General features: G+C 46.8%; 54 protein-coding genes and 1 riboswitch (1 of these 55 running past the window's edge). Of the genes, 12 read left to right on the forward strand and 42 right to left on the reverse strand.

Going from position 1 to position 57671, the window contains the following annotated elements:
* Positions 1 to 17 precede the first annotated feature (17 nt).
* The 28 genes from NST33_RS28355 to NST33_RS28490 form a co-directional block, all read right to left on the reverse strand.
* Complete coding sequence (locus NST33_RS28355; protein WP_339305896.1) at positions 18 to 758, reverse strand: M23 family metallopeptidase; 741 nt, start codon at positions 756 to 758, stop codon at positions 18 to 20.
* A gap of 643 nt (positions 759 to 1401) precedes the next feature.
* Positions 1402 to 2742 carry a stage II sporulation protein D gene (gene spoIID / locus NST33_RS28360; RefSeq protein ID WP_339305898.1) on the reverse strand — a complete coding sequence of 447 codons (1341 nt, stop codon included), beginning with the start codon at positions 2740 to 2742 and terminating at the stop codon, positions 1402 to 1404.
* Between the two features lie 470 nt (positions 2743 to 3212).
* Complete coding sequence (gene murA / locus NST33_RS28365) at positions 3213 to 4559, reverse strand: UDP-N-acetylglucosamine 1-carboxyvinyltransferase (RefSeq protein WP_083656970.1); 1347 nt, start codon at positions 4557 to 4559, stop codon at positions 3213 to 3215.
* Positions 4560 to 5080: 521 nt separating this feature from the next.
* Complete coding sequence (locus NST33_RS28370; protein WP_017691941.1) at positions 5081 to 5338, reverse strand: DUF1146 family protein; 258 nt, start codon at positions 5336 to 5338, stop codon at positions 5081 to 5083.
* Between the two features lie 607 nt (positions 5339 to 5945).
* A complete protein-coding gene (locus NST33_RS28375) occupies positions 5946 to 6350 on the reverse strand; it encodes a F0F1 ATP synthase subunit epsilon (RefSeq protein ID WP_221821821.1) in 405 nt (134 codons plus the stop codon).
* Positions 6351 to 6412: 62 nt separating this feature from the next.
* A complete protein-coding gene (atpD, locus tag NST33_RS28380; protein ID WP_047840699.1) occupies positions 6413 to 7816 on the reverse strand; it encodes a F0F1 ATP synthase subunit beta in 1404 nt (467 codons plus the stop codon).
* 95 nt (positions 7817 to 7911) lie between these two features.
* Positions 7912 to 8784, reverse strand: a complete 873-nt coding sequence (atpG, locus tag NST33_RS28385) for an ATP synthase F1 subunit gamma (protein ID WP_036612560.1) — start codon at positions 8782 to 8784, stop codon at positions 7912 to 7914.
* Between the two features lie 167 nt (positions 8785 to 8951).
* A complete protein-coding gene (gene atpA / locus NST33_RS28390; protein WP_047840700.1) occupies positions 8952 to 10466 on the reverse strand; it encodes a F0F1 ATP synthase subunit alpha in 1515 nt (504 codons plus the stop codon).
* Between the two features lie 16 nt (positions 10467 to 10482).
* Positions 10483 to 11031 carry a F0F1 ATP synthase subunit delta gene (locus tag NST33_RS28395; protein ID WP_036612565.1) on the reverse strand — a complete coding sequence of 183 codons (549 nt, stop codon included), beginning with the start codon at positions 11029 to 11031 and terminating at the stop codon, positions 10483 to 10485.
* The gene (gene atpF, locus NST33_RS28400) at positions 11028 to 11516 is read right to left on the reverse strand and encodes a F0F1 ATP synthase subunit B (protein WP_036612568.1); all 489 of its coding nucleotides are present in this window, start codon (positions 11514 to 11516) and stop codon (positions 11028 to 11030) included. The genes NST33_RS28395 and atpF overlap by 4 nt, the downstream gene beginning before the upstream one ends.
* Before the next feature lie 113 nt (positions 11517 to 11629).
* The gene (gene atpE / locus NST33_RS28405) at positions 11630 to 11854 is read right to left on the reverse strand and encodes a F0F1 ATP synthase subunit C (RefSeq protein WP_017691934.1); all 225 of its coding nucleotides are present in this window, start codon (positions 11852 to 11854) and stop codon (positions 11630 to 11632) included.
* Between the two features lie 78 nt (positions 11855 to 11932).
* Positions 11933 to 12751 carry a F0F1 ATP synthase subunit A gene (gene atpB, locus NST33_RS28410; RefSeq protein ID WP_221821822.1) on the reverse strand — a complete coding sequence of 273 codons (819 nt, stop codon included), beginning with the start codon at positions 12749 to 12751 and terminating at the stop codon, positions 11933 to 11935.
* Between the two features lie 45 nt (positions 12752 to 12796).
* Entirely contained in the window at positions 12797 to 13174 is a 378-nt protein-coding gene (locus tag NST33_RS28415; protein ID WP_221821823.1) for an ATP synthase subunit I, read from the reverse strand.
* On the reverse strand, positions 13167 to 13421 hold the full coding sequence (locus NST33_RS28420) for an AtpZ/AtpI family protein (protein WP_024632723.1): 255 nt from the start codon (positions 13419 to 13421) through the stop codon (positions 13167 to 13169). Before NST33_RS28420 ends, NST33_RS28415 begins: the two co-directional genes overlap by 8 nt.
* 185 nt (positions 13422 to 13606) lie before the next feature.
* Positions 13607 to 14764, reverse strand: coding sequence for a UDP-N-acetylglucosamine 2-epimerase (non-hydrolyzing) (gene wecB, locus NST33_RS28425; protein WP_221821824.1), 1158 nt, complete (start codon positions 14762 to 14764; stop codon positions 13607 to 13609).
* 223 nt (positions 14765 to 14987) lie between these two features.
* Positions 14988 to 15617, reverse strand: coding sequence for a uracil phosphoribosyltransferase (upp, locus tag NST33_RS28430; RefSeq protein WP_017691929.1), 630 nt, complete (start codon positions 15615 to 15617; stop codon positions 14988 to 14990).
* Positions 15618 to 16042: 425 nt separating this feature from the next.
* Positions 16043 to 17290: a serine hydroxymethyltransferase gene (gene glyA, locus NST33_RS28435; protein WP_017691928.1), complete on the reverse strand. Its 1248-nt coding sequence runs from the start codon at positions 17288 to 17290 to the stop codon at positions 16043 to 16045.
* Between the two features lie 41 nt (positions 17291 to 17331).
* On the reverse strand, positions 17332 to 17925 hold the full coding sequence (locus NST33_RS28440) for a TIGR01440 family protein (RefSeq protein ID WP_074092525.1): 594 nt from the start codon (positions 17923 to 17925) through the stop codon (positions 17332 to 17334).
* A gap of 141 nt (positions 17926 to 18066) precedes the next feature.
* A riboswitch (ZMP/ZTP riboswitch) is annotated at positions 18067 to 18148 on the reverse strand.
* A 96-nt stretch (positions 18149 to 18244) separates the two neighbouring features.
* The gene (locus NST33_RS28445; RefSeq protein ID WP_221821825.1) at positions 18245 to 18817 is read right to left on the reverse strand and encodes a low molecular weight protein arginine phosphatase; all 573 of its coding nucleotides are present in this window, start codon (positions 18815 to 18817) and stop codon (positions 18245 to 18247) included.
* 58 nt (positions 18818 to 18875) lie between these two features.
* The gene (locus NST33_RS28450; protein ID WP_221821826.1) at positions 18876 to 19436 is read right to left on the reverse strand and encodes a manganese efflux pump MntP family protein; all 561 of its coding nucleotides are present in this window, start codon (positions 19434 to 19436) and stop codon (positions 18876 to 18878) included.
* Between the two features lie 175 nt (positions 19437 to 19611).
* Positions 19612 to 20784: an L-threonylcarbamoyladenylate synthase gene (locus NST33_RS28455; protein ID WP_260632812.1), complete on the reverse strand. Its 1173-nt coding sequence runs from the start codon at positions 20782 to 20784 to the stop codon at positions 19612 to 19614.
* 264 nt (positions 20785 to 21048) lie between these two features.
* On the reverse strand, positions 21049 to 21708 hold the full coding sequence (spoIIR, locus tag NST33_RS28460) for a stage II sporulation protein R (RefSeq protein ID WP_221821828.1): 660 nt from the start codon (positions 21706 to 21708) through the stop codon (positions 21049 to 21051).
* Positions 21709 to 22445: 737 nt separating this feature from the next.
* Positions 22446 to 23666 carry an FtsW/RodA/SpoVE family cell cycle protein gene (locus NST33_RS28465; RefSeq protein ID WP_221821829.1) on the reverse strand — a complete coding sequence of 407 codons (1221 nt, stop codon included), beginning with the start codon at positions 23664 to 23666 and terminating at the stop codon, positions 22446 to 22448.
* 227 nt (positions 23667 to 23893) lie between these two features.
* Positions 23894 to 25114, reverse strand: a complete 1221-nt coding sequence (locus NST33_RS28470; RefSeq protein WP_221821830.1) for an FtsW/RodA/SpoVE family cell cycle protein — start codon at positions 25112 to 25114, stop codon at positions 23894 to 23896.
* An 85-nt stretch (positions 25115 to 25199) separates the two neighbouring features.
* Positions 25200 to 26084 (reverse strand): peptide chain release factor N(5)-glutamine methyltransferase, encoded by an 885-nt coding sequence (gene prmC / locus NST33_RS28475; RefSeq protein ID WP_221821856.1) that lies wholly within the window; start codon positions 26082 to 26084, stop codon positions 25200 to 25202.
* 24 nt (positions 26085 to 26108) lie between these two features.
* Positions 26109 to 27176, reverse strand: a complete 1068-nt coding sequence (prfA, locus tag NST33_RS28480) for a peptide chain release factor 1 (RefSeq protein ID WP_076209786.1) — start codon at positions 27174 to 27176, stop codon at positions 26109 to 26111.
* A gap of 670 nt (positions 27177 to 27846) precedes the next feature.
* The gene (ychF, locus tag NST33_RS28485; RefSeq protein ID WP_017691917.1) at positions 27847 to 28947 is read right to left on the reverse strand and encodes a redox-regulated ATPase YchF; all 1101 of its coding nucleotides are present in this window, start codon (positions 28945 to 28947) and stop codon (positions 27847 to 27849) included.
* A gap of 192 nt (positions 28948 to 29139) precedes the next feature.
* Positions 29140 to 29454 (reverse strand): GNAT family N-acetyltransferase, encoded by a 315-nt coding sequence (locus tag NST33_RS28490; RefSeq protein WP_339305904.1) that lies wholly within the window; start codon positions 29452 to 29454, stop codon positions 29140 to 29142.
* A 369-nt stretch (positions 29455 to 29823) separates the two neighbouring features.
* Here NST33_RS28490 and NST33_RS28495 point away from each other — a divergent pair, with 369 nt between their 5' ends.
* Positions 29824 to 30258, forward strand: a complete 435-nt coding sequence (locus NST33_RS28495; protein WP_221821832.1) for a hypothetical protein — start codon at positions 29824 to 29826, stop codon at positions 30256 to 30258.
* Positions 30259 to 30340: 82 nt separating this feature from the next.
* On the opposite strand, the gene NST33_RS28500 is transcribed toward NST33_RS28495, so the two are convergent.
* The 3 genes from NST33_RS28500 to NST33_RS28510 all read right to left on the reverse strand — a co-directional run bounded on the left by NST33_RS28500 (position 30341) and on the right by NST33_RS28510 (position 32677).
* The gene (locus NST33_RS28500) at positions 30341 to 30511 is read right to left on the reverse strand and encodes an aspartyl-phosphate phosphatase Spo0E family protein (protein WP_221821834.1); all 171 of its coding nucleotides are present in this window, start codon (positions 30509 to 30511) and stop codon (positions 30341 to 30343) included.
* A gap of 291 nt (positions 30512 to 30802) precedes the next feature.
* Positions 30803 to 32179, reverse strand: coding sequence for a transcriptional regulator (locus tag NST33_RS28505; RefSeq protein WP_339305906.1), 1377 nt, complete (start codon positions 32177 to 32179; stop codon positions 30803 to 30805).
* 141 nt (positions 32180 to 32320) lie between these two features.
* Positions 32321 to 32677, reverse strand: coding sequence for a hypothetical protein (locus NST33_RS28510; protein WP_221821836.1), 357 nt, complete (start codon positions 32675 to 32677; stop codon positions 32321 to 32323).
* A gap of 243 nt (positions 32678 to 32920) precedes the next feature.
* On the opposite strand from NST33_RS28510, the gene NST33_RS28515 reads away from it, so the two are divergent.
* The 3 genes from NST33_RS28515 (at position 32921) to NST33_RS28525 (ending at position 34672) form a co-directional block, all read left to right on the forward strand.
* A complete protein-coding gene (locus NST33_RS28515) occupies positions 32921 to 33157 on the forward strand; it encodes a helix-turn-helix transcriptional regulator (RefSeq protein ID WP_127549025.1) in 237 nt (78 codons plus the stop codon).
* A 690-nt stretch (positions 33158 to 33847) separates the two neighbouring features.
* On the forward strand, positions 33848 to 34039 hold the full coding sequence (locus tag NST33_RS28520; protein ID WP_221821838.1) for a hypothetical protein: 192 nt from the start codon (positions 33848 to 33850) through the stop codon (positions 34037 to 34039).
* A 6-nt stretch (positions 34040 to 34045) separates the two neighbouring features.
* Entirely contained in the window at positions 34046 to 34672 is a 627-nt protein-coding gene (locus tag NST33_RS28525) for a hypothetical protein (RefSeq protein WP_221821840.1), read from the forward strand.
* Between the two features lie 418 nt (positions 34673 to 35090).
* Here NST33_RS28525 and fni read toward each other — a convergent pair whose 3' ends face one another.
* From fni to NST33_RS28570, 9 genes are all read right to left on the reverse strand, one after another.
* Positions 35091 to 36158: a type 2 isopentenyl-diphosphate Delta-isomerase gene (gene fni, locus NST33_RS28530; protein ID WP_221821842.1), complete on the reverse strand. Its 1068-nt coding sequence runs from the start codon at positions 36156 to 36158 to the stop codon at positions 35091 to 35093.
* A 334-nt stretch (positions 36159 to 36492) separates the two neighbouring features.
* On the reverse strand, positions 36493 to 37959 hold the full coding sequence (gene crtI / locus NST33_RS28535; RefSeq protein ID WP_339305908.1) for a phytoene desaturase family protein: 1467 nt from the start codon (positions 37957 to 37959) through the stop codon (positions 36493 to 36495).
* A gap of 11 nt (positions 37960 to 37970) precedes the next feature.
* Entirely contained in the window at positions 37971 to 39119 is a 1149-nt protein-coding gene (locus tag NST33_RS28540) for a glycosyltransferase family 2 protein (protein ID WP_339305910.1), read from the reverse strand.
* 1 nt (position 39120) lies between these two features.
* Positions 39121 to 39882, reverse strand: coding sequence for a lysophospholipid acyltransferase family protein (locus NST33_RS28545; protein ID WP_339305912.1), 762 nt, complete (start codon positions 39880 to 39882; stop codon positions 39121 to 39123).
* A complete protein-coding gene (locus NST33_RS28550) occupies positions 39851 to 40618 on the reverse strand; it encodes a carotenoid biosynthesis protein (protein WP_047840715.1) in 768 nt (255 codons plus the stop codon). The genes NST33_RS28545 and NST33_RS28550 overlap by 32 nt, the downstream gene beginning before the upstream one ends.
* Complete coding sequence (locus NST33_RS28555; RefSeq protein ID WP_339305914.1) at positions 40618 to 41490, reverse strand: phytoene/squalene synthase family protein; 873 nt, start codon at positions 41488 to 41490, stop codon at positions 40618 to 40620. The genes NST33_RS28550 and NST33_RS28555 overlap by 1 nt, the downstream gene beginning before the upstream one ends.
* Complete coding sequence (gene crtI, locus NST33_RS28560) at positions 41487 to 42950, reverse strand: phytoene desaturase family protein (RefSeq protein WP_339305916.1); 1464 nt, start codon at positions 42948 to 42950, stop codon at positions 41487 to 41489. The genes NST33_RS28555 and crtI (NST33_RS28560) overlap by 4 nt, the downstream gene beginning before the upstream one ends.
* Positions 42947 to 44497 carry a phytoene desaturase family protein gene (crtI, locus tag NST33_RS28565; protein WP_339305918.1) on the reverse strand — a complete coding sequence of 517 codons (1551 nt, stop codon included), beginning with the start codon at positions 44495 to 44497 and terminating at the stop codon, positions 42947 to 42949. The genes crtI (NST33_RS28560) and crtI (NST33_RS28565) overlap by 4 nt, the downstream gene beginning before the upstream one ends.
* Positions 44498 to 44763: 266 nt before the next feature.
* Complete coding sequence (locus NST33_RS28570) at positions 44764 to 45708, reverse strand: MerR family transcriptional regulator (protein WP_339305920.1); 945 nt, start codon at positions 45706 to 45708, stop codon at positions 44764 to 44766.
* Between the two features lie 75 nt (positions 45709 to 45783).
* On the opposite strand from NST33_RS28570, the gene NST33_RS28575 reads away from it, so the two are divergent.
* The 8 genes from NST33_RS28575 to NST33_RS28610 all read left to right on the forward strand — a co-directional run bounded on the left by NST33_RS28575 (position 45784) and on the right by NST33_RS28610 (position 57410).
* Positions 45784 to 47451, forward strand: coding sequence for a phospholipase D family protein (locus tag NST33_RS28575; protein ID WP_339305922.1), 1668 nt, complete (start codon positions 45784 to 45786; stop codon positions 47449 to 47451).
* Positions 47452 to 47577: 126 nt separating this feature from the next.
* The gene (locus NST33_RS28580; protein ID WP_221825441.1) at positions 47578 to 48201 is read left to right on the forward strand and encodes a TetR/AcrR family transcriptional regulator; all 624 of its coding nucleotides are present in this window, start codon (positions 47578 to 47580) and stop codon (positions 48199 to 48201) included.
* Positions 48198 to 48539 (forward strand): multidrug efflux SMR transporter, encoded by a 342-nt coding sequence (locus tag NST33_RS28585; RefSeq protein ID WP_221825442.1) that lies wholly within the window; start codon positions 48198 to 48200, stop codon positions 48537 to 48539. Before NST33_RS28580 ends, NST33_RS28585 begins: the two co-directional genes overlap by 4 nt.
* Positions 48539 to 48853 carry a multidrug efflux SMR transporter gene (locus tag NST33_RS28590; RefSeq protein ID WP_017691901.1) on the forward strand — a complete coding sequence of 105 codons (315 nt, stop codon included), beginning with the start codon at positions 48539 to 48541 and terminating at the stop codon, positions 48851 to 48853. The genes NST33_RS28585 and NST33_RS28590 overlap by 1 nt, the downstream gene beginning before the upstream one ends.
* A 612-nt stretch (positions 48854 to 49465) precedes the next feature.
* Positions 49466 to 50413 (forward strand): TetR/AcrR family transcriptional regulator, encoded by a 948-nt coding sequence (locus tag NST33_RS28595; RefSeq protein ID WP_339305924.1) that lies wholly within the window; start codon positions 49466 to 49468, stop codon positions 50411 to 50413.
* Positions 50414 to 50446: 33 nt separating this feature from the next.
* Positions 50447 to 53683, forward strand: a complete 3237-nt coding sequence (locus NST33_RS28600) for an efflux RND transporter permease subunit (protein WP_221825445.1) — start codon at positions 50447 to 50449, stop codon at positions 53681 to 53683.
* Positions 53684 to 53933: 250 nt separating this feature from the next.
* Positions 53934 to 55448 carry a hypothetical protein gene (locus NST33_RS28605; RefSeq protein WP_339305927.1) on the forward strand — a complete coding sequence of 505 codons (1515 nt, stop codon included), beginning with the start codon at positions 53934 to 53936 and terminating at the stop codon, positions 55446 to 55448.
* A gap of 285 nt (positions 55449 to 55733) precedes the next feature.
* The gene (locus NST33_RS28610) at positions 55734 to 57410 is read left to right on the forward strand and encodes a PucR family transcriptional regulator ligand-binding domain-containing protein (protein ID WP_339305929.1); all 1677 of its coding nucleotides are present in this window, start codon (positions 55734 to 55736) and stop codon (positions 57408 to 57410) included.
* 16 nt (positions 57411 to 57426) lie between these two features.
* On the opposite strand, the gene NST33_RS28615 is transcribed toward NST33_RS28610, so the two are convergent.
* Together NST33_RS28615 and hydA are read right to left on the reverse strand one after the other, a co-directional pair.
* Positions 57427 to 57654, reverse strand: coding sequence for a hypothetical protein (locus NST33_RS28615; RefSeq protein WP_062836929.1), 228 nt, complete (start codon positions 57652 to 57654; stop codon positions 57427 to 57429).
* Positions 57654 to 57671, reverse strand: the final stretch of a protein-coding gene (gene hydA, locus NST33_RS28620; RefSeq protein WP_339305931.1) for a dihydropyrimidinase. The gene runs 1428 nt beyond the window's last position; the window shows 18 of its 1446 coding nt (coding positions 1429–1446); the start codon falls outside the window, past its right edge — the gene reads right to left on this strand; it ends in the stop codon at positions 57654 to 57656. Before hydA ends, NST33_RS28615 begins: the two co-directional genes overlap by 1 nt.

Genomic DNA, 57671 nt, shown 5'->3' on the forward strand with positions numbered 1-57671 from the left:
GCTGCGGTAAAATTCATTTATTTTTCCGGAAGATATCCTTGCGGGTTAACCGGCTGTCCGTCTTCGTACACTTCAAAGTGAAGGTGGTTGCCAAGTGTTTTACCCAATTCATTGACGCCAGCGGATGCAATCGCATCTCCCTGTTTCACTTCGTCGTCCTGTTTCACTTTGACGTCTGCCAAGCTTTGGTACACCGTCTTCAGGTTATCGCTATGTTTGATTTCCACAACTTGACCTGTGAGCGGATTTTGCTCAACCCGGGTAACTTTACCGGCGAGTGCTGCTTTGACTTCAAACGTTTTGTTATCCCCACGTGCCAGATCCACACCCGTGTTCGGGATGAATGTATCATTGTACTGCACCATTGCCGCTTCATGTTCCTCGGTTGAAGCTTCGCTATCATAGAAAGGTTTTACTACCGAAATTTCGGACGGTACCGCTACCGGCCATACAAAATTCTCCGACTTTGCAACAACTTCCACACTTTCTTCTTCTCCACCTACTGCTGTTCCTTCTGTACCCGCCGATGCGCCTGTTTCTACTACCCCGCTAGCAGGGTCCGAGTTTAGCGTTTTGTCGCCTGTGCCCTGATAGACCCACACTAAGGTTAGTATAATGCCTGCTGCTGCGATGTAGGCTGCCGGGAAGACCCAGCGTTTGGACATTGCTCTTTTCCATGAAGAGGGCTGACTAGCCGGTACTCCTTGAGTTGTTTTAGGAGTTTCTTCTTGGTTTGTTTTTTTGTTTTGTTCATTCATGTTAATCACCTCAGTAACAAGTGTTACCGGGTGCAACTCTTTTATACACGCGCGACTCTAATTATTTTCATGGAGGTTTCAGAGAGTTCTATATATGGAGTGTGTGTGCAGCTAGTTGGTGCGCCGCTTCGGGGCCAGAAAACCTTTCGACCAGCTGTTATCCCCGGATTTCCTGATTATTTCTCCCAAGGGAGAAATCCGGTGATAAAGGCGGACACTTCGCTTCTACAGGTCTTTTCTGTCCCCTGCGCTCCCCATACAGCTAGCACTCTCCGCATATATAGCCGAATCTCGAAAGCTCCGGAATGGGTGTTGGTAGACTGGTCTGGATTGGCTGTAGAGGCCAATCCTTCTATGAAGTGCTTTTATCGGTGAGAGCGAAATGATATAGGATGTGACTGGACAATACAGATGTAAGGTACTCTAGGTTCGTTAAAGTGAGATGTCTGAGATTTGTTAGAATTCCCATTCGCTGTGATAACGCCCAATAAGGTCTCTCAGATTCATTAGCGCACCAATGGTTATAGGGAGTCTGATGTGTCCCAAACCTAAACTTCTCTCATTCCCATACATTTGCATACATTCGCCCCATACTCCTACCCATTCGAATTAATTCGGATCTTTACATCCGCATTCATCTCTCCTACTTCGTTGCAAGCATCTTGGATGCCTGTCCGAATGAGATGCCGGTATAGTAGTGTTTGAGAATCTGGGTGGCGGTGTGTCCCTCCTGCGCCATGCCGTTTGCTCCCCATTGGCTCATGCCAACCCCATGCCCATACCCGAACGTTGTAATTTGGACCTCGTCACCTGTGGTCTTCCAACTGAACTGGCTGGATCTTAATCCAAGCAGTTTGCGAACCTCTGGACCGCTGAATGTTTCACCTGCGACCTGCATTTTCTTAATCCGATGTCCTTTGGTTGTAGACAATACTTCCATCCATGATCCATTCTTCTGGGCGGTAACCGGAATGGCATCCAGGTTTAACTTCTGCAGAACCTCATTACGCTTCATGGTGACGGTCTGCTTGAATCCTGGTGCCAGATTTTTGTCCCACGGACTGTCTACACTTTTCAGATATGGTACAGCGTTCCCCCATACATCCTCGGCATTCTCGGTATACCCATTACTTGTGGAAAAAAAGGATGCGGTGATCGCCTTGCCCTGATAGGTCATCACTGTATCTCGACTTTCGCGTACAGCCTGTTGCAGCTTCTCCCATTCCTTCGCCTTCCCTAGACGCGTCCAATCCGCTTTCACCTGATCTGGCGGAATAAACACCTGATGGCTGACCGTATCCGTCACATCCGCCGCACCTGATGGAACACCGCTGGTATCACTCGCAGCTAACCTACGCACGATAAATGTACGAGCAGCTATTGCCTGTGCCTTTAACGCCTCCAGTCTGAATTCCGCCGGCATCTCAGCTGCCACAACCCCGGTAACATAGTCTTCCAATGGCAGATTCATCGTTTTGCCCGTTGCAGACAGGTATACGCGTACTTTAGGTTCAGGGTAGGTAACAGGAACGGCTGGCGCAGGAGCTGGGGTTCTTGTACTGCTTGAATCTGTTGGAGCAGGGATCGGCTTTGGTGATTCACTTGTCCGTGGCCATACCAGAATTACAGGAATTAGCAGCGCCATTGCCAATAAGGCAGATACAGCGGCAGCGGGTTGCCATCGCTTCGTATTACGTCCCCATCGGGGTTTTCGTCCAAATGTCCGCATTCGGCGTCGCTTCACTCGGCGGAATTCGTCCAGTTCAATTACAGGTATATGAATATGCTCGGTTGTCTTTCTGTTCAACTCATCTGTCGACACCCGTCCTGGATTGGAGAAACTTGCAGGCTGTGATGGAACAGTCCTCAGATTCAATGGGGCAGGCTTGTCTTTTTCCACTCCAGAAACGGTATTGCCCTCCGGCTCTTGCATACCTGGACGAGGGACAAGGGGTACCTTTACCTGTACACGAGCTTCTTTCATTCGAATATAACCCTCCGTTATCTATGGCCGGTCATGTGCCGGTCGTGTTGTTCAAATCCATAGTTTAGGTTATGAGCTGGCTTGATCTGATAGAACCTGATTTAAGAGAAACGAGGCCCTTTTTGTTCTGTTCAATCTCCTGTTTTCTTTTGCTATGTACATCTTAGAAACGTTGATCTGTCGCTGAATACCGGTAATTAACTGCAGTCGACACCCTATATAAAGTACGCTCTTTCATTTGGTTCAGAATCGATACAGAATACGATGTTATGCTATACAAGTTAGGACCAGCTATTAATAGAATCAGGTATCAAATATCTCGTCATATTCTTAAAAGTAAAACACAAAAAAAGCCAAGCCAGATGGCTTAGCTTTATCATTTTTTACAATATACGTTCCATCACATTCATAATCCACACAACGGTGTGACTCATAATAGGGGGATCATATTTTTTCTATTCAATCCAGTGTTAAGCCAAAGTTGGTTGCACCTTAAACATCGGTACTTCTTTCTCCACTTTTTCACTAGGTGCTTTGGTTGCTTCAAGCTTAGGCTCATCAACTGAGATCCGATAGATGTCAGCGCCAAGTCCGTTAAGCTTCTCAGCGAGATGTACATAGCCACGGTCGATGTGATGAACACCGCCCACTTCCGTTGTACCTTCAGCAACGAGACCTGCAATAATGAGTGCGGCACCCGCACGCAAATCGGTAGCCGTTACTTTGGCACCCTTCAGTTTGGCATTACCTGTGATGATGGACGAACGTCCTTCAACTTTGATCTCCGCATTCATCAATTGGAACTCATCCACATGCATGAATCGGTTTTCAAAAACAGTCTCTGTCACGACACTTGTTCCTTCAGATGCGAGCAAGAGTGCCATCATCTGGGATTGCATATCTGTCGGGAATCCTGGGTATGGTAATGTTTTCACATCCACAGCCTTAAGAGGACGATCTGCGATTACACGCACGCCATTCTCATCCGGTTGGATTGTAACACCCATCTCTTCAAGCTTCGCGATAACGGAGCCTAAATGATCAGAGATTGCACCTTCAATGTACACGTCACCACCAGAAATTGCAGCAGCAGCCATATACGTACCAGCTTCTACCCGATCCGGAATAACGGTGTGTGTAACGCCTTTAAGTTTCTCCACACCTTCAATGCGGATGACTCCAGTACCAGCACCACGTACGATGGCACCCATTCCATTCAGGAAGTTGGCAAGATCCACAATCTCAGGTTCTTTCGCCGCGTTCTCCAGAACAGTTACACCTTCGGCCAATGTTGCAGCCATCATAATATTTTGAGTGGCACCTACAGAAGCCACATCCAGATAAATTTTCGCGCCACGCAACCTTCCTTGGCTACGAGCTTCGATATAACCTTGGCCCAAGCTGATCTCTGCGCCCATGGCTTCAAAACCTTTCAAATGCTGATCAATAGGCCGTGTACCGATGGCACATCCACCAGGAAGTGAGATTCTTGTATGACCCATACGAGTCAACAAAGGCCCCATGACCAGGAAAGACGCCCGCATTTTACTTACCCATTCATACGGGGCTTCACAGGAAGTAAGTTTCTCCGCATTTACGGTAATCACTTCGTCCCGGTATGTAACTCCCGCTCCCAGCGATTCCAACACCTTGTTAATCGTCATCACATCGTCTAGAGGAGGCGCGTCAATAATAACGCTTTGTCCTTCTTCCCCTAAGAGAGAGGCAGCGATGATCGGAAGAACAGAATTTTTAGCGCCGCTAACTTTGACACTTCCGGTCAACCTTTTGCCACCGCGGACGATAAATTTGCTCATCATGGTTCCCTCCGCGCTTTTATTCCCTTTTCTTCATTCCGGAATACGTAAGCCCCACTATGCTAGAAAGGACTGTTGCTGTGTGTGGAATTTCGACATATTCTGGCATATTGCCACAGATGTCTGTTCAGAAAAGAATTGGTTTTTATAATCCATATCAATGATACCATGTGCCGTGCATCTTGCTATTCAGCATGTAAAATAAGTGTCTTACAAGCCAGCAGAGCATCAGAACAGACAGAGTGGGATGGTTATTAGCCGGCATGAACCGGATATCCCGTTTATAACTACAAAATAAGTGAACAATTGTGAATTCCCTAACTTCCATCATAACATTGTTGAATTGTACGATACAAGCATTTTTACATAAAACATCTCAAATTCAACCAATTTTACGTCACATTTTTTTCTTAATTTCTTTACCGACAACTCATACTCTAATTGTTAACACAATTAATCGATGTTATTCGACAATGAGCAGCTTGAAGAACCTAACAGATGATTAACCAACCATCTCAACATTAAAACAAATTACGCAACATTTGAGTCCAGGACAAGTAGTCAATGACAAAGCCAGCAACGGCATGCCCCAAAATGATGGCGAGCAACAAATGCAACAGTCTTCCCTGAGCACCTCGTGGCTGCCTGATGATTAAATCCAGTTTGAGATTTGTCAAAGCCCACCAAGACAACGCAATACATAACAGGGAGACGATGATTGAGACCAAGCCATTGGTGCTTAACGCCTGGTTCACCTGATTCGTCAGATCAGTATCCATATATTCTTTACCTCCACATTTGTTGCAGCGATCAGCATATCATATGCCCGGCACCCATAACTTGTTAGTATACTGGAATGTCTTGAGCACAACACACTGAGCGTACTGTCAGATTTACTCCTGCCAGGCAGGAATCTCCTGATGCCCAATCACCGAGCAGCAACAATGCGGCTGTGCATGACTATGGAATCTACTACGCAGCTTCCTGCTTCTGCTGACTCTATGGAATATAGGCTCTTTCATCATACATTGTCAATTACATTGATTTCCACTTCTAAAATATTTTAATTTTAAAATGCCGGGATTTTGTGACTAAAACGACATAAAAGAGCGCTATTTCGATATCGATTCTGTCATTTCCTCGGAAATAATTTAAATTCATTCATGAAAAAAAATGGTTCTCTTAGTGGTAAATGCGCCCACTACTTTAGTCCTACATCCTATTCAAATCCTCATAATCGGTGAATATTTTGCTTAAAATACTTCTGTTTACCTGAAGTAATATGATGGATTTGTGGTCAGCCATTTTGATATATTCGATAGAACAATTCTATTAACAAACTCAAAAAAGCCCGGCAGACTAAGCCGCCAGGCTTCCAAGAATCGTTTATTTGCCGAATACATTAATCCGGTTAACCGCTTTTTGAAGTGCAATCTCTGCACGACGGTGATCAAAGTGGTCCTGATTGCTTTGGCTTGCAAGCCGACGTTCAGCCCGCTCTTTCGCCGCACGCGCACGATCCACATCAATGCTTTCCGGGAATTCAGCACTCTCTGCGAGTACAACAACCTTATCTTTACGAACTTCGATAAACCCGCCACCGATAGCAACTCGTTTATTTTCTTTTCCGTTATGGATATAGATTGGTGCAATCTGCAAAGGTGTAACCATAGGAATATGACCTGGCATAATGCCAAGTTCCCCTTCAATACCACGAGCCGTAATGCTATTCACCTGTTCTGAATAGACCAAACGCTCGGGTGTTACAATTTCCAACAAAAAGGTGCTCAATTCCATCCCTCCTGAAATATCCGAAGGATAGCCCGCTTCATAAGGACAATCCTGGATTCAGACTAAACCAGTGTTTTGGCTTTCTCCACTGCCTCTTCAATTGTACCAACAAAGAGGAAAGCTGCTTCCGGAAGATCATCATACTTACCTTCGAGAATCTCTTTAAAGCTGCGCACCGTTTCTTTAACTGGAACGTATTTACCCGGAATACCGTTAAATGCTTCAGCAACGTGGAAAGGCTGGGACAAGAAACGTTGGATTTTACGAGCACGGTATACAAGCGCTCTGTCTTCTTCACTCAACTCGTCCATACCCAGGATTGCAATGATATCTTGCAATTCATTGTAACGTGCCAAGATACGTTTAACGCCTTGAGCTACGCTGTAGTGTTCTTCTCCTACAACTTCAGGGGACAAGATCCGGGAGCTGGAAGCCAGTGGATCTACCGCGGGGTAGATACCCATCTCGGAAATTTTACGCTCCAGGTTCGTCGTTGCATCCAAGTGGGCAAACGTCGTTGCAGGAGCCGGGTCAGTGTAGTCATCCGCAGGCACGTAGATGGCCTGGATGGATGTTACAGAACCTTTTTTCGTTGATGTGATACGTTCTTGCAGTTGACCCATTTCTGTTGCCAGCGTAGGTTGGTAACCTACCGCGGAAGGCATACGACCAAGCAAGGCAGATACTTCTGAACCCGCTTGGGTGAAACGGAAGATATTATCGATAAAGAGCAACACGTCACGGCCTTCTTCATCACGGAAGTATTCCGCCATCGTCAGACCTGTGAGGGCTACACGAAGACGTGCGCCTGGAGGCTCGTTCATTTGTCCGAAAACCATTGCTGTTTTGTTGATAACGCCGGAATCACTCATCTCGTGATACAAGTCATTACCTTCACGTGTACGCTCACCAACACCCGCAAATACGGAGATACCGCCGTGTTCTTGTGCGATGTTGTTGATCAATTCCTGAATGGTTACCGTCTTACCTACACCGGCACCACCGAAGAGACCGATTTTACCACCTTTAGCGTAAGGAGCAAGCAAGTCGATAACTTTGATTCCTGTCTCCAGCATTTCTGCTTGGGTAGTCAGTTCATCAAATGCAGGTGCTGAACGGTGAATCGGGTTCTTGTGCTCAGCAGCTACGGCACCGCCAGTATCAATTGCTTCACCGAGTACGTTAAATACACGACCCAGTGTTGCTTCTCCAACGGGTACAGAGATTGGTGCTCCTGTATCTAAAGCTTCCATACCACGAACAAGTCCATCCGTGGAGGACATCGCAATACAACGTACTCGGTTGTCACCCAGATGTTTCGAAGCTTCGAGTGTAAGGTTTACACTAACGCCGCTCTCACTTACTGTAGTGATCGTAATGGCATTGAGGATTTCCGGCAGACCGCCGCGATCAAACTCGACGTCAACAACCGGACCCATGATGCTCACAACGCGTCCTTTGTTCATCTTAACGTTCCCCTCCTACAAGCCTGCTACTTTTGCAAAAATAATGTACCGTTCGTTTATCTTTGCTCTGCAAGCCTTCATTAATAAAAAAACGGTTAGCCTTGTGCTGCGTTGGCACCTGCCACAATTTCCGTAATCTCCTGCGTAATCGCCGCTTGACGGGCACGGTTGTATGTCAATGACAAGTCGTTAATGAGTTTGGATGCATTTTTGGTTGCATTACCCATTGCTGTCATTTTCGCGCCGAGCTCACTTGCCTTACCGTTCAGAAGTGCACCATAGATCAGCGTTTCCGCGTAACGCGGAAGCAGAACCTCCAGTACAGCTTCAGCAGACGGCTCGTATTCGTAGCTTGCCGTTGGTCCTTCCGCAGCAGTTACCTCAGGTGTTTCCATCGGGAGAAGTTTCTCTACCGTAGGAATCTGGGTCAACGCATTCACAAAGCGGTTATAACAAATGTACAATTCATCAAATTCAGCCAGTTCAAACCCATGAACCGCTTCGTGTGCGATGGATTTGATATCTGCAAATGAAGGCGAATCCGACAGATCCGTTGTTGTGGATGCCATCGCAATTTCACGACGTCTGAAGTAATCGCGTCCTTTACGTCCAATGACGAACAATTCGTAGTCATCTTGGGAGTTGTGGCGCTCTTTGAGCGTCTGATTAACCTGACGCAAAACGTTCGCATTGTATCCACCTGCAAGACCACGGTCCGATGTAATGATCAGGTAAGCTGTCTTTTTGACCGGACGGCTCTCCAGCATCGGATGCTGTATACCTTGCGTGCTTGATGCAATACTAGCTACAACTTCTTTCAGTTTCTCCGAATAAGGACGGGCTGCTTCCGCTTTTTCCTGCGCTTTACGCAGTTTTGCAGCAGCTACCATCTCCATTGCTTTGGTGATCTGCTTGGTGCTTTGTACGCTTTTAATTTGCCGCTTAATTTCGCGCATGCCTTTTGCCATGATTTCACCACCTTAAAGTTTTGACAAAGTCAAAACTACATCGTAAGCACAACCCTACTTTGACGGGGTCAAAGTTACTTCGTAAGCATCATCTTTTTGACTGAGTCAAAGTATTACATGCAGACATGCGGAATCGGTTAGACAACTCCGCACCTGCAATCATTTATTTAGACAGAGACAGCAAAGCTCTTTCTGAACTTCTCAATTGCACCTTTCAGTGCATTTTCGTTGTCTGCAGTCAATTCTTTAGTATCACGGATGGATGCAAGAATCTCCGGATGGCTGCTCTCCATGAACGCGAGGAACTCACGCTCGAAACGAGTAACATCACCTGTTGGAATCTCATCCAGGAATCCTTTAACCGCAGTGTACAAGCTGACAACCTGTTGTTCTACAGGCAGAGGCTGGTTAACACCTTGCTTCAGGATTTCCATCATACGCGCACCACGATTCAGGCGGGCCTGAGTCGCTTTATCCAGATCGGAACCGAACTGGGAGAACGCTTGAAGCTCACGATATTGAGCGAGGTCGAGACGCAGGGAACCTGCAACCTTTTTCATCGCTTTGATCTGAGCAGAACCACCGACACGGGATACGGAAATACCTACGTTGATCGCCGGGCGTTGTCCAGCATTGAACAAGTCAGCTTCCAAGAAGATTTGTCCGTCCGTGATGGAGATTACGTTTGTTGGGATGTATGCAGATACGTCGGAAGCTTGTGTTTCAATAAACGGCAGTGCGGTTAAAGAACCACCACCAAGTTCATCATTCAGCTTCGCAGCGCGCTCCAGCAAACGGGAGTGCAGGTAGAAGACGTCACCCGGATAAGCCTCACGGCCCGGTGGACGACGAAGCAACAAGGAAAGCTCACGATATGCAGAGGCTTGTTTGGTCAAGTCATCATAGATAACCAGAACGTGCTCGCCTTTGTACATGAAGTACTCACCCATCGAACAACCGGAATACGGTGCGATGTACAAGAGTGGTGATGGATCGGAAGCTGCTGCTGTTACAACAATTGTGTACTCCATTGCGCCTTTACGACGAAGAGTTTCCACAACTTGAGCAACCGTAGACTGTTTCTGACCAATAGCCACGTAGATACACTTCATGCCACTGCCTTTTTGGTTCAGGATCGCATCAATTGCGATGGATGTTTTACCTGTTTGACGGTCACCGATGATCAACTCACGTTGTCCGCGACCGATTGGAACCATTGCATCAATGGCTTTGATCCCTGTTTGCATCGGCTCATGAACCGATTTACGATCCATTACGCCTGGTGCTTTACCTTCAACCGGACGGAATTCCGTTGTAGCGATTGGCCCTTTGCCATCTACAGGAATACCAAGCGGGTTCACAACGCGTCCAATCAATGCTTCGCCTACAGGCACTTGCATGATTTGACCAGTACGTTTCACTTGGTCACCTTCACGAATATCGTAGTAAGGTCCCAGGATAACGACACCGACATTGCTTTCTTCGACGTTCATGGCGAGTCCCATAACACCGCTTGGGAATTCAACCAACTCGTTGGACATGACGTTCTCAAGTCCGTAAACACGAGCGATACCATCACCAACCTCGATTACCGTTCCGACTTCGACTACATCGATATCGGTCTTGTATTGTTCGATTTGGCTCTTAATTAATGTACTGATTTCTTCTGGTTTGATACTCAAGTGTCCTCACCCCAATCTACTGTACTCGTCTGTTAAAAGACTGCTCAAGACGTTCGAGCTTGCCAGCCAAGCTGCCGTCATAGATCGTATCGCCAATGGCGACTTTCAATCCGCCCAGCAGAGTCGGATCAACAATGTTCTCGATACGAATCTTTTTATTCACACGGCCACCGAATTCACGGGCTACCGCTTCTTTTTCTTCATCATTCAACGCATAAGTCGAATAGACACGTGCATCAGCAATGCCCAGCGACTCACCTTGGATCTTCCGATAATCATTCAACAAGTCTCCCAGCAATTCAACGCGTCCGCGCTCAATCAACAACAAGACTGTACGAAGGACTGAATCGGATACCTTGCCATCAAGACTTGAGTGAATTACGTTCTGCTTGGCTTCATCAGAAATATTAGGGGATACGATAAATTTCTCGATATCTGCATCTCCGGTCAATGCACTGACTACTGCAACCAGTTCCTGTTCAACCTCAAGCACCTGCTGTTGCTGAAGAGCAACTTCGAACAATGCTTTCGCATAACGCTTGGCAACTATCGTATCGCGGCTCATTGTCGGCCTCCTACCTCATTGAGGTATTGGTTCACAAGCTCTTCTTGTGCAGGACCGTTCTCAACTTCTTTTTTGATCAACTTGGATGCAATCTGAACGGAAGCTGTACCCAGTTCGCTGCGAAGTGCTGCGACTGCTTTGTTCTTCTCGCTCTCGATTTCGCGTACTGCATCGTCTTTCAGACGATTAGCTTCAGCTTTTGCATCAGCCAAAATCGATTCAGCTTGTTTGCCACCTGTTTGTTTGGACTGTTCAATGATGTCGTAAGCATCTTGACGTGCTTGTTCAAGAGCTTGTTTTTGTTCCTCCACATAGGCAATGGCCTGTTCCCGAGTCTGTGCAGCCTCATTCATCTGCGTCATCACGAGTTCACGACGTTTTTCCATAATGGAGAACAAAGGCCCGAAGGCATAACGGCTAAGCAGCCAATATAAAATTGCAAATGCAACAATCGCAAGAAGCGTATTTTCCCATATGAAACTCAATCTGTTCACTCCTTCCTGGAGGTATCCTTGAAACGTCATCCGTTAGAACGGACATTACCTAAAAAGAAGGCGCGGATGGCTATGGCCTTCCCCGCCAAACCTTTAAAATTTAATTAAGCCATACCGTAGAACATGAACGCGAGTACCACACCGATGATCGGCAATACCTCGATCAAACCTACACCGATAAACATTGTTGTTTGAAGAGTGGATTTTGCCTCTGGTTGACGGGCAATACCTTCCACCGTTTTGCTGATTACCATACCGTTACCAATACCTGCGCCAAACGCGCCCAGTCCTGCAACAATTGCTGCTGCGATTAATGCCATTGCTCCCATTTGTATATCCTCCTTAAAATGATAAATCGAATTTTTTATTGTTCAGCCTGGTGAAGAAATCTTCGTAGGGCTTGAAACTTAATGCTCGTCGTGCGTCTCGATGCTCTGTGAAATGTACACCATCATCAAGATAACAAACACAAATGCCTGGATCGCGCCGATAAAGATACTAAAGCCTTGCCACACCATAAGTAGCGGAATCGCTGCAATAGCACCAAACACTTTAAATGTGGTCAGTTTCAGGATCGTTGCGATCAGTACCTCACCTGCGAAGATATTCGCGAATAGACGCATACCGTGTGTCAACAGCTTGGATGCCGTCTCAATCAAGTTGATTGGCAAGAACAAAGCGAATGGCTTCAGGTAATGCTGGAGATATCCTTTTGTGTTGCGGAACAATCCCAGTCCATGAGATACAAGGAACGCTACGAGAGCAAGTCCCATCGTTACAGACAAGTCGGCTGTTGGTGATTTCCACCAAGCCAGTTCAACGTGTGGGTGTGCTTCAGGGTCCTTGGCATGCGCTTTTTCAAACGCCTCCACCGCTGTAACAATCGGCTTACCGAATACCTGTGCCTGATTAACATCTGTTACCTCAGATACAGCCACGAGCGGAAGGCCGAGCATGTTCCCTACAAAAATGAACATGATCATGGAAAGAGCGAGAGAGATAAAATGTTTACCTTTCTTCATATCCATTGTACTGGAAATCAGATTGCGGACGAATTCTACTGCCCACTCCATAAAATTTTGCAGCTTGCCGGGATTTTCAACGGATAATCTCCGTGTTGCCAGTACAGCAAAAATAAAAACAATTGCACCTGTAACTACCAGCATCAACAGAACCGATAGATCGAGTCGAAATCCGCCAAGCATAATAATTGGAGCTTCATGCATATTTTTCTCACCCCTTTCTCGACTTGAAAGCTGCAGCCCTTAACATCATTCTGCTCTGCGGGAATGGACAATCCCTATAATCAGTAAGGAAAATTGTGCAATGACGAGACCGCCTGCAACCGCATATGTATTGAAGTACTGCGGAAAGCGCATCGATATGAATATACCGAGCACAGCGAGTGCCGCTCTTGTCAAAAATCCCAGGTTCACACGCTTCAAGTTACCTTCTGCCGCATCATCAGACATTTTCCTTACTTTGTAGCCCAAGTAAAATGCATTGATCCAGCTAACTCCTGTACCCAGGGCCAGTCCCAAAGCAATTGTCTCCACACGTGGCATAAAGGCCGCTGCGAGAAAACAAATCATAAGAAAGTACATGATGAAAACAGTCATCGATCTGCGGTATCTGGTTAGTTCACTCATCACTTTCCCCCATGAATTTTTTCGCGATAAAGTAGATGCTTACACCGCCTGCCGCAAGAAAAAAGAGAACGCTTACGGCGATCCATATTCCGTTACCCCCGATGGTCTTGTCCAACCAGGAGCCAGCGTAATATCCGGCAACAGCGAGAATGGCAATCTCGATCCCAAAAGCTGTCACGAGCCCCATCGCTTTCCATACATTATCGTCATGGTTACGGGATGAATTTGGTTTGTTCGAATCGGCCATTTTCCACGCCACCCTTGCAATCCCAGTTAATTTTACTGAATGATGAGAGCCTTTGTCAATTGAATGATTTTAGCGTTTTAAAGGGGGAAACGACGGGAATACAGACCCTCAAAGCCCATAAACCCGCGTAAACCGTACAGTTTAACTGTATGCTTGCCCTTTATAAATCCGTCAGAAAAAATGTATTATTTTTTGAATTTTCTGTGAAATGATTCCGGACGCTCACTATTTACACCAAAATGGTGCAAAATCGCATTGACAATTCTTTCCGAAGCATGTCCATCACCGTATGGATTGGCAGCCTGACTCATGCTTGCATACAGGGTTTTGTCTGTAAGCAGAGCTTTGGTCCGTTCATACACAAGTTCCTCTTCGGTACCTACCAATTCCAGCGTTCCGGCTTCAATACCTTCCGGGCGTTCTGTTGTATCGCGCAATACGAGCACAGGCACACCAAACGAAGGCGCTTCTTCCTGCAAACCGCCTGAATCGGTCAAAATCAAGTGAGTGTGCGGGTAAAAGTTATGCAAATCCACCACGTCTAGTGGATCAATTAATTGAATACGGGGATGATTCCCCAAAATCGTGTGAGCCGGCTCCTTCACAGCAGGACTTGGATGCACCGGGTACACGATGGCAATATCTTCGAATTCGTCGGCAATCCGTTTGACGGCCTGGAAAATGTTGCGGTGAGGCTCGCCTTGAGATTCGCGGCGATGAGCTGTCATCAGCACAAGGCGTTTGCCTTGGGCCCAATCAAGTACCGGGTGTGTGTAGTCCTCCCGTACAGTATATTGAAACACATCGGTTACCGTGTTGCCTGTGACGTACGTACTAGACTCCGATTTATTTTCTTTGGCAAGATTGGAAGAAGACCAATCCGTAGGCGCAAAGTGTAGATCAGCCAGTACTCCCGTCAGCTGACGGTTCATCTCTTCCGGATATGGAGACAGCTTGTTCCACGTCCGCAGTCCCGCTTCCACATGTCCTACCTGAATCTGTTGCAAGAATGCTGCGTAGCTCGCTACAAAGGTAGTTAATGTATCCCCGTGAACCAGCACAATATCCGGTTTAGCTTCAGCTAACACGGGCTCCAGACCACCAAGCACACGAATTGTAATTTCATTCAATGTCTGACGGTCCTTCATCACATCCAGATCATAATCGGGATGAATGTCGAAAACGTCAAGTACCTGATCCAACATCTGGCGATGCTGCGCAGTTACGCAAACAATAGATTCAATAGACTCAGGGTGTTTTTGCAATTCCAAAATAAGCGGAGCCATCTTGATGGCTTCCGGACGCACCCCGAAGATCGTCATGACTTTAATTTTGTTGGACATTCGAGCAAAGCCCCTTTTCTATAAGTTCATGTTCAAAAAGTCCGGTTTTCAGTACCAAGAATATGGAATGAAGGTAGAAATGGAGTAGCAGAGCGTAGGGAAAACTACGTGAGCAACGGACATTTCGGCTGAATTTCATATTCGATGCCGATGATGCCCTTGGGCATCCTTCGTAATCAAAATTGGACTTTTTGAACAACCTCTTACAAAGCATGCGATATGCTTATTTAGTGCCGTATAGACGGTCTCCTGCATCTCCAAGTCCTGGAACGATATAACCATGATCATCCAGACGGTCGTCCAATGCTGCTACATAGATGTCCACATCGGGATGTGCATCCTGCACAGCTTTTACGCCTTCCGGTGCTGCAACCAGGTTCATCATTTTGATTTGGGTACAGCCACGTTTTTTGAGCACGTCAATAGCTGCAATTGCCGAACCACCCGTTGCCAGCATCGGATCAATTACAATCAATTGACGCTCTGTTACGTCTGTAGGCAGTTTGGTGTAGTATTCTACCGGTTGCAGTGTTTCCGGGTCACGGAACAGACCAACATGTCCAACTTTTGCCGCTGGCAATAATTTCACAACGCCATCCAGCATTCCGAGTCCTGCACGCAGAATCGGCACCAGTCCGAGCATACGTCCAGAGATAACTTTACCTTGTGTTGCAGCTACAGGTGTCTGTACATCAATCGTTTCCAGTTCAACATCTCTTGTAATCTCATAAGCCATCAACGTTGCTACTTCATCCACCAATTCACGAAAATCTTTCGTATTCGTACGCATGTCGCGTATAAACGTCAGTTTGTGTTGAATCAAAGGGTGATCACATATTACTAATTTTCCCATCTAATTTGTCCCTCCGGTAAGTTCTTCATGTTCAGCATTTCCAAATATACCTAGCCACCATTCATGGGCTCGATAAATCCTGTATATTATATCATCACCAACAACGAATTACACCATCAAAGGGCACCCAATCATTACAGATTACCGAATCCTATAAAAAACAGGACCGGAAAATGATCCATCCGGTCCTGTTTTGCTCATGCTGTTATGTCATTGAGTGGGAAAAAATATGAATACAAGTGATGCTCCGCAAACAGATTGCACCTACGATCGCTGTTATCCCCTGATTTTTTTGATTCTCCTATATAAGGAGAAAATCATGGGATAAAGGCGAGCGCTTCGCTTCTCCGATTGCATTCTGCCAGCTTCGTCTTTTGTATTCCAATTTATAAAAACTCAAAAGAAAGCAGCATGAGCAAAGTTTTTTAGTATTTAAGATCTGTATAGAGCGGGAATTGGTCTGTCAGTGCAGTTACTTCTGCACGAGCTTCATCCAGCTTCGCTGTATCTTTTGGATTTTTCAGCGTTTTGGCAATGATCTTACCGATCGCTACCATTGCTTCTTCGTTCATGCCACGGGAAGTTGCAGCAGGTGTACCAATTCGAATACCACTCGTTACAAACGGGCTTGTAGGGTCGAATGGAATGGCATTTTTGTTCACGGTAATACCGATGGAGTCAAGCACATGCTCAGCTTCCTTACCTGTGATGTTCACACTGCGTGTGTCGATCAGCATCAAGTGGTTATCTGTACCACCGGATACGATGTTCAATCCTTCAGCGATCAGTGTTTCAGCCAGAACCTGTGCGTTTTTCACAACATTCTGTGCATATGTTTTGAACGAAGGTTGCAAAGCTTCTCCGAATGCTACCGCTTTGGAAGCGATCACGTGCATCAAAGGTCCTCCTTGGGAACCAGGGAATACGGCTTTATCAATCGCTGCTGCCCACGCTTTGCGGCACAGAATCATACCACCACGAGGTCCACGCAGCGTTTTGTGTGTAGTTGTTGTTACGAAATGCGCATGTGGAACCGGGTTTGGATGCAAACCCGCAGCAACCAGTCCTGCGATGTGAGCCATGTCCACCATGAACAAAGCACCTACATCATTGGCGATGGAAGCCAGCTTTTCAAAATCAATGGTACGCGGATATGCACTTGCACCTGCAACGATCAGACGAGGGCGGTGTTTGAAAGCCGCTTTGCGTACTTCATCATAATCAATCAGGAATGTATCTTCCTGTACGCCGTATGCTACAAAGTTATACAGCAAACCGGATGCGTTAACCGGGCTACCGTGTGTGAGGTGTCCACCATGGGCAAGGTTCATACCGAGTACAGTATCACCAGGTTTCAACGCTGCAAGATATACTGCCATGTTCGCTTGTGCACCGGAGTGAGGTTGAACATTCACATGTTCTGCTCCGAACAATTCTTTTGCACGATCACGCGCGATGTCTTCAACGATGTCCACATGCTCACAACCGCCATAGTAACGTTTGCCTGGATATCCTTCAGCATACTTGTTGGTCAGAACAGATCCCATTGCTTCGATTACTGCTTCACTTACGATGTTCTCGGATGCAATAAGTTCGATGTTGTTCTGTTGACGTTTCAGTTCAAGATTCATCGCTTCCAGTACTGCCGGGTCATTCTTGCGCAATTGTTCCATGATTAAATTCCTCCCAAGTATAGTGAAGTAGGTTGAATATGTTAGTCACATAATGTCGAATCTGGTTGTTCTTCCATACGATACACCGCGCGTTCGCCGCCAATCAACTTCGGACGGGTCAACGCTGTGGTTACACGAGCATCTCCAACATAGCGAAGCGCTGTACGATAGGGTACGGCTACATGCCGGAGATGCATTCCAATCATCGTCTCCCCAATGTCCAGTCCCGCATGGGCCTGCACATGTTCAGCCAGGCATGGATCGGTCAGCGAACGATATGCTGCGGATGCCATTGAACCTCCGGCCTTGGGCACGGGTATAGCACCAACCTCGGTCAATCCAAGACGAGTAAGCACAGAACGTTCCATTACCAGCGCACGGTTCAGATGCTCACAACATTGGAATACCGTGTCAAAACCGAATTCCTCCTGCACCTCGCGTATACCCGCAAGAAGCTGCTGTGCCACTTCAATGGCACCACTCGTACCAATCCGAGCGCCTGCGACTTCACTTGTGCTTGTACCGATCACAACGATCTGTCCAGGTCCAAGCTGTCCGGCAAGCGCCAGTTCATGCAGAATAGACGCGGTCTGTTCCTGCAATCCGGGTTGTTCCGAATCTAACTCTATAGTCATCCTATCATCGCCTCCCGATAAAATCATGCCCGCTGTCTCTTGGTTGTCCTTCGTATTCTTGCACGGCATCTCAGGTACTATTATAGCGAATAATCAGATGAAAGACGAAAAAAAGAGCAGTCTGCGGGTAACGCAGAATTGCTCTTTTGCCCAGGCGACCGGCCGTTTGTTCCGGTGCTCCATCGTGGTTATGCCCACTTCGTCGCCAGTTACACCGGATCCCTGTTTTCCCCTTCATCATAAAACAACCCGCGTCTAAAATCAACGGTTAATTTACATCACGTGTCCTATTTCTATAACCCGCCCCGCAGGATCAGATTTAACCCAGCTTATCCAAAAGCCGGTCCAACGCCGTCCGAATCTCAGCTGCAGCTATATTGTAATCATCACGACTTCCCCCAAACGGATCGGAGATGTCGAAACTTGGAATTCGTTGTCTGATCTCAATGGCTCGCTCACGCTCCGATGCCAGGATCTCTTGCCCAAGGGCACGTTTCATTTCAAGCGTTGCAAACAGGCTGTCCAACTCCTGAACATCACTTAATACCTGTTCATCATCCTCCACATATTCTTTCAATGTATAAGTTTTGTGGACTGAATCGGGAAAAACCTGCATGACATGCTGCTTATGACTCCGTGTTAATGTAAGAACCAGATCAGCCCAACCTACCAGGTTAGCGCTAAGCTGTGTGGAATGAGGTGGACCTTCAACGTTATGATCTCTCAGAACTGCTTCAGCATGGCGAGAAATCGGCATACCCGATGTTGCTGCCACACCTGCGGAACGAACCTCTACCTGAATGCCGCGCTCCGATGCCAATTTTCTCAAAAGCCCCTCTGCCATGGGGCTGCGGCACGTATTTCCTGTACATACGAATAAAATATGTTTCATTGTGTTAGCCTCCCCATTTTACATATGATGCGAATGATATGATTACTCACGTTTTATTCTAAAATATAAACAAAAGTCCAAACGCAAGCAAGATTGCGCCACCAATAGCTTCGCCGTAATCCCCAAGATTCTGGCTCACCCGACGGCCTAATAGCAGACCCATAACCGACATCACCCCGCCACACACACCGAAAGCAAGTACGGTCAAGATCAGATCACTGCTAAACATCCCTAAGGAAACACCAACGGAGAACGAATCCACACTTACGCTGAGGGAGAACAACACAACGCCGAGCAGGGAACGGTGGTCCACCAGCTTGGTATCGCCTTCACGGAATGCATTCAGAATCATATGAGCTCCCAGCAAAACAAGCAATCCACCTGCCGCATACGTCGTAATGTCACCGAGCAGGGAGCTGACGTATTTGCCCATATACATGCCGATGAGCGGCATGATGATATGAAACAGCGCCGTTACAATACTGATTCGCAATACATCCCGCAGCCGAATGCCCTTCATGCCAATTCCGATTCCGAGTGAGAACGCATCGAGGCCAAGCGCAATAGCCATGATCAAAATGGTTACAAACTGCCCAACATGGGCAGACACATCCCACATCCCCATACCCCCAAGTCACGTAAAGGTTCTTGTACACGATATGCGGACAAGGACCTAAACATGACCGATGAAAGGCAAACGGCGACGGATCTCTGGTCAGATGCTGGCTTTATAGAATCTTGATTTTGTTTTGGAAAAAGGGTGATTACTCTCCTGACTGTATGATCAGGAGAGATTAAGAGGGTTGCTGGTCGCCAACTTGTATGAGTTGGTTACCTGCAGCCTTGAGCAGCCGATTCATGACGGCTGCTCCCAGCCCTTCGCGTGAGCAGGCTTCAGCCACAATATATGTGGCGCCTTGCTCATCGCAGCTGCGCAGCGCGGCGTATAGCCGGCGCGCTGCTTCTTCCAGCTCGCTGGCGTCACCCAGCGAGAACACGGCATCGGCGCGGTACTGCTCCGCGTGCTCGGCGAACGCCAGCACCGCGGTGCGCTCTCCGCGCTTCGCCGCCTCTGCGAGGGCGGCGCTGATCCAGGCCGCCACCGCTGCGGGCGGCCCCTCCACCACGCACAGCGCCCCTGCGGGTGCGTAGTGCGTGTACTTCATGCCCGGCGAGCGCGGCGCCGGGCTGCCCACGCCATCGGCCCCCTCCGCGAGTAGCGCGGGGTCCGTGGCGACACGGGCGGCAACGGCGGACAGTTGTTCCGCCGTAATGCCGCCAGGGCGCAGGATGGTGACGGTACCGTCGTCACCGACCTGCACAACCGTGGACTCGACGCCCACCCCGGTGGGGCCGCCGTCCACGATGCCGCCGATGCGGCCATCCAGATCCTCGCGGACATGAGACGCGAGTGTCGGGCTTGGCCGCCCGGAGCGGTTGGCGCTTGGCGCAGCAACAGGGCATGCCGCCGCCGCGATTAACTGCAAGGCCACCGGATGGTCCGGCATGCGCACGGCCACCGTGTCCAGACCGGCGGTGACACGCGGTGACACCGCCCCCGGCCTAACCGGCAGCACCAGCGTCAGTGGTCCCGGCCAGAAGGCCGCCATCAGCGCTTCCGCCGTTTCGTTCACTTCCGTGACCAGAGTATCCAACTGGTCACGGTGCGCGATATGCACAATCAGTGGATTGTCGGAAGGTCGGCCTTTGGCGACAAATACAGCCTCCACGGCTGCTGTGATACGCGCATCGGCACCCAAGCCATAGACCGTCTCGGTCGGAAAGGCCACCGTCTGACCTTGACGAATGCAGGCTGCGGCAGCCTGCAAGTCGGCGAGCGCCTGTTGATCGGCGCTCCCCTTTTTCACATCCAACCACTCATTATTACCCAATCCGTGATCGTTCTCAGCGCTCACCAAGACGCGTACATCCCACATCTCAGTGACCAGCTCTCCCGGAGCTTTCATATCACGATCTTCTCTACCATCCCTCATCTCAGAGGTGTGTTGCAATGGTTCGTTTTCTCTGCTCATATATCATCATTCCTAAACTTCAAGTAGGTTAGTTCCTATCCATATTCAATATAAGTAATTATAACATACCTCTCCCGCCTCGGATGCCCTTCACACTTCACTCCACGCATGAGTCTCACTTTAACTTCACCACTAATTCATATTAAAAGGGCAGCTCCCTGAATCGAAGTCGCCCTCTACTGTATTATAAATACGTTGTTATACGAACAAACTAGTCACCCAACTCCATAGTTTCACAGCCATATCCCACAGAAAGAATCTCGCTTCCGGTGTGTCTCCCTGCACAGATGCCTCTGCATCTCCTGGTTCAGCCGCTGCGGCTGATACGGTTGAAGGTTTCGCCAGTGCATCCCCGGTCCCTGCATCAATGAAGCACAACGGCGGGAACAACACACACCACCAGTTCTGACCTTTGCCTTCCCCCAGCGTGATCCGAACCGCTTCATAATCTCCGGCAGGATAGACGGTACCTCCATACAGCTTGGTCGGGAACGGAACGGAACCCAGCTCCACCTGATACTCATAATTCAAACCGCGACTGGCCAACTCTTCTCCTACTCTATTCTCAATCTCGGACAAATGCTCACGAATAACCTTGCGCGCTTCATCCAGACTTTGCGGATTCTCCAGTTCGGCTACCCACTCGCCCATCTGAGCAACGACAGCATCCCGAATCTCACGTTTCACTAATTGATCTCCCGGTGCATCCGAGTTTGCGAGAATACGCAAGCGTATCGATTGTTCAGGAATCGCTGTGGCTGCCACAGCTGCATCCGTTTTCTGACCTTCCCACATCATGATAATCATCATAAGACATACAATAATAAGTCCAATTTGCTTTACAATTCGTCTGTTCATTCCGTTCTCTCCCCCTCGGCTCTCTGATCACGTTGCCTGCAACTCTCTCATGTCTATCAGTATGCCCGGTAGAGACAGAAGTAAACCTAGCATTTACAATAAATCTACTAGAGTTTGTTCAAAAAGTCTGCTTTGATTACGAAGGATGCCCAGCTGCATCATCAACGTCGAATATGAAATTCAGCCGAAATAAGCGGGAGGCTTACGAAGTATGTTTACCAAAGAACCATTTTGATGGCTCACGTAGTTATCCTACGCTCCACTACTCCATTTCTAGCTTCATCCCATCTTCATCCCATCTTCTCGGTACTGAAAACCCAACTTTTTGAGCACGCACTACTAGAATGTGTGTTTAAAACCAGACAAGTTATACAATGACAAAATGTCAGCGTCCAAAAAGCCTTGAAGACTGTACTGGCACTTCAAATCCCCGAATAAGATGCGTCAGGTTCGCTAGCTCATAACTCTTAACTTCTAAGCCCCTAACAGCTGGCACTTGAATCGTCACATCATGCTCAACACACTATTCCCAACTCTTTCAGGTGCGCCTCAGCCTACAGTTGGCTTGAAAACACCTATGCATTGCTTCTCTCATCTCTCATTCACACTTTCTCACCCATCATGTTAAAAAGGTTGATCTGCACCTGGTTACAGGGCAAATCAACCTCTTTATTCCTACGAACGAACACGTTATACGACGTCTCACCACTTTACTTTTCACTACACCGACTCAACAGTTACACAGTACTTTTCTCTTTCTTGAGCATATTCCATAAACGTTCCGACAACCGAGGTTGTTGCTCCCCGATCAGAAGTTCATCCTCCTCTTCTTGTCCATACAACTTAATGCTCATGACTACCCCAATACAAGCCATATTAATAAGCAAAGAGGTGCCGCCGTAACTGATGAAAGGTAACGTAATACCTGTGAGCGGCATCAGCCCGAGGAACGCCCCCACATTCTCAAACACCTGATACAACAACATTCCGATAATACCTACAATGATGACAGGTCCCGCGCGATCTCTGCATGCCAGAGCAATCAGCACCATGCGGTGGATCAGAATAAAGTACAACAGAATCAGTACGGATGCACCAACAAAGCCAAACTCCTCTGCGATCACAACAAAAATGGAATCAGAATACGTATAGGGGACTCGTCCACTCTGAACGGATGTTCCTTGCAAGTAACCTTTGCCGATGATGCCGCCTGAACCAATGGCTAAACCTGCATTTTTCGTATGCCAAGAAGCTTTGGAGGTAGCCTTTTCCGGCACAAGCCAGGGGTCAATACGCTCTGCCCAATGCTCACGTTTTATCTTTTCAAGAAAAGTAAATACTTCATCATGGTAGAAGGTATAGGCTTTAACAAAACCAAAGAACGCCACCCCCACAATCGCCAGTGCAATCAATGCGTGCTTCAGCCTCATATTTCCGATCCAGAATACCGCAGCCAGAATCACCACGTACCCCAGCGCATTTCCCAGATCATTCTGAGCCATAACCAGGGCAAACGGAATAAACGCCCAGCAGCCAATCGGCACAATATCTCTCCAAAATTTCAGTGTGCCTCGTTGTCTCTTCACGATCAAATGGGCGAGGAACAAAATCAGAATCATCTTGAACAACTCTGCCGGTTGAAAAGAAAAGTTCTCGCCCAGCTTCAGCCAACCGTTGGCGTTATTGATCGAACTTCCCAGTACATTGGCCAGGATCAGCAATATAATTCCCAACCCATACAAATAAAACGCATATTTCACGTATAACTTGTAATTCACAAGCCCGATCACTAGCACCGCAATGAACCCGCCCACATAGAAATAAATCGTTTTGACATGATGATTCGCCAGTTTGGCATCTGTCTGCGTTCCGCTATAAATCGCAAATACACTAATAATCATGAGCAGCAGCATGACAAAAAGAATCACACCGTCCATCTTTTTCAGCATTCTCAACATGACTCCGTCCATCCCCCTGAAATCTAACATTCTATGATTTCCAATTGAACTCAATATTACCATTGTATATAATTGGATAATAAAAATGGAAATCCTAACCTCGACAGGAACAAACAAAACCCCGGAGCAGCTACCCAATGTGACTGGGATAGATCTGTTCCAGGGTTTAATAGTTATATCGTTATTTACGCTTATACGCATATATCTTTACGTTCTGTTCACGAGAGTTATTGCTCTTGCTGCGACGGCTTCCGTCTGAACAACTTCATAATCATCTCAGTGATACTGAGTTGTTCTGACGAACCCAGGATATCTTCATTTTCTTCCGTATGCACTTTGATACTCATGACAACGCCCATACTGAGCATGTTGAGCACAAGAGAGGTACCACCGAAACTGATAAACGGAAGGGTGATCCCTGTTAATGGCATCAGACCGATAAACGGACCGATATTAACGAAAATCTGATAGAGCAACATTGAGATAATACCTACAATTAGGTACGGCCCAGCTCGATCCTTGCACTCCAGCGCGATCAACACCAGCCTGTGAATCAGAATAAAGTAGAGTAGCAGCAGTACGGAGGCGCCCACAAAACCGAACTCTTCACCAATCTGCACAAAGATGGAATCGGCATATGCGAGCGGTACTCGATTGGACTGGATTGTCGTACCTTCGAGATATCCCTTACCACTAATCCCACCGGAACCGATGGCTAGCTTGGCATTATAGGTCTGCCACAATACATCTCTGGATGTCTGTTCTGGCACGAGCCAAGGGTCAAACCGCTCAGCCCAGTGAGCACGTCCAATATCCTTGAGGAACTTGGCAACTTCATCATGATAATGAATATAGGCCTGTGTTCCACCAATAAAGGCAGCGATAGCAATCACAAAACCAATCAGTGCATGGCTGAATTTCACATTGCCAATCCACAACAGACCGACAAGAATGACTACATAACTCAAAGCATTCCCCAAATCATTTTGAAGCAGAACCAACAACAAAGGAGGCAAAACGCACAGTGCGATCGGAATGACATCACGCCCGAAGAATAAGGGTCTGTTTTTCTTTCTCGCAAGCAGAGCAGACAGGAAAACGATTAAACACAACTTAAATAATTCCGCAGGCTGCAAACTAAGGCCAAATATGGATAACCAGCCTTGGGCTCCATAATACGTAACACCGAAAAAGTTAACGATGACGAGTAGCAGTAGACCCACACCGTAGATATATAAATAGTTTTTAATAATCACTTTATAGTTAATCATAGACATTCCGAAGAATACGATGAAACCTATAATATAGAAAATCCCTGCCTTTTGGGGATAGGATTCCCATCTCGGACGACCAAACGTTGTACTGTAAATCGATAAAATACTGATACCCATCAGAATAACGAGTATAAAGACAATAGAATAGTCTATCTTTTTAAATTTATGCAGCATGTAATTATGTTCCCCCAAGCATTCAGAAATCTTCGGTATATCTCATTGTAGAGGATTTCACGGCAAAAAGAAAACCCGCGGAACCTTACATTTTCGTCACCTGTTCCGAAGTACGAACACCCAGGACATGCCGCTCGATTCCGGCAAGGTCCGGTACAATGATAATTTCCGGCCAATGTCCCGCCGATTCAAGCAGAGCTGCGATGTCGCGAGCCTGCCCCTGGCCCAGTTCAAAACCAATGATCTGCGGCGGCGCAGGTAGCAGCGCCAACTGCTCCAGCATAACACGGTACGGTGCGAGCCCGTCCGGACCTCCGTCCAGTGCCATGCGCGGCTCATGATCGCGCACCTCTTGCTGTAACCCGGCGATATCCGCCGCCGGGATGTATGGCGGGTTGGACACCAGGATGTCCACCCGTGCCCCGGCGAACGGGGCCAGCAGATCGCCTTCACGGAAGTCGATCTGTACCCCGTTCGCGGCCGCGTTCCGCGCGGCCACTTGCAGGGCAGCCGCCGAGAGATCCCCGGCGCCGACCTGCCAGCGCGGGCGTAGTGAAGCCATCGTCACCGCGATGGCACCACTGCCCGTGCCGATATCGACGGCGAGCGGAGCGCCGTCGGGAAACACGCGGTCGGCTTCGCGCAGCACAGCCTCGACCAACAGCTCGGTCTCCGGCCGCGGAATCAGCACGGCCGGCGTGACCTCAAACGGCAGCCCATAGAATTCCTGGCTGCCGATAATGTATTGCGCCGGCTCACCCGCAGCCTTACGCGTGACGGCGTCCTCCCAGCGGCTGCGATGCTCGCTGGGAAAAGGCTCCGGCTGCATCATGTAATACGCGGCGCCATAAACGCCGAGTACATGTTCCAACAGCAGCCGGGCATTGTTTTGCGGCTCGTACGCGCCGCACTTCTCCAAAAAAGAGGAAGCCTCCACGAAGGCTTCCCGACAGCTCTGTTCCGGCGTCATGACAAACTGCGCGCGGGTCACAGATTATTCTCCTCTATCCATCATCTCAGTCTGCTGAGCAATCGTCAGTGCAGACAAGATATCTTCAATCTCCCCGTTCATGATCTGATCCAGCTTGTGCATCGTCAGACCGATACGGTGATCCGTCACACGGCTTTGCGGGAAGTTGTACGTACGAATCCGCTCACTACGGTCGCCCGTTCCCACTTTACTTTTCCGCTCAACAGAGATCTTCGCTTCCTCTTCCATACGTTTCATATCGAAGATACGTGTACGCAGAACCTGCAACGCTTTTTCCTTGTTGGAGTTCTGTGATTTTCCATCCTGACATGTCGCCACGATTCCCGTTGGAACGTGTGTTACCCGTACTGCGGATTTCGTGGTATTAACCGATTGTCCACCGGCACCACTGGAACAGAACGTATCTACACGGATGTCTTTATCATGAATTTCGATATCGAAATCTTCGGCTTCTGGCATAACCGCAACCGTTGAAGTTGACGTATGAATACGTCCGCCGGATTCGGTTGTTGGAATACGCTGTACACGGTGTGCGCCGCTTTCGTATTTCATTTTGCTGTAAGCGCCACGTCCGTTGATCAGGAAAACAACCTCTTTGAATCCACCGAGATCATTTGTATTAACGTCCATCAGCTCTACACGCCAGCCTTGTGCATCTGCATAACGTGTGTACATCCGATACAGATCTGCTGCAAACAACGCAGCTTCATCTCCACCAGCTGCTCCGCGAATCTCAACAATAACGTTTTTGTCGTCATTCGGATCTTTTGGCAGCATGAGTACACGAATCAATTCGTCCAGTTCCTTCTGGCGAGTGCTCAGTTCGTCAATTTCCATTTTGACCATTTCGCGCATCTCATCATCCAGCTTCTCACCCTGCATTTCCTTTGCAGCTTCGAGATCCTGACTTACCTGTTTGTATTCATTGTATGCTTCATAAGTCGGTTGCAGATCGGATTGTTCTTTGGAGTATTCCCGCAGCTTTTTGTTGTCACTTGCCACATCCGGGTCACACAAAAGCTCGCTCAACTTGTCATAACGGTCGGCTAAAGCCTGTAATTTATCCAACATGTATAGTCACCTCACGCATTATTTTGTCCAAGCACATCACATTTTCAATAATTATTTCAATCCAACATTAATTACATCTATAATCTATATTCCACAACGCACAGGATTCTCAATGAATCCCCTGACCGCAGCATGTATTCACATTCATGTATGATCGACGTATAACATCGCTACAACGTCATCAAATCCTTTACTTTTAAAGTGAAATCAAGAAATCGTGTACCCTGTATGAAACTCGCTTCAGCTCATCTGTTACAGCGCGAATTTTAACGTGGTATACGACTCTTAATTATAGCATATTCTTATGGTTCTGAATAGTAACTGTTCCGACGCGGATGAACTAATTTTTGGTACTGCGAAATTCAATATGAAATTGTTGTTCGATGTTGTTCCGAATTGTAAAATAAACAAAAGCCACGATGCGCTAACATCGTGACTTCTCTAACAAAGGCCGGTGGGCGAACACGGGGAATTTCAATCAGACGAATGAAAAACCACCGGATTGCAAGGCGATCAACCTAATCCGAGGTTTTTTCTTGTTCCGCGCTACTTTCCACGCGCTGCATAAGGCTATTAACCCCACTGCAAAACTCTAAGTCAAAAACCCCACGAACTTCACGAGAAGGTCGCAGGGTCATGTTATTGAATCTACATATAAAGGTGTAACAACTTATACGTTGAAACGGAAGTGCATAACGTCGCCGTCATTTACAACGTACTCTTTACCTTCAAGACGAAGTTGTCCGCGCTCTTTGGCACCGTTCATGGAACCCGCTGCTACCAGATCATCGTAGGAAACCACTTCTGCCCGGATGAATCCACGTTCGAAGTCGGTGTGAATGACACCCGCTGCGCCAGGTGCTTTGGTACCTTTACGGATTGTCCAAGCACGAACTTCCTGTACACCTGCTGTGAAGTATGTGTACAGACCGAGCAATTTGTAAGCCGCTTTGATCAACAGGTTCAGACCGGAATCCTCGATACCGAGTTCTTCCAGGAACATTTGTTTATCTTCGCCTTCCAGCTCGGAGATCTCTTCTTCAACCTTTGCACTGATTGGCACCACTTCTGCATTCTCAGCAGCTGCGAATTCTCTTACTTTTTGCACGTAAGCATTGTTCGCCACATCGCCGATTTCGTCCTCAGCTACATTGGCTGCGTACAGAACAGGCTTCAGGGTAAGCAAGTGCAGATCGCGCACGATCAGAAGCTCATCATCCGTAAGTTCCATGCTGCGTGCCGGCTTGTCATCGTACAGAACAGCCTTCACTCTCTCCAACACTTCTACTTCTTGAGAGGCAGTCTTGTTGCCGCCCTTCATGTTTTTCTTGGAGCGATCGATTTTCTTCTCAACACTTTCGATATCGGCCAGGATCAGCTCCAGATTGATCGTCTGGATGTCGCTCACCGGGTCAATTTTACCATCGACGTGTGTGATGTTCTCATCTACAAAGCAACGTACCACGTGTACAATTGCATCTACTTCACGAATGTGGGCAAGGAACTTGTTACCAAGACCTTCGCCTTTGCTCGCACCGCGAACAAGACCAGCGATATCTACAAACTCAAACGCCGTTGGTACTGTTTTCTTAGGTACAACGAGTTCTGTCAGTTTGTCCAAACGCTCATCGGGTACTTCAACGATCCCCACGTTAGGGTCAATTGTACAGAACGGATAGTTTGCCGATTCGGCACCTGCTTGTGTAATTGCGTTAAACAATGTAGATTTACCAACGTTAGGCAGACCCACGATTCCAGCTTTCAAAGCCATGTATATGACAACTCCTCATTGATTACTTGTTCGGTATGGATAATCCTATACATTATATATGACAAACCTCAAGGCATCAAGGAACTTCGCCAATTCGACCAGAGTCCCATCCGCTTCCCGAAATCCCCGGTTCCTGCGGATAATTCGTTTGGCGCAGATCTTAAGTTTGGCCTAGATTATCTGCTATTAGGTTTACCCTTTAATTTCCTTGTACATCGTTAGATCCGTTACCTCATATCCCATCTTCCGATACAGGCTGCTCGCCCGCACATTATGTCCAAACACATGCAAACCAATGCGATCCACGCCAAGACTCAAGGCCGTCTGTTCAAGCGCCTGCATTGTCTCTGTTCCGTATCCCTTACCACGGTGTGCTTCTTCAACCACAATATCCAGCAAAAAAGCATCTTTCCCGCGACGATTATCCGTGATATTAAACCAGATATACCCCACATTTCCGTCCACAGGGTGCACCAGATTGTAGAGATACGCTCCAGGTGTGTTCAAGCCTTCTGGCAGATAACGTTCATAAGATTCCTCGGCCAGTTGCTGCGCCTCTTCCTCCGCCCAGGTACCTGCTTCTACTTTTCTTCTGCAAAATCCTTAATCGATCGAATGCGAAAACTCGCATAATCTTCCTGATTCATTGGAGAAAGTTTCAACTTTTTCCCCTCCTTATTTCGAGTGATCTTCATTATGTATGATCTCTGTGCAATCCTTCTTGCACTACTAGTATCTTATTGTATCCTTTTCTCCCGCTTAGCGCATGAAGTAATTCTGACGATTCGAGCTTCAATTTCATATTTATCCATTTTATTTATAACTTTTGATCTCTTCCCATCGTTTATACCTCATGAAGGAAGGGAGTGGATCATATTGAACACACGTAGTCGATTTTCCAAAAAGAAAATTATTATCTTGTCCGCTATCGTCCTCGTGATCGGCATCGTCGCTTTTAGAAGCTTTCTGAATGTAATCGATCCCTTTCGTCACTTAAGGATCACGATCCACAATCAGTCCGACTATGACATCACCAATATTCAGGCTAGCCTGGTCCAAGGCGACAACTCGTTAAACAACAATGAGAGTGGCTCCACCTACGTATTCGATAAGGATATTCCCAGCGGAGCAAACATGAAATTCACCCCGCAGCTGAAACGTTCTGGGGAGGGCGCCGTCTCCTTGGCGTTTACGGACAGCCGCGGAAAAACCTTTAACAAAACGGTTTGTGGTTATACGGAATACTTGTCCGGCAATTCATACGTCACTGTTACCAATGAGAATGTAACTGTGAGGGAAGAATGTATGTAATAACGATACTTCGCTCTGTGGACTTATGTTAAAATATAGGGGCGAGCGACCCGCCAAAGTTTCTCGCCCAAAGTCGATTGAATTATTCAATCGGCTTTTTTATTTTAACCTGATTGTATTGATTAATTAGATCATCCAGGACCATAGATTGCTGTATAACATGAGGATGAAGCAGATCTCCATAGTCCACCTTGAGTTGATAGAGCTTTTGTCTCGCTGCTTCGATCTGCGACTTGAGCTCACCACAATCCATATTCACCCCTCCCTGTTGTAACATTCTAGTCTATTCTGCTAATTAGTAGGAAATCAGGCGAACTCCAACACGAAAAAGCTCCCTTCAAAGTAGACAATTCACCATTCTACTTGAGGGAGCAGCTCATATTAATTTCAGAAACGCTGGTTAACTTCCCATGCCATGGCCATTAGTCGTCATGATTACTGGACGGTCTTTTTCAACGGGGATTGGTTGAGTTATAGGAACAACTACGCCTACTGCGATACTGCATGTAACTATCAATACTGCCAATTTCATCTTCATTCGTCATCAAACCTCCCGAATCATTCTTTTATATCGTAGTTTAGCTTCTTCAACTGCAAAACACCGAAATTCTTCAAATATTTTTATACACTCTAGAACACTATCTTTATTCTTAATTTTAATTACAAAATCCAAACCGTTAAGAATCAACTCAAATCCTCTGTTATAATCTTGATGTTTTAAATAGTATGTACCTAGGCCCACAAGCAAAGTACCATATTGATCATTCGTAAATTGCTCGCTGATTTTTCCAATACGACTGCTCTGTTCTTGGTAGATAAAATAAGAGTCATACGCTTCAAGAACTGAGTCAATGTTGATATCAAACCGATTTGCCGCATTCACAATTGCACATAAAGCAGGGAAGATTTCGTTCTCTCTCTCCGAGATGTAGTTCATATAACTTGGGATAACCTCTGTTTTACCTGACATTAATTCATATAGATAACAGTTGCCTTCTGCCCATTCCTCGAACTGACGAATAACAACGGTTTCCTCGTCACTCGGATTATTTACCCAGCTATAATCGGTGTACATAGATACATATTGAAGTGCCTTTTCATATTCTTCATAGTAGAAACAAGCTTCTCCAAGCGCTAAATATGCGTACAAAACGTAAAAAACAATCTGCTTTTTGGGTTTAGCCTCGGGCTCTTCAGATGTTACCCCTAATTCATAATGGATCATTGCTTTTAGTTTTAACTTGTCAGCAAGATTCTTCACCTTATCCCATCGGCGTAACGAAGCATACACATTAATCAAATCGTTCAATCCATCCAGCTGGTAGTGTTCATCAAGCCGATCTACAAAAAACTCAAACTGCGTTGCAAGTGTAAGATTGCTCAACTGATCCTTGGAAAGCCCGATTGTGAACAAACGATACTGACTTAGAGCCAACCGTTCAGAATGTTGCATTTTCTCACCCTCGGCTACACAAAGGTACAAGGGCTTGGCCGCTTCCAACTTCCCTTCACGATATAACTGTTCAGCCAACTCGAACAAAAGCGGCGCATAGGAAAGATTATCCATAATTAGATTAACGGCTTCTTCCATATAATCGACCTTACCGAGTTCGGCACAACGGTATAAAAAAGGCCCAAGTCTTCGCCAATCCGGGCTTGTATGTACAAAACACTCATTTATGTATAATTCATAGAAGTAACCCTCTGTTAAACCCATCCCGGCAGTTAGTCGATCCAACTGCTGCATGCCTATGGGACGCAGCCCGTTCAGCGTACCACTCAACGTCCCTGAGTTAATTCCCGATATCTCAGAGAATTGATTGAGTGTCATATGGTTCGTTTTTAAGTAGTCTGCTAAATGATCACGTATTGTGGCTACTGAGTTCAAAGGTACACCACCTTTCCAAGCAAAATTAAGCAATGGTCAATAAAATCATACTATACACCTCAGTTAATTAGCAATATTTTACTTGTAAATAATTTACTATTATTATAATAAGATTTATCTGCTTTTCTTAAAATGTTGTAGAGAATAGCCTGGAAGAGGGCTAGAAAGCCTTTGTCATAGAATGCGATCAAGCATCAAATTCATATCCACTCGGTCGGGAGTCCACAATAAGACATCCGTGAGAAATGTCAACGCATCCATACCACTCAATCTGTCCACGATTGACTCTAGCATCTCTCTTGCATTTCCTGTGATATGCTCAGCCAGGACTAACCCTCCAGTATCTCCATCAATATATAAATGATCTATATGTGTAACTCTCTGTACATGCCGAAGCCATAACGTACCTTCATCTACATAAATGATATAGCGCTCATTCATGACATAACCTTGATAAATATACATTTCTCGATCTTGGTCAAAGGTGTCGAGGATTAACAAAGCACGTTCAAAATGGTTTGAGATTTTCATGACACTATTGCCCTCCCTTAAAAAGAATGAGACTCATTATTCATAATCATTATGAAGAAATAACCATTAGGTAAATTTAAAACATTATTGAATTTGATTTAAAACGACGAAAAATTTAACGTCAATAGTTTAACGTCTATTGATAATACACCCAAACTTTATAACGTTTAACGATAAACGTCAAGTGATTATTTCAAAACATTTAACGTTAGGTTATCATTGAAGTAAAAGGTGGAATTGGCTATGTCTATTAAAATAAGATTGGGCGATACTTTAGATGCAGCCAGCGTCACTAAAAATGCACTGGCCAGGGAAGCAAAAGTAAGACCAAACCTTATATATGATTTGTGCGAAGGAAAAACGAAAAGGCTTGATTTAGATACGTTGAATAATATCGTGAACACTCTACGGGCAATGACAGGAAATGATTACACTCTTACAGATGTTTTGGAGTACATACCGGATGATGACAAGGGGTAAAAAAACAAACCAGGTTAAACATTGTTGATGAAACAAAATTTCACATCTAAAGAAAAACACAAAAAATCCGTCGATTTTTGGACGGATTTTTTGTGTTTTTACTGAGTCCTACTAATGTGAAACCGTATTGGCCATGCTTAATTCATTTTGGCACTACAGAGTCCGACGAGCGAATGTGTAAGGTGGCCGAAACACTACCTCAAGCTTATCTTTCTGTTCATCAAAAAAACAGGTATAGATATAACTGCTCACCGTCATTCGGCTTGTTTCATAGCTGATGTTAATTTTTCCAGTTCATTATGTTTCTACATAGCAGTTTTCGACTGTCCATCATTGATCTATTTCTTATTTAAATAAATGGAAAATTCACCCTGTTAGAGTCTGCTAAGAACTTAAATTCAACTTATAGAGTTAACGTTATTAAGTGACCTACTTTTGTTAAAACGAAAAAATTCACTTCCTCAATTTTTCGTGATAACTGTTACAATTAGGTGAAAATACTTAATTACATAATTCAAACGTCCTGATTTGGCTTAAAAATACATTTAAGATCGTATTTATGCTATAGTTACATTGTAAGCGTTTTAAAAAAGATTTAGAGGGGAGGATTTCGTTCTTCATTTAAAGTAAAAGAAGTATGGGGATACATATAACAACTTAGAAAACACTAAAATTGAGGAGTAGATTCCCATGAAAAACTATCATCGAATTATAATTTGGGTAGATATAATATTAATGTTTATTTGCGGTTATTTTTATACTTTTTTTGGGATCAAAGAAGATAAGAAAGAATACTTCTTTTTAGCAGGTATGTTTGTATTTATCTTGATACTTGATGTTATTAGAAGGTTAAAGAAAATAAAAGAACATAAAGAAGGATGATATAAATTGTCTATTAAACAAAAAGCAACTAAACTCCTCTCTACTGTAATGGCAGCAACATTAATTGCAACATTTTATCCATCAACAATTCATGCACAAGAAAATAATCCATATGAGGTTATAATTAATGATAATAAACAAGTTGTAATAAATCATGATACAAATCAGAGTGTATCACTCGAATTCACAAATGACGAAAAAACAGAAGGCATCTGGACAGGTGCTAACGGTGTAACGCAACAATATAAAAAAGATGCTAACGGAAGCATTTATTTAGATGGTGTAATGGTTGTTGAGGCTGTTAGAGAATACAGAAAGACAAATTCCTTGAATTCAGCCGCAGCAACAAGTTGGACATATGTTACAACATTTAAAACAAAACAAAGTATTATAAACAACGCCGGAGATGCTGCTCTGTTAATCATAGGACTTGTGCCAGGTATGGGAACAGTAGCTGTAGTAATAGGGGCTATCAATCTTGCTAAAAGAGCTGGAGCAAGTGAAGTTTATATAAAAATTGATCAATATATTAGCCATGATTATAGAAATGTTAAAAATGTTACTTACTATTACTCTGATGCTAATTACTCTAAACTCATCACTAGCCATGAGGCTATAAAAAGTACTTTTTAAAAATAATTAGTTATATAGTAAGACAGACTATCACGTTATGTTAGAAAAGGGAGAACGAAATTTTCGTTCTCCCTTTTCGTAGTTTCACAAAAATCCTTTGCATAATTTATCCTTAGACAGCTATAAAGATAGCAACAAAATAAGGGTAATTAAGTTTAAAATATTTGGGAAGCAGTCGAGAAATGAACCCACGTACTTCAGGCCCCGAACTTTTGGCGAGCGCGGCAGCTAAAACAATGTAATAAAGATACAAATACGGGACACCATTAAGCAACTTAATCTTTAAATATTAATTCATCTAACTATCCGAGAGAATAATCATTGCCAAAAGATCAAAAAAAGGGGGCCGACAAAATTTTACAAGTCCCCCAGGGAAATCATGTGAGCTTGGGGTTCGCACCATCATGTCAACCCCGGCCTAACGCCGTTCCACCAGACGTGACGTCTGCTTCAAATCTTCAATCCGCCCTGCACCAATGCCGAACATGACGGTACGCAACTCGAATTCGACCTGTTCCAACCGCTCATTTAGCGCATCATCCGAAGCGACTGCGGATTCGAGCAGAGATCGGCCAAAACCAGCCAGGTCCGCACCGAGCGCGAGGGCTTTGGCCGCATCCACGCCAGTGTACAGTCCACCGCTGCCGATCAGGGCACCAGTAGGGTTCAGCGCTCGCACTTCCTGAATACACTCTGCTGTGGGAATGCCCCAGTCAGCAAAAGCTTCAGCAGCTGCCCGGCGTACCGGGTTATTGTTGCGGTATTTCTCCACCTGTACCCAGCTTGTACCACCTGCCCCGGCCACATCGATAAACGCGACACCCGCTTCATATAAGCGTTGAGCCGTCACACCATCGATGCCAAAACCTACCTCTTTCACGCCAACAGGTACGTCTAGTTCACGACACAAGTTCTCAATTCGCTGAAATAATCCGCTAAAGTTGGTGTTACCTTCCGGCTGAAAAACCTCCTGCAACGTGTTCAGATGAAGCACGAGCATGTCCGCACCCGCAATATCCACGGCGCGCTGAAAATCAGCTGTGCTGAAACCATAGTTCAGCTGCACCGCGCCCAGGTTGGCAATGACCGGGATGTCCGGTGCCCAGCGCCGCACATCGAAGGTACTCGCGAGTTCCGGCTGTTCTACGGCAGCCCGGATCGAACCTACGCCGAGCGCCCAGCCTCTGGCGTTCGCTACTCGGGCGAGGCGCTCATTGATGGCGCCCGTTGTTTTGCTTCCACCCGTCATCGAACTGATGAGCAAGGGTGTGCGTACTTTTTTGCCAATAAACGAAGTCTCCAGATGCACCTCTTCAAAATCCAGTTCCGGCAGTGGGTGATGGCGAAACGCAAACCGCTCCATACCGCTGGTTACCCCTTCTCCTGCCACATTCTCCTCAAGACAGAGGCGCACGTGCTCTAGCTTCCGTTCTCCCGTAGCCACTTCGGGAAGCAGCCGTTCGCCGGCTCGCTCTTGTTCATTCATGATGAGACCTCCTATGTGAGAATCGTGCGGATCGACAGGATAACCTGCCAGTTCCTTACTTCTATGTATATACGTCTTTTGCAAAAGACAAAAACATTAATCCTATTAGCATTGCAGCTCAGCAGTTTAACTCTATCCAGTATAACGTTCCAAACCGGCTATTGAAAGGATGCCCCGACACCAAATGTCTCACTTAAATCCCGGAGCACCACTATCTCATACCTACTCAACAGCACGGATCATCTGTCGCATCTTCGAAGCTGGTTAGCAGAGACGATACACACGCACATGGATCAACAAAACACATTTTCACTCCATCATCTGCACAACAAACTTATCTCAAGATTTCCGATGCCAATTGCTCCCCAACAAGCTGTCCGGACAACGTCACTATCGGGGTTCCTCCGCCTGGATGTGTCGTTCCGCCGACGTACCAGAGTCCTTGTACATCTTTGCTTCGGTTGCCTGGTCGCATAAAGGTCTGCTTCACCGAGTTGGACGAGATGCCGTAGATCGACCCTTTATGCGCCAAGGTATCCCGTTCGATATCTCGCGGTGTGTACCGGATCAGCACATCGGATTGGTTCAAACCGGTAATTCCCCGCGTCGCTAACTGTTCAAGCACAAACTCCCCATAACATTCCGTCTGCTGCTCCCAATTCCACGAATCCGACAAGTAGGGGGCATTGACCAGAATGAACAGATTGCTGGCTCCCGCCGGGGCCATGCCTGCTTCCGAATAACCGGAGTAACAGATGTAGATCGTGGGATCGGCGGGCATTTTACGGTCACGGAAAATATGGTCAAACTCCGGTTCATACCGTTCCGGGAAGAAAACCGTATGGTGCAGCAATGCATCATATTGTCTTCGCACACCCGCTAGCGTCACAAATCCTGAAATGGACGGCTCATACTTCTGTATGCGCGCATCGCTCATCTCTTTCCGATGTTCCGGTGTGAGCAGCAGTCGATTCACGCTAAGCACATCTCCATTGGCGACCACCTGATCGGCTTCGCGGAAGCCTTGATCCGTATCCACACCTGCCACTTTGCCATTCCGAACAACAATCTGCCGGACCTCTGTACCGGTAATGATCTGCACACCTTTTTCCTGTGCCAGACGAGTCATTCCTTCGATCAGTTGATAGGTTCCTCCTTTGACTCCGTAGATGCCGACTTCTGCTTCCACATGACCCATCATGGCAAAGATCGAAGGCGACTGATACGGCGATGATCCTACATAGGTCGCGTACCGTCCGAACATAGCCAGCGTATGCGGATGCTTGAAATAGGAACGCAGCAGCTTATCCAGCTTCACCGTTGGCCGCACGCGGAGCAGGCTGCGCAGCATTTGAAGATTGTATTTGTCAGAAGGAGACAGCAACAACTTACCCAGAAAATGACGATTGGCTTCCGCATACAGTGCAGCAGACTCATCCATAAATGCATCATAACGAGACGCATCCTCCGGACTGTACGCCGCGATCTGCTCCTTCATCCACCCGCGATTGCCTGACAAATCCACCACTGTTCCATCTGCGAATACATTACGCGTGCGTGGTTCTAACTCATATAACTGTACGTAATCTTCCATCGTTACTCCCGCATGATCGAAGACTGAACGAAAAGTGGATGGCATCGTGATCGTGCTCGGTCCCCGGTCAAAATGATACCCGTCCCGCTCAATCTGCTGCAGCTTGCCACCTACATGTTGCTGCCGTTCCAGAATGGTCACCTGCACACCTTGTGAAGCCAGTCTTATTGCACACGACAGACCTCCAAATCCTGCACCGATTATCATGACGTTACCTCTCAACTGTACCGCCTACCTTTCCATACATACCCCTTGCCTGAGCGGCCTGCCTGCCAGGAAGCAAGTCCGATGGCAATGACACAGGCCATGCTGACCGGTTGCAGAAGGGCAAGCCACCAGGGCTGTCCGCCAGCATGATCCGCTACTCTTTTCACAGCCATACCTAATAAAGTTCCTATCAATCCATACAGAACGGACACCGAACTACCCGTCATGAGTCCAATAATCAATCCTAGTGGAGGCACAATATACATCAGTGTATACATCAACATCGTGCCCAGCAGCAGTACGTCTTTGCGTCCCATACCTTCGTACATGTTTTTCTTATACCCGTTCCATACTTCTGCCCCGTTCTGATACATGCGGGTATTTGTTACGTCATGCACGTCTGTCAACATCACCGGATGACCTGCACGCTTGACAGCTTTGGCAAGACTCATGTCATCCACCAGATGTGCCTGAATGGCAGCATGACCGCCGGATGCTTCGTAACTGGAGCGATGAATCAGCAAAAAAGCCCCCGTAGCGGCCACAAACATCGGACTGGATGATCTGCGTATCATGAAAATGGGCAGATGACTGATGATGGTGAAGACCATCATGGGCACAACAAGCTTTTCCATCCATGTCTTTGTTACCTGATAAGGAAAACCGGTTATAAGCCCCCCACTCTGCTCACACCCTGCCGCAAGAGTCTGCCGAATCGCACTTGGCTCCAGACGCACATCCGCATCCACGAACATATACCATTCTCCCTTGGCCTCCTGAACCAGCCTGTGACACGCATGGGATTTCCCCATCCAGCCCTCGGGAAGATCGACACCATGCAGCAGACGCACACGTGCATCCCGATCCGCAATCGCTTGTACCATGGCCGCTGTCTCATCGTCGGAGCGATCATCCAGCACCAACACTTCCATCCGGAATCCCGACGTATCGCTCGCGAGCACACTTTCCAGACATCCTTCGATATGTAGTCTTTCATTTCTGGCTGGAATCAGCACCGAGACCAGCAGGTCTGGTGGTTGTATTCGGTCTGCTCGGAATAAACGTACCTTGGGCAGACAGGAGACGTTCCATAGAGCGAACAGCAACTGTATGCCCAATATGCAGGTAAGCACAATCCAGAAGATTTCAGATGCATTCATGCTAACGGTTCACCCGCTTTCGTGCCGCATCGTATTTTTCACTTGTCGAACGTACATGACGAATCAGCGGAAGCGCATATGGCAAACTTCCCTGCCCCATCCGTACAAGCTCTGATCTATGATCGTCTAACTGCTGTTCCAACACATGACCGAGTCTGGAGGCAATCTCTTCACTCTTCCACGCCTTCCAGTCTTCCATCACAGGAGGGCCTGCCAGCATCGATATTTCCGGTAGATCATGCTGAACCATCCCATGGCACAAGGTTACCGGTACGGCGATGGCATTCGGGCAGCGACGAAGCAACAATCCAATGCCTGGACGGAACCGAATCGGTCTCGCCTCCTGATGCAGAATTTCTCCTTGGGGAAAAATCCAGACCCTTTTACCTGAATCCAATAATTCACTGGTGTACTGTAGAGAGGTCCGAATACCGGACGCACTCTCCTTATTGATCGAATACGCACCCAATTTACGAAAAAAAGCATATTGCTGAAGCTGTTGCTCCTCCATCATCACATAATGATCTCCCCGCGATGTCTGTCTGGCCGCATGATAGAGCAGCAGACCATCCCACCAGGAGCTGTGGTTCATGAAGTAAATCACCGGGCGATTGGGATCAATCGGAGAGTTGTCCCTGAGATCCACCTGCGGGTCCAGTGACCCTGTGAGCGTGAAGGAGCGGAAGCGACGACGCAGCAGATAATAGTGATTGTATAAGGCAAAAATACGATTAAACGGTTTTGATTTTACGGCGCGAATCATAGAGCCAGCTCCCTTCGGCAAGAAGCACCCCAGCAATGGCGATGATAAAGCTGCCCGTAATTCCTTCCTTTAGAGCAAGTAGGCCGAACAGAAGAATAAACAGCTGATACAGCCATTTTGCACGCAGTAATGAGCTACGGTCATTAGGCATGGCCGGAAGGAAGAGGGACAGGAATGCACCCATGATAAACCAGCTTATGTAATTGGTCCACGGAACACCGTAGAAACCGCCTGGAGCCTGCCACTCCCAGAATCCTCTCGCATGTGCAACAGGGTCGAGTACCAGATCGAGTACAATTGCCCAGAACCCAGTCTTCACTGCTCGAAGCAATTTGCCAGTCCAGGTTGAACCACCGCCACTTAACAGCGCCGAGTTACCCACCACTGCGATCCAGGCAAAACCCAGCGTAACCGGCACACTGAACAGATGAATTCCGAAGAAGTCTGAGTAAGCATACTCACCAAAGGGCCAATGGGTATGAACCCCTACCCACTCCACGCCCATACCTCCAAGCCAGATGATCACAGAGGATATCCAGAGTCCGGGTTTCAGCCAGATGACTGACTGGTCGGACAGGCCTGTCCGATTACGCCCTTGATAGATCAGATCCAGCACATACAATGCGTAGAAGATTAGAAATAAACCATTTGAAAAAGATAATACGTCAGGCACACCGATCGTTAGCATCAAGGTTGCTCCAATGACATACCACGCCCAGTAAAGCCACTGGATCATCAGGATACCGCCGTTCGGGAGGCTTGATAGGCCAGCATCGGGTAACGTTTCACAATCGCACCCAGCATCTCCAGTTTCAATTCATCGCTAACATATGCCCGTTTGGTATATACGTCATAATCGTTGCGTTCAACGGCGTGTAGAATGGTGGAGTAAAAAGCTGCTGCCAGCTCGATGGAAAACGCACTTTCCGTTGGGTACGTATCCAAACGATCCATGCCAATACGGAACCAGTTCAATGCTGCAGCTTTTAATTCATGAACAACGGCAATAAAACGTTCATCCACGATTCCGTCTTCAAAGTCCTGCTCGGTGTAACCATGCTTCTCCATGATCTCCAGCGGAACATACCGGCGCACTCTGGCCCGATCTTCACCAACATCCCGAATAATATTAACGATCTGCATCCCTTTACCCAAAGCAATCCCGTTCATGGCTACTTCCGCTCCGTTATCATCCCGAAGTACAGGCAACAACATCTCACCTACGGTTCCGGCTACCAGATAACAATAATGCTCCAGTTCCTGCAGCGTTGTATAATGCGTTACTTTAAGATCTGTGAGCTGCCCTTCCATCTGACGGAAAAATGGCCCCTTATCCAGATGAGGGAAACTGCTGAACAACCATCTCAGTGCTGGCCAGATAAAGTGCCCTTCCGCGTCGTCTAGGCGATCAAACAAGTCATGGATCTCGTGTATCGTATAGGGTGAATGTTCCGGCTCATCTACACTGTCATCAATCATGCGGCAGAAGGCATAAATGACATATACCGCTTCCCGACGTGGACTTGGCAGCCCTCTAAAGGCCTGATAAAAAGAGGAAGAACCCTTTTGCATCAACTCTTCACACCTGCTCAAAATCGCTTCATTCATGTTCCCATCTCCTTCATGAGTTGATTGACGGCCATACGTGCACTCTGCATTACAATCGGCACTCCGCCACCTGGATGTACAGATGCTCCTGCGGCATATAATCCCTTTATATTAGGGAATGGTTTGGGTTGCGGTCGGTATACACCGGACTGGAACAATACAGGTGCTATACCAAAGCTTCCGCCCCCATAGAGACCGTCTCGCTCTGCGTCAGCGGGTGTACGTACCTTTTTCCACTTAATCGCTGCACGAAGTCCCGGGAATCCACGTTGCTCCGCTTCTTCCAGTACACGTTCTGCCAATACTTCGCTCTCCTGATCCCAGTCGACACCTTCGGCATCTGGTACGGGAATGAGGAAATACAATACACTCTGTCCTTGAGGCGCTGCAGTTTCATCCAATGCGACCGGATTAAATACGTAAAATGAGGACTTTGCCGGAATGCGTCGCTGATTGAACACTTCCTGTAAGCTACCTTCAAGACTCGGTGGCAGGAAGAACTGGTGTGTTGTTGCATCTTCCCAGGTTTTGTCCACGCCCACATAGAGCAATACACATCCGGAAGAGGGACGATATGGTTTTCTTTTCCGCGCTACCTCTGGTGATTGTCCAAGCAAACCTGAAAGATGGGGGAAATCACCATTGTAGATAACTGCATCCACATTTTCTGCGCCTACTGCCGTTTCTATACCTTTACACACACCATTTTCAATCGTGAGTCCGGTCACTTCGGAATTCAGCACAACACGCCCACCACGTGATATCAGTTCCTGTTCCAGAATGGCCGGCAATGCTGCATATCCACCTTTGACCATCCAAATGCCGTATTCATGCTCTGCGTAAGGCAAAAGGGAGTAGATGCCTGGCGTCCCAAACGGTGATCCACCGATGTATAGACTTTGCAGAGAGTAAGCGTCGAGCAATTCCTCATGGTGAAAATAATCGCCTACCGCTTTCCGAACACTTTTGTGTGCACGCAGTCTGCCCATGAGGGACATGAGCGAAGGGGTGAAGAAATCCCTTTTGCGCGGAAAAGCCCTTTCCAGAAACGCTGCCCGGCCTGCCGGAAACAACGTGTCCATATCTTTCATAAATCGTGTGAAACCTGGGCTCTCTCCTGGGAACAAACGTTCAATCTCAGCCGTCTGCTCTTCTCGTGAGGTCATCTTGGTCATGACACGACCACTGTGGTAATGCACTCTGTATAACGGATCACAGCGAAGTAACTCAATCTTCGAACGATCTACGCCTGCTTCCTCCAGTATGCCAAGTAACATCTCCGGCAGCAGTACGATCGTTGGCCCCTGATCGATCCGGTATTCCCCTTCCTGCTCATATCCAATGCGTCCGCCAATGCGAGAACCCCGTTCATAGACGGTGACATCCCAGCCCTGACGGTTCAATAACAGCGCAGAAGTAAGTCCACCAATCCCTGCCCCTACAATAGCGGCCCGCTTCATGAATGCCCTCCGGCTTCTGCCGTCTTCACGTACGAGGATGGTTTCGAGCGCATACGCGCGTCCTCTTCCTGAATCAGTCTGACACTGATCCGTGCCGATTCGAAGATCGTTGGCAACCCGCTGCCCGGATGTGTTCCGCCGCCTACCAGCCATACACTTTTCAACTCTTCAAACTGGTTATGGGGACGCAGATACATCATCTGACCCAAATTATGTGCCATATTAAACGTTGCTCCGCGATACACATCCAGTTCAGTCTCCCAATCAAGTGGAGTGAACAGCATACATTCTTCAATACGGCTGCGTATGTCTGCCAGCTCAGGAATGCCTTCCATGCGTTTCATCATGGCCTCTTGCACATTCTCCCGTTCTGCCTCCCAATCAATGTCTGCGGTAAGGTTAGGCGTAGGCATAAGAACATAAAGAGCAGATTTCCCTTCCGGTGCCAGCGTCGAATCAAGTCTGGAAGGGTTATGAATATATAGAGATGGATCGGCTGATAACATTTTGTGCTTTGTAATCTCATCAACGTTCAACCGGTAGTCCTCGGGAAAATAGATCGAGTGATGGGGAAGGTCCACATCACCATCCACACCCAGATACAGCATTGCTGTAGAGCAGGAATACTTTTTGCGTTTCATTTTCTCCGGGGTATATTTCTTAAGCACGCCTGGTTCGAACAGATGATTCACTGCATGTGCGAAGTCAGCGTTCACCACCACATGGTCCGCATCGATGCGTTCACCGTTCTCCAGCAACACACCTTCTGCACGACCATTGCGAACGATGACCTGTTTCACCGGGGTGGAAGTATGTATTCGTCCTCCGTATTCTTCCACGACATCAGCCATGGCTTGGAAGATCCGATTCACGCCGCCAATGGGGTGGAACAATCCGTAGTGATGCTCAATAAACGATAATATGGTAAAGGTACCCGGACAATCCCAGGCAGACATGCCAAGATATTTGGATTGGAATGTAAATGCCCAGCGTAGACGCTCATCTGTAAAATAGCGGGACAAGATCCCATAGACTGTATTGTGGACATCAAGCTTGGGTAGAGCTGTTACCGCATCCTTGCGCAAATAGTCAGTCAGCTTGCCAAAAGGACGACGGAGCAAAGGCATGACTTTGCCAAACTTCACTTCTTCTTCTTGCATGAACCGAAGGTAATTGTCTTCATTGCCCGGAAACAATTCCTTAATCTGTGCAGCTGTATCTTCCCGATTACGAGAAGGCGTGAACACCTTATCACCAAAGTTCAGTGCGTACAGTGGGGTTAACTCTTTCATATGCACATAATCGGATAACTTACGTCCCACCACGTCGAACATCTCTTCAATCAGCTGCGGCATCATCAAAAATGTAGCACCCCGGTCGAATCGATATTCACCCAGTTCCAATCTGGCAGAACGCCCCCCGATGACTGGCTGTTTCTCATACACATCTACCTCGTACCCCTGACCGGACAATAACATCGCTGCTGCAAGTCCACCCGGACCTGCGCCAATGACAGCTGCACGTTTGCGTTGTTGATTCGGTATCATGCCACTCACCTTTCTATGTAGGGAATTCCTATAGTTCTCTAGCCCCTAACCTATTATTAAACCGCCCAAGAACACTTTAAGCGGTAACTAGCAAAAACATTATACAAATATAATACAAATATTATACGACCTTGTAAACCAAAAAATGACCCGTCGGTCAAAATACTCTACTAATCCATATATAAACACAAAAAAACACCCTTTGATCACTTTCGTCAAAGGATGTCCTTTATACACTAACCTATTCATTGAATGCTAAGATACGTTTAGTTATGTGCCTGTCCAAACCTCGCACCAGGTGGTCGATCTGCGAGATACTCACGTTCTATCCATGACTGCCAATCCGCTGAATCCTCTGGCATAATCCATTGCGGGTAACGAGCATGTTCTGCACGCTCATAGCCCTTTCCACCAAGTACGAAGCGAATATGTGGAAACTCGTTTTTAATCCGCTCTATAAGCTGATCACACCGTTCAAGAAGCCCTGGACTTGTGATCGAAAGGCAGACCAACTTGATCTTCTGCTCCCGGATAATCGGAAAGATACCTTCTTCTGGTGTGTTCGCACCCAGATACAGTACTTCCGCTCCATTTTTGCGCATAAAGAGAGAGAACAGCAGCAATCCGACCTGATGATGCTCCCCTTCCGGACACAACGCCAGAACTTTGGGCAGATGCGGATAGATCGGGAACAGATGGAAAAACTGATAAAACCGCTGTGAAATCAGCTGTGTCATGAAGTGTTCCTGGGCCACCGAAGCCCTGCCTTGCTCCCATGCATCTCCAACCCGAACCAGAATGGGCACCAACACATGATAGAACATCGAGTCATACCCATACATGGTGAAACCAAAATCAATCAAACCATTGGCACGTTCACCCTGAAAGTTGTAGAGCGAGTCATAGATCTGATCTGCCATGCGTGCGTAGGCTTCTTCCATCGTAGGCACCGGAGCCATGATCGGCGTGGGCACAGCCTCGGGCGGATTTAATTTGTTTACTTTCAACATCCGTACCGCTTCCGAAATATTGGTCTGATGCAGCTCAACCTGCTCTTTCAACCAGCGCAGATCCGCAACATTCTCTTCGGTATACATTCGATACCCCGATTCCGTCCGCTCAGGGGTGACCGCACTATACCGATTCTCCCAAGCCCGGAGCGTCACCGTCGGGATACCGAGCATGGCAGCGACTTGTTTGATGGAATACACCTTATTACCCACTTTCTTTCCTAAATGTCCAGATTTCAAAGGTTATATCATTGGTTCCCCGTCCTTGTCAGGCATATGAAAACCCTAACATTCTACAAAAATAATACACTCATTATACACAACGCTCAGACACCTGTCGATTACATCCTGCCAATTTTGCCATATGCATTTTACCGCTACATCAGTTATTCTACCGGGTTGTCCTGCGTCAACGTTATCATCCGTGTGGTAATAGAAGTCAGCAAGTACAGAAGGGGGAGTCCACCGTTGGTCTCATTACGCCGCCATACATCAGACCGCAAGTCTTCACGCGGCAAATTTCCATACATACGAACAGGACTCGTCCTATTGGTCCTATGGCTCATCGCCGTCATGCTCTATCAGACCTACAAACCATTACCACCGGGCATTTCCTACGAAAGTCCGGAGTATCGTGTGGATCAAGTCGAGTTCCTGCATGACCTCACCTACCCTTCATCTGATGGACAGATGCAGCACGAACAACAGATTTTCCAGCGCATGATGCAGGTTGTGGAGGAAGCAGAGCAGTTTGTCCTGGTGGATATGTTCCTGTTCAATAATTATCAGCACAAGGGACAGAACTTTCCTCCCGTGAGTACTGAATTCACCGAAGCGCTGGTTGCCAAAAAAAATCAACATCCTGATATGGACATCTGGTTCATTACAGATGAAGTAAATACCAACTATAACTCAGCACCCAATCCGTTGCTGGAACAAATGAAACAAGCAGGCATTCATGTGGTCATCACCGATGTGGACCCTTTGCGTGATTCAACGCCAGTATACTCTGCGGTCTGGCGTACCTTCTTCCAATGGTTTGGCCAATCCGGAGATGGCTGGATCAAAAACCTGATGGCCACGGATGGCCCGGATGTAACGGTCCGTTCCTATCTCAAGCTGCTCAATGTGAAAGCAAATCATCGCAAAGTTGTTGTTAGTGAGAAGACGGCGATTGTCTCTTCTGGCAATATTCATGATGCGAGTGCCTACCACTCGAACATTGCATTTGAAGTAACAGGCCCAATCATTGGCGATATTCTTCAGTCAGAGCAAGCTATTCTCGACATCTCAGGCGGAGGTCAGGTTCCGTCCTATACTGCGCCTTCCCCGGATTCAAACACGGGAGATTTACGAATACGCTATTTAACTGAAGGCAAAGTGAATGACGCTGTACTCCATGAGATCAATCAGGCTGGCAAAGGTGACACCTTATGGATGGGCATGTTCTATGTGGCCTCTCCGAAAGTATTGGAAGCCCTGCTGGAAGCCGCAAAACGAGGAACCGAGATCCGGCTTGTACTGGATCCAAATGAAAATGCCTTTGGTCAGGAAAAGATCGGTATTCCGAACCGTCCTGTCGCTGCTGAATTGCATGATAAATCCGACGGTAAAATACAGATCCGCTGGTATAACACCACCAAGGAGCAATACCATACCAAGATGATCTATCTTGCCAAAGCAACCGGAGATCATATTGTCCTAGGGGGTTCAACCAATTTCACCCCCCGAAACATGAATGACTACAATCTGGAGAATGATCTATGGGTTGCTGCACCTCCAGACAATAAGTTCACACTCGATATCGCGAATTATTTCGAGCGTATTTGGAATAATAATGATGCCGAATTCACGTTAGACCTGGATGAGTTCCAGGAGAAGACTACGTTTTTGAAAGGTATCCTATATAAGCTGCAACTGATTCTGGGTTTTACAACCTTCTGATCAGAAACCACATTCATACCTGTTATATCCGTCTGTACTCTACTGTGCAGACGGATATTTTCATCTTGACAGGGGATGTGAAGTGTGAAAATATAATTACCTAACGACCGTTAGGAAGGTGATTGAATGACTGCACAATCCATTCGAGATGCAGCCCTGTTCCATTTTGCAAGAGATGGCTATGAGGGAGCTTCTCTGAGAGCTATTGCTGATGAAGTCGGGATTAAAAAACCGTCCATATATGCGCATTTTAGCTGCAAGGATGACTTGTTTTTACACACACTGGCCTTTGCTTTTCACGAGGTGAAACGGCACACACTGGAATATTTCCGCGATCATGCGGATCTGCCATTGGAGCAGCGGCTGAAAGGCTTGTTGATCTGGTTCGAACAAGAATACAATGCCCATGCTTCGGCTCGATTGATGCTGCGTAATTGTTTTTACCCACCCCTTTCTCTGTATGGCGAAGTGATGGATCAAGTGTATCCGTTTATCGATGGCATGGAACGCGCACTGACTCGTCTGCTGCAAAGGGCAATGCGTACTGAAGATATTCCGGCCATTCCCGCGGAACAAGCCGCCATTGCATTCATGACGTTCCTCGACGGGATTACCGTGGAGATTATCTATGGAAGTTCCCGTCGCTACAAGAGACGGTTGGAAGCATCCTGGCCTGTCTTCTGGCATGGCATTCATCATTTGAACGAAGAGGCACAAAGCGTTGTGCCGGAAGGAGATTTAACATCATGAACCGCAACTGGTTATATGTATTTATCGGTGGAATTATTGAGATTGTCTGGGTGAGCGGGCTGAAACATGCCTCGAATGCCTGGGAGTGGTCTTTGACGGGGATTGCCATCGTGATCAGCTTTGGACTGATCATTGCCGCTTCCAAAAGGCTACCTGTGGGTACGGTGTATGCCGTCTTTACGGGAATTGGTACGGCGGGTACCGTCCTCACGGAAATGGTACTGTTCGGTGAGCCGTTCCGCTTGGCCAAAGTATTGCTCATCGGGCTGCTGCTCTGCGGCGTAATCGGGCTGAAACTGGTTACGGATCAGCAAGAAGCCAAAGGAGGTGCAGTATAATGGCTTGGATGGCAATTGTAGGTGCAGGGATATGTGAAATTTTCGGCGTAATCGGTATTAATGGCGCTTCCACCAAGAAAGGATGGCCATACATCGTACTTATGCTGGTGTCGTTTGTGTTCAGCTTCTCGTTGTTGTCCTACGCCATGACGTCCATTCCGATGGGCACAGCGTATGCCGTGTGGACGGGGATCGGGACGGTCGGCAGTACGTTAACAGGCATGTTCCTGTTTGGTGAACGGAAAGAAGCGAAGCGTATCCTGTTCATCGCGATGATTTTGGTGGCAGCCGTTGGGCTGAAACTGATCACATAACGGAACAACTGAATTACACTCTATAACTCCGGTGGTAGCATAAGCTTCCGAAGAAGCTTTCTTACAGAAAGCTTTAAGGCGAACACTTCGTTTCTTCAAGTTGGTTCTGCCATCTCCGTTATCGTGTAATTCTTGGCTTCCATTATGATATCTATTACATTTTGTAATATAAAAAAGACGACTTCAATCAGGAAGTCGTCTTTTTTGGGGAATGATATAAATAGGGAACCTCTTTATACTTTGCTACGTAAGAAAGGATGGTGTAATTATTAGAAAGTTATTGGCACGCATGGGCTCTTATACAGGGTATACCCTTCTGATCGGCATGGCCATCTTCTATCTCATCGCTTTTGTCGCCATTATTATACTCGCCTTATTCGCCTTTACCGGAGTAAATTAACTTATCCATTCTGTGATACCTTATCCAAATCGTACATACAAGCTTGCCTGTTACTTGCCGTCTCTCCTTCCCTTTGATCAGCCACTTTTCCCCATATACATTTTCCAATTTACTCCCATTTGAATTCCTTTAACCAGATCGTTTATACTTATTTTGACCTTAAAGTCAATTCAAGAACTCACAAGTTCCCTGATGAGGTGAATGCATCGTTAATGAACCCTATACATGAGATGAATGAGAAGAAAAAGCTCATCATTACTACAGCACTCAAGTTATTCTCATCCAAAGGCAGTGCTGCAACATCCATGCAAGAGATTGCAGAATTATGCGGGATGTCCAAGGGAAGCCTCTACCTGATATTCAAATCCAAAGAGGAATTGGAAGACAGCACGATGGAGTACTGTTTATTTACGCTCATAGACGAACTATCCCGGATCGAACATGAAGCTGACCTTACTCCGAGAGAACGTTCACACAAACAGATTGAGACACTGCTCGGCCATGTGTCCGAGCTAAAGGAATTTTTACGAGTGCAAATGCAAAGCATGATGATGAATGATGAGCCACATCGCAAGGAAAAATGCAACCCGCAACATAAAGATTTGGAGATCCTTACACTACACGGTTTCAAGGACAAACTGGAAGATATGTACGGACCGGAGATTGAACCCTATACGATCGATCTTATTTTGCTCATACAGGGTCTGTTCCTCTCTTACGTTAAGATCTGGTTTACAGAAATGCCTTCCCTTACCGTCTCCAAAATGGCAACCAATATGCTGCAAATGATTGATTATGCAGCTTACGGTTTGCTCGATCATCGCCCTGCGCCTTTGATTTTGTTGGAAGACTGGCCCGCATGGAGTAGTGATCCAAACACAGACTCCACTGTGATGCGTCATCCCATTCACATTATCAAGCAAATGCAGGATATCGCTGGTTCCGATTTGCCATCAGGGCAAACAAAGAATGATGTGCTTGAAACCATCGCCATTCTCAGACAGGAGATGATGGAATTTACGCCTAGGCGTGCCATCATTCTTGGCATGATGCACAATTTGGAGAGCGTATCTGCCATCAAACCTTTGCACTCTGAGCTTAAGCACAGTCTGGATGCCAAGTATAGCCGGTTTATTCAGGCTGACTCGTCACACATATAAACAGGAGAAACAGAGAGGAGAAGAAACCATCGTATGAAAGGTATTATTAATTTTTCACTGAACAACAAGTTTGCGATTTGGATTCTGACAATTATCATCTCTTTCGCAGGTTTGTACAGCGGATTGACGATGAAACAAGAAACAATCCCGAACATCAACGTACCGTTTCTGAATGTCACTGCCATTGATCCGGGGGCTGCACCGGAGGGAATTGTTGAAGATGTCACGAAGCCACTGGAAGTAAAACTACGCAATGTGGATGGCGTGAAGACAGTTACCTCCACTTCCATGGAGAATGCAGCATCGATCACACTCGAATTTGATTATGGAACGGATCTGACCAACGCGACGGCAACCGTTCGTGAGGCACTGAATGAAGTCCAATTGCCTGACAGCGTGCAGAAGCCAACCATTTCCAAGTTCAGCATTAACTCTTTCCCGGTTGTATCTCTGAGTCTGTCCGACAAGGACGGCGGTGACCTGGAACAATTGACACGACTGGTTGAATCGGACATTCAGCCTGCACTCGAAGATATTGACGGTGTAGCTCAGGTTCAGGTGTCCGGTCAATTTGTGAAAGAAGTTCAATTGAAGTTTGACCAAGCCAAAATGGCCGAGCTGGGCCTAACTGAAGATACGGTAAACGGTATCGTTCAAGGTTCATCCATTCGTGTGCCACTGGGACTGTTCGAACTGGATAAATCCCAGAAAGCCGTTGTCGTAGATGGAAACATCATCGACATCGATGATCTGAAAAACCTTGCCATTCCAGTCGTACCCGGCGGTGCCGGTGCTTCCACAGGCAATGGTGCAGGCGCAGCCCCACAAGGCTCTGGAGCGCCAACTGGTGAAGCTGGTCAAGGTACCGCTCCTGGCTCTGCACAAGGAACAGACCAGGCTGCAGGCCAAGCCGCTGGTGGTAATGCCAGTGTGGGTAGCCCTTCAGGTGCTGCCAACGCAGCTGGTATCCCTACAGTGAAATTAAGTGAAATTGCCAAGATCGAAGTCATCGGTCAAGCGGAATCCATTTCCCGGACAGATGGCAAGGAATCGATTGGTATTTCCATTGTAAAATCCAACGATGCCAACACGGTTGATGTCGTTAACGCAGTCAAAGATAAAGCGGAAGAGTTGCAATCGCAGTTCAAAAATGCTGATTTGACTGTATTGCTTGACCAAGGTAAGCCGATTCAGGACTCGGTGAACACGATGTTGGGCAAAGCCGTTTTTGGCGCCTTGTTTGCCATCCTGATCATCCTGCTCTTCCTGCGTAATATTCGTTCAACCATTATCTCCATTATCTCGATCCCGCTCTCCTTGCTCATGGCATTGACTGCGCTCAATATGATGGATATTACTTTGAACATGATGACGCTGGGTGCGATGACGGTTGCCATCGGACGGGTTGTCGATGACTCCATCGTTGTTATCGAGAACATCTACCGCAGATTAACACTCAAAGGTGAGAGATTGAAAGGCCGTGAACTAGTCCGCGAAGCAACTCGCGAGATGTTTGTGCCAATCCTTTCTTCCACGATCGTAACGATTGCGGTATTCCTGCCACTGGCATTGGTAAGCGGTATGGTCGGTGAGTTATTCACGCCATTTGCACTGACCATGGTATTTGCTTTGCTGGCATCCCTGATCGTTGCCATTACCATTGTGCCGATGCTTGCGCACACCCTGTTCCGTGGAGGGTTGAAGAACAAGCAGAATCACGAAGAAAAACCAGGCAAGATGGCAGAAGGTTACAAACGCCTGCTGAACTGGACATTATCACACAAACTCATCACAGTAAGTATTGCAGTGATTCTACTGGTCGGCAGTTTATTCCTGTACCCGTTCATCGGTGCAAGCTTCTTGCCAGAACAACAGGATAAATACGTGACTATTACGTACAGCCCACAAACCGGAGCTTTGCGTGAAGATGTGGAAAAAGAAGCACTTGTTGCCGAGAAGTGGTTGTTGGAACAACCGGGACTGGAGAAAATGCAATATTCCATCGGCGGCACGAACCCACTGAGCAGTATGGGTGGCGGTGGCGGAAACTCTGCACTCTTCTATATCGAATATAACGAAGATACAAAAGACTTTACTCAAGTGAAAGAACAGCTTGTCGAAGGTCTGAAGAAGGAAGTTACCGTAGGAACCTGGAATGAACTCGACATGTCCGGCGGTCTGGGTGGCAGCGGCCTCAGCCTCTCCATCTATGGCGATAATGTAGAGCAACTTAAACCTGTATCGGATGAAATTCTGAAACTGGTTGAAGCGGATAAGGATAATTTTGAAAAAGCAGATACAACACTTGCTGACACCTACGGGCAGTATACGCTCGTGGCAGATCAGGAGAAATTAAGTTCCCTGGGCCTGACTGCAGGTCAACTGGCTATGACGCTGAGCCCGGCACGTGAACGTCCTGTGCTCACGGAAGTCGATATTGATAACAAAACGTATAAAGTATATGTAGAGACCGACAACAAAACATTCAGCAGCATTAAAGAAATTGAGGATGAAACCGTCACTTCACCGCTTGGCATCGAAGTACCAATCAAAGATGTTGCCAAAGTGGAAGAAGGTACATCCCCGAACTCTATCATGCAAATTGATGGTAAGGTAGTTGTACAAGTGACAGCCAACATCCTGGCTTCCGATGTACAGAAAGCTTCGAGCAATTTACAAGCTGAGATCGACAAGCTGGATCTGCCTGATGGCGTTGAAGTGAAGTTCGGTGGTACAACCGAACAGATTAATGATACCTTCACTCAATTGGGTCTCGCCATGCTGGCGGCCATCGCCATTGTATACTTCGTGCTCGTTGTTACATTCGGCGGCGGATTGGCACCATTCGCAATCCTGTTCTCCCTGCCATTTACGGTTATTGGTATTATGGTAGGTCTGTTCATCGCTGGTGGTACACTTGACGTCTCGGCCATGATGGGTGGTCTGATGCTCATCGGGATCGTGGTCACCAACGCCATCGTGTTGATCGACCGTGTTATTCACAAGGAAAAAGAGGGTATGTCTACCCGTGAAGCCTTGCTGGAAGCCGGTGCAACTCGTCTGCGTCCAATTCTGATGACCGCTCTCGCAACCATCGGTGCCCTGTTGCCACTGGTTACGGGTCTGGAAGAAAGTGCGGGTATCATCTCCAAAGGACTCGGAATTACCGTAATCGGCGGTCTGATCAGCTCCACGCTGCTCACACTGGTTATCGTACCGATTGTGTATGAGTTCCTGATGAAATTTAAAAAGAAAAGAATCGAAGATTAAGAAATAGAGAGTCGTGCTCATGTAACGGTTCGAGTACAACTTATATACAGACTATAATATTTAACTTCTCGCCTCTTAGCGCATATTGGAATGGTTAACAATTCCGATATAAAGCTAAGGGGCTTTTTTTTGAATGAGAGCTCTAATTTTAACAAACTATAGGAGGTCATAGTTGTATATGTTACTTAGGTCCAGAACAAGACTTTACACCTGTTGTTTACTTGTTATCTTTCTTATTTCTATCACAGTTGTGGGTATTCCAGGCACAGCACTCGCATTACCTATTGAAGAAAAGGAACTCCCTCAGGTCTCATCCAATGAACATTTACGGTTTCGGGCTACATTTAGTGGAGACGTACAGGATGGTCAAATGGTTGTGACCGTGAAAATGAGTACGACCAGCTTTGACACAGGTGAAAGAATTAACCAAAATTTTACATTTAATCAGCCGCCAATCAAAAATATGAAGAAATCATCAATGGATATGAATTGGAGGAATCAGGGGCAAGGCGAACTTACGATGACACCTGCCGGATTGAAGGCCTATGGAATTCTCGATCCTGAGGGTGGTGTCGGTGGAGTACTCTTTGAGTTTAATCTCAGAACTGAGACATTGAGAAAAGTTGTGGATCTGCCCACTGACGCTACAGTGTTCGTATATCCTTCAGCAGGCGCATATATGCTAGAAAGTAATTCTATTCGCAATCCGGCATCCTACTTGTATCGAATTACGGATAGCAAACCCATTCCCACGACCACACGTTATCCAAACCGATTTAGTGGTGTAGGTGAGAGGTCCATGCCCTGGTTCAAAAAATCTCCAAGTTATGGAACTCACATTATTAGTGGTAATGATCCAAAGAATTCAACCATGTTTACCTTGATTGATGGTCAACTAAAGAAGCTGGCAATTCAAGCCTCTACCGATGAATCCGACACTGGATACACACGCAGAATCATTCCTTTTATGAAAGAGCATTTGGAGCTATACATGCCGCATACATACACTCCTTTTTCTGAAAACACAACAACTCTCAGCTACACTAAGGGGAAAAAGAAAAAGATCCTGTTCAAAGGCAAAGGATATCTGATGACCTTTATGTCACCGAATCAAAAATACATGTTGCTCTCCCAGGAAATCGTGGAAAAGGGAAAACTCCAGCAATTAAGAATGTATCTATATGACCTATCCGGCGAACCCAAATTGGTACGTGAAATCAAACCTCATTATGGGTTGGGAAGTCGCGACGTAGTATGGTTCTCCGATGATTTAATGATGATTAATTACAGCACGGGTATGCCAAACACATTTCCACCTGTCTTCTATTCAGTAACAAGTGATTATGCCATACCTGCAGATGATCAGACGTTCATGTTTTACAAGTCCTATAGTCATCCAGAGAATTATTGGGACAATTTCAGTTATGAACAATTAAATTCACTTAACGATCCTGTACCTTTTATCTACAATGACAAATATCTTGTTTTTAAAGGGCAAGGACCCTTCTCGCTAAAAGGAAACACGTACTTTCCGATTAAAGCTTTTGCCGAACAAACCGGAGTAACCCTGACCACAGATGCTTCGCATGTCAATTTAACAAAAGACAATAACGCTGTGACTCTATTCAAAAAGGATCTTCCGAAATCCTTTGGTAATTTATATATGTCTACCGGAGATCTTCGAAAGCTCGGTTTTAAATTTACGTATGCCGGTGCACACGGATTCGAATTTAACGACTCAAGTTCCACCGTTCAAACAGAATAACTACATTCACTTGTACTTCCGGATTCGCATGAAGCATCGTCCGGAAGTACTTTTCGTTCATGATAGCGAACTCATCGTTAAATAAACGTCATATAAACTGACATATAAATTCTTCATTTTAATCAAAATCACAAAAAATGCAGACTCGTTTGTCATTTGAAACAAATGAACGTGAGATTTCTGCCCACCTGCTGTAAATGGAATTATAATATGAATTAATTATGTAAGTTGACGGATTCCAGACTCCAGATAGATCACATGTAATTGGGGAAGGACGGTGGTTGTGTGGGGGAGACAACGCTTCATATTCAAGTCAGAGACATGTTAAAACGTCCGGTATTTCGCAAGGCGGAAGTTCTGGCCAGTGATCGTGCATTGGAGCGGTATGTTCGCTGGGTTCATATCATGGAGGTTCCTGAGGTAGGGGACTTGCTCAATGGCGGGGAATTGGTACTTACGACAGGCATTGGCTGGCAGGAAGGTGAGCAGCAAGGCCTGTCTTTTTTGCGTCAGTTAATTGCGCGTGGGGCTGCCGGACTCTGTATGGAACTGGGGGATCACACCAAGTCGCAGCTCGGTGCGATGAAAGAAATTGCAGTAGCAGCGGATTTTCCGTTGATCTGGTTTCACGAACAAGTCCGTTATATTGATATTACGCAAGACCTGCATTTTACCCTGATTCGCAGTCATCAGCGGATGATCGCTGAACTCGATAGTCTCACCACCTCCTTTAACCAACTTCTTCTGAATGGAGACGGGGTACAACCCCTGCTTCGATTATTGTCACGTACAACCGGATATGCCGTGGAGTTATATCCACTTGAAGGGGAAGCAAGTGCCGTTCCCTACTGCCCTCCAGAGCAGCTGGAGAATCGACGGCAGGATTGGTTTTTGCAGCGGGAACATCTGGTGGAAGAGGATATTCCGAATTTAATGCGGCTGTCAGATAACAAATTGCATGCACTCAGCATGCCTGTTCAGGCGTTGGATTACACCTTTGCCGACCTTGTGCTGATGCATCAAAAACTGCCGGATCAAGATTCAAGTATACCAATCAAACCCTCGGATGAATTCGTCATTCAAGCACTGGAACGTTGCGCGGCCGCGATTGCCCAGGACTGGATGCGAACCAAATACATGGAAGAAAAACGCCGCTACAAGGAAGATATGTGGGTCATTGACTGGCTTAACGGACATCACTCCACGAAGGAAATCCATGAATATGTATCTACCGTTAATCCCCTTCTCGCAACGAGCAAAGCTACGATTATCTTATTCGACAGTAACCCCGCATACACAGACAGCCTCAAACTTCAGAAATTATTAATCCAACGCAACATCGTTGCCCGTTCCGTGTTCGCTCGGGAGAATTTCACCCTCTACAGCACCGTTCTAAACCACCAGATCATTCTTATCATTCTCGACCCACTACCCGGATCTCAGCGTAAAAGCAGTCTCTGGCGCTGCATCGAACAGCTGCAGCAGCATGAACAGGAACAGACCCACTGCCTCTTCTCGGGCCTTGTCGGTATCGGTCATAACTGCACAGACCTCTCCCGTCTTAAGGATAGTCTGGAATCCGCGAAGGAGACAATGCGAATTCAGAAGGACATCGGTGTGATGCAGCAGCCCTTTTACAGTAACCTTCATTGTTATCGCATCATCGCCAGTATGAAGCAAAGTGGCAATTTGGATGATTTTATTGAAGAATATCTGGGGCCGCTCATTCGTTACGATGTAGAGAAAGGAGGTCAGCTGCTGCGCACACTCAAACAATATTTGGTCCTGTGCTGCTCCAAACAAGAGACGGCCACTGCGCTATATATCGTTAGACAGACGTTGTATCACCGTTTGGACAAAATCGAAGCCCTTCTGGGAGAAGACTATATCCTCCCCGAGAAAAGGGTCGCGATCGAACTTGCCATCTACGCTTATGAGTACGTACACGGCCCGATCGCATGAAGAGCTTCAGTATGGTCTACGCTCCCCGTTGCTCCTGAAGCTGGCGAATCAGGATGTGACTGAACCACTTCCGTCCAGACGCCGTGCCTACGTATTGCTCTTGTTTCTCTTCGGGAAGATCCGGGTGCCCCCATATGACGTGAGCACCCTCCAGATGTTCCCGCACCGCATAGATCCGATAACCCTGTGCAACCATTCGCTCTATGGCGATCCTCTCGGCCTCAAACACATCATGATCCGACATCAGCTTCTCCCTCCATT

Origin of the sequence: Paenibacillus sp. FSL L8-0435 (genome assembly GCF_037965655.1) — a bacterium.
In the GTDB taxonomy this organism is placed as follows: Bacteria; Bacillota; Bacilli; order Paenibacillales; family Paenibacillaceae; genus Paenibacillus.

Bases quoted from the DNA above. Each gene is read 5' to 3' on its own strand.
- NST33_RS28355 (WP_339305896.1), bottom strand. From the start codon at position 758: ATGAATGAACAAAACAAAAAAACAAACCAAGAAGAAACTCCTAAAACA.
- spoIID (WP_339305898.1), bottom strand. From the start codon at position 2,742: ATGAAAGAAGCTCGTGTACAGGTAAAGGTACCCCTTGTCCCTCGTCCA.
- murA (WP_083656970.1), bottom strand. From the start codon at position 4,559: ATGAGCAAATTTATCGTCCGCGGTGGCAAAAGGTTGACCGGAAGTGTC.
- NST33_RS28370 (WP_017691941.1), bottom strand. From the start codon at position 5,338: ATGGATACTGATCTGACGAATCAGGTGAACCAGGCGTTAAGCACCAAT.
- atpD (WP_047840699.1), bottom strand. From the start codon at position 7,816: ATGAACAAAGGACGCGTTGTGAGCATCATGGGTCCGGTTGTTGACGTC.
- atpG (WP_036612560.1), bottom strand. From the start codon at position 8,784: ATGGCAAAAGGCATGCGCGAAATTAAGCGGCAAATTAAAAGCGTACAA.
- NST33_RS28395 (WP_036612565.1), bottom strand. From the start codon at position 11,031: ATGAGCCGCGATACGATAGTTGCCAAGCGTTATGCGAAAGCATTGTTC.
- atpE (WP_017691934.1), bottom strand. From the start codon at position 11,854: ATGGGAGCAATGGCATTAATCGCAGCAGCAATTGTTGCAGGACTGGGC.
- atpB (WP_221821822.1), bottom strand. From the start codon at position 12,751: ATGCATGAAGCTCCAATTATTATGCTTGGCGGATTTCGACTCGATCTA.
- NST33_RS28415 (WP_221821823.1), bottom strand. From the start codon at position 13,174: ATGAGTGAACTAACCAGATACCGCAGATCGATGACTGTTTTCATCATG.
- NST33_RS28420 (WP_024632723.1), bottom strand. From the start codon at position 13,421: ATGGCCGATTCGAACAAACCAAATTCATCCCGTAACCATGACGATAAT.
- wecB (WP_221821824.1), bottom strand. From the start codon at position 14,764: ATGTCCAACAAAATTAAAGTCATGACGATCTTCGGGGTGCGTCCGGAA.
- upp (WP_017691929.1), bottom strand. From the start codon at position 15,617: ATGGGAAAATTAGTAATATGTGATCACCCTTTGATTCAACACAAACTG.
- glyA (WP_017691928.1), bottom strand. From the start codon at position 17,290: ATGGAACAATTGCGCAAGAATGACCCGGCAGTACTGGAAGCGATGAAT.
- NST33_RS28440 (WP_074092525.1), bottom strand. From the start codon at position 17,925: ATGACTATAGAGTTAGATTCGGAACAACCCGGATTGCAGGAACAGACC.
- NST33_RS28445 (WP_221821825.1), bottom strand. From the start codon at position 18,817: ATGAAACATATTTTATTCGTATGTACAGGAAATACGTGCCGCAGCCCC.
- NST33_RS28450 (WP_221821826.1), bottom strand. From the start codon at position 19,436: ATGTGGGATGTGTCTGCCCATGTTGGGCAGTTTGTAACCATTTTGATC.
- NST33_RS28455 (WP_260632812.1), bottom strand. From the start codon at position 20,784: ATGAAAGCTCCGGGAGAGCTGGTCACTGAGATGTGGGATGTACGCGTC.
- spoIIR (WP_221821828.1), bottom strand. From the start codon at position 21,708: ATGAACAGACGAATTGTAAAGCAAATTGGACTTATTATTGTATGTCTT.
- NST33_RS28465 (WP_221821829.1), bottom strand. From the start codon at position 23,666: ATGTTGAGAATGCTGAAAAAGATGGACGGTGTGATTCTTTTTGTCATG.
- NST33_RS28470 (WP_221821830.1), bottom strand. From the start codon at position 25,114: ATGCTGCATAAATTTAAAAAGATAGACTATTCTATTGTCTTTATACTC.
- prmC (WP_221821856.1), bottom strand. From the start codon at position 26,084: ATGACGCCGGAACAGAGCTGTCGGGAAGCCTTCGTGGAGGCTTCCTCT.
- prfA (WP_076209786.1), bottom strand. From the start codon at position 27,176: ATGTTGGATAAATTACAGGCTTTAGCCGACCGTTATGACAAGTTGAGC.
- ychF (WP_017691917.1), bottom strand. From the start codon at position 28,947: ATGGCTTTGAAAGCTGGAATCGTGGGTCTGCCTAACGTTGGTAAATCT.
- NST33_RS28500 (WP_221821834.1), bottom strand. From the start codon at position 30,511: ATGGATTGTGGTGAGCTCAAGTCGCAGATCGAAGCAGCGAGACAAAAG.
- NST33_RS28510 (WP_221821836.1), bottom strand. From the start codon at position 32,677: ATGAAAATCTCAAACCATTTTGAACGTGCTTTGTTAATCCTCGACACC.
- NST33_RS28515 (WP_127549025.1), top strand. From the start codon at position 32,921: ATGTCTATTAAAATAAGATTGGGCGATACTTTAGATGCAGCCAGCGTC.
- NST33_RS28520 (WP_221821838.1), top strand. From the start codon at position 33,848: ATGAAAAACTATCATCGAATTATAATTTGGGTAGATATAATATTAATG.
- fni (WP_221821842.1), bottom strand. From the start codon at position 36,158: ATGAATGAACAAGAGCGAGCCGGCGAACGGCTGCTTCCCGAAGTGGCT.
- crtI (WP_339305908.1), bottom strand. From the start codon at position 37,959: ATGATAATCGGTGCAGGATTTGGAGGTCTGTCGTGTGCAATAAGACTG.
- NST33_RS28540 (WP_339305910.1), bottom strand. From the start codon at position 39,119: ATGAATGCATCTGAAATCTTCTGGATTGTGCTTACCTGCATATTGGGC.
- NST33_RS28545 (WP_339305912.1), bottom strand. From the start codon at position 39,882: ATGATTCGCGCCGTAAAATCAAAACCGTTTAATCGTATTTTTGCCTTA.
- NST33_RS28550 (WP_047840715.1), bottom strand. From the start codon at position 40,618: ATGATCCAGTGGCTTTACTGGGCGTGGTATGTCATTGGAGCAACCTTG.
- NST33_RS28555 (WP_339305914.1), bottom strand. From the start codon at position 41,490: ATGAATGAAGCGATTTTGAGCAGGTGTGAAGAGTTGATGCAAAAGGGT.
- crtI (WP_339305916.1), bottom strand. From the start codon at position 42,950: ATGAAGCGGGCCGCTATTGTAGGGGCAGGGATTGGTGGACTTACTTCT.
- crtI (WP_339305918.1), bottom strand. From the start codon at position 44,497: ATGATACCGAATCAACAACGCAAACGTGCAGCTGTCATTGGCGCAGGT.
- NST33_RS28575 (WP_339305922.1), top strand. From the start codon at position 45,784: ATGAAAACCCTAACATTCTACAAAAATAATACACTCATTATACACAAC.
- NST33_RS28580 (WP_221825441.1), top strand. From the start codon at position 47,578: ATGACTGCACAATCCATTCGAGATGCAGCCCTGTTCCATTTTGCAAGA.
- NST33_RS28585 (WP_221825442.1), top strand. From the start codon at position 48,198: ATGAACCGCAACTGGTTATATGTATTTATCGGTGGAATTATTGAGATT.
- NST33_RS28590 (WP_017691901.1), top strand. From the start codon at position 48,539: ATGGCTTGGATGGCAATTGTAGGTGCAGGGATATGTGAAATTTTCGGC.
- NST33_RS28595 (WP_339305924.1), top strand. From the start codon at position 49,466: ATGAACCCTATACATGAGATGAATGAGAAGAAAAAGCTCATCATTACT.
- NST33_RS28600 (WP_221825445.1), top strand. From the start codon at position 50,447: ATGAAAGGTATTATTAATTTTTCACTGAACAACAAGTTTGCGATTTGG.
- NST33_RS28615 (WP_062836929.1), bottom strand. From the start codon at position 57,654: ATGTCGGATCATGATGTGTTTGAGGCCGAGAGGATCGCCATAGAGCGA.